53 protein-coding genes and 1 pseudogene (1 of these 54 running past the window's edge) are annotated in these 57671 nt (G+C 39.8%); 13 read left to right on the plus strand and 41 right to left on the minus strand.

Translation table 11 applies throughout. The annotated features are described in order from the left end of the window. The 5 genes and pseudogenes from Q0N70_RS00005 to miaB form a co-directional block, all read right to left on the minus strand. Positions 1 to 988, minus strand: a pseudogene (locus Q0N70_RS00005) (hypothetical protein); the annotation flags it as partial. Positions 989 to 1110: 122 nt separating this feature from the next. Continuing rightward, positions 1111 to 1833 (minus strand): amino acid ABC transporter ATP-binding protein, encoded by a 723-nt coding sequence (locus Q0N70_RS00010; RefSeq protein WP_294011873.1) that lies wholly within the window; start codon positions 1831 to 1833, stop codon positions 1111 to 1113. Continuing rightward, on the minus strand, positions 1820 to 2488 hold the full coding sequence (locus Q0N70_RS00015) for an amino acid ABC transporter permease (protein ID WP_013701699.1): 669 nt from the start codon (positions 2486 to 2488) through the stop codon (positions 1820 to 1822). Before Q0N70_RS00015 ends, Q0N70_RS00010 begins: the two co-directional genes overlap by 14 nt. Before the next feature lie 15 nt (positions 2489 to 2503). Further along, entirely contained in the window at positions 2504 to 3277 is a 774-nt protein-coding gene (locus Q0N70_RS00020; RefSeq protein WP_294011910.1) for a transporter substrate-binding domain-containing protein, read from the minus strand. A gap of 102 nt (positions 3278 to 3379) precedes the next feature. Next, complete coding sequence (miaB, locus tag Q0N70_RS00025) at positions 3380 to 4762, minus strand: tRNA (N6-isopentenyl adenosine(37)-C2)-methylthiotransferase MiaB (protein WP_294011913.1); 1383 nt, start codon at positions 4760 to 4762, stop codon at positions 3380 to 3382. 431 nt (positions 4763 to 5193) lie between these two features. Between miaB and Q0N70_RS00030 the strand changes: the two genes are divergently transcribed. Next, entirely contained in the window at positions 5194 to 5553 is a 360-nt protein-coding gene (locus tag Q0N70_RS00030; RefSeq protein WP_013701702.1) for a glycogen-binding domain-containing protein, read from the plus strand. Between the two features lie 153 nt (positions 5554 to 5706). On the opposite strand, the gene folE2 is transcribed toward Q0N70_RS00030, so the two are convergent. Both folE2 and folD read right to left on the minus strand, forming a co-directional pair. After that, the gene (folE2, locus tag Q0N70_RS00035; RefSeq protein WP_013701703.1) at positions 5707 to 6492 is read right to left on the minus strand and encodes a GTP cyclohydrolase FolE2; all 786 of its coding nucleotides are present in this window, start codon (positions 6490 to 6492) and stop codon (positions 5707 to 5709) included. After that, positions 6485 to 7369: a bifunctional methylenetetrahydrofolate dehydrogenase/methenyltetrahydrofolate cyclohydrolase FolD gene (gene folD, locus Q0N70_RS00040; protein ID WP_294011919.1), complete on the minus strand. Its 885-nt coding sequence runs from the start codon at positions 7367 to 7369 to the stop codon at positions 6485 to 6487. The genes folE2 and folD overlap by 8 nt, the downstream gene beginning before the upstream one ends. 204 nt (positions 7370 to 7573) lie before the next feature. Between folD and Q0N70_RS00045 the strand changes: the two genes are divergently transcribed. Genes Q0N70_RS00045 through gap form a run of 6 tightly spaced genes read left to right on the plus strand, consistent with a single transcriptional unit; the run spans position 7574 to position 14685 of the window. Beyond that, positions 7574 to 8257 (plus strand): TP0733 family outer membrane beta-barrel protein, encoded by a 684-nt coding sequence (locus Q0N70_RS00045; protein ID WP_273353578.1) that lies wholly within the window; start codon positions 7574 to 7576, stop codon positions 8255 to 8257. 20 nt (positions 8258 to 8277) lie between these two features. Next, positions 8278 to 9474 (plus strand): hypothetical protein, encoded by a 1197-nt coding sequence (locus Q0N70_RS00050; RefSeq protein ID WP_294011924.1) that lies wholly within the window; start codon positions 8278 to 8280, stop codon positions 9472 to 9474. 9 nt (positions 9475 to 9483) lie between these two features. After that, complete coding sequence (locus Q0N70_RS00055) at positions 9484 to 11907, plus strand: AAA family ATPase (protein WP_294011927.1); 2424 nt, start codon at positions 9484 to 9486, stop codon at positions 11905 to 11907. Next, positions 11897 to 12631 (plus strand): tRNA1(Val) (adenine(37)-N6)-methyltransferase, encoded by a 735-nt coding sequence (locus Q0N70_RS00060; protein ID WP_294011930.1) that lies wholly within the window; start codon positions 11897 to 11899, stop codon positions 12629 to 12631. The genes Q0N70_RS00055 and Q0N70_RS00060 overlap by 11 nt, the downstream gene beginning before the upstream one ends. An 8-nt stretch (positions 12632 to 12639) precedes the next feature. Beyond that, positions 12640 to 13569, plus strand: coding sequence for a TIGR01212 family radical SAM protein (locus Q0N70_RS00065; RefSeq protein WP_294011933.1), 930 nt, complete (start codon positions 12640 to 12642; stop codon positions 13567 to 13569). Between the two features lie 48 nt (positions 13570 to 13617). After that, on the plus strand, positions 13618 to 14685 hold the full coding sequence (gene gap, locus Q0N70_RS00070) for a type I glyceraldehyde-3-phosphate dehydrogenase (protein WP_294011936.1): 1068 nt from the start codon (positions 13618 to 13620) through the stop codon (positions 14683 to 14685). Positions 14686 to 15100: 415 nt separating this feature from the next. Here the strand turns inward: gap and Q0N70_RS00075 are convergent, their stop codons facing one another. Beyond that, on the minus strand, positions 15101 to 16123 hold the full coding sequence (locus Q0N70_RS00075) for an NAD-dependent epimerase/dehydratase family protein (RefSeq protein ID WP_294011939.1): 1023 nt from the start codon (positions 16121 to 16123) through the stop codon (positions 15101 to 15103). A 177-nt stretch (positions 16124 to 16300) separates the two neighbouring features. Between Q0N70_RS00075 and Q0N70_RS00080 the strand changes: the two genes are divergently transcribed. Further along, entirely contained in the window at positions 16301 to 17299 is a 999-nt protein-coding gene (locus tag Q0N70_RS00080; protein ID WP_294011942.1) for a glycosyltransferase, read from the plus strand. A 20-nt stretch (positions 17300 to 17319) separates the two neighbouring features. Here Q0N70_RS00080 and Q0N70_RS00085 read toward each other — a convergent pair whose 3' ends face one another. The 18 genes from Q0N70_RS00085 to Q0N70_RS00170 all read right to left on the minus strand — a co-directional run bounded on the left by Q0N70_RS00085 (position 17320) and on the right by Q0N70_RS00170 (position 34727). Further along, on the minus strand, positions 17320 to 19287 hold the full coding sequence (locus tag Q0N70_RS00085) for a FapA family protein (protein ID WP_294011945.1): 1968 nt from the start codon (positions 19285 to 19287) through the stop codon (positions 17320 to 17322). Positions 19288 to 19295: 8 nt separating this feature from the next. Then, complete coding sequence (gene whiG / locus Q0N70_RS00090) at positions 19296 to 20084, minus strand: RNA polymerase sigma factor WhiG (protein ID WP_294011948.1); 789 nt, start codon at positions 20082 to 20084, stop codon at positions 19296 to 19298. Positions 20085 to 20153: 69 nt separating this feature from the next. Continuing rightward, a complete protein-coding gene (locus tag Q0N70_RS00095) occupies positions 20154 to 20891 on the minus strand; it encodes a hypothetical protein (protein WP_294011951.1) in 738 nt (245 codons plus the stop codon). Positions 20892 to 20953: 62 nt separating this feature from the next. Continuing rightward, the gene (locus Q0N70_RS00100) at positions 20954 to 21829 is read right to left on the minus strand and encodes a MinD/ParA family protein (RefSeq protein WP_273353563.1); all 876 of its coding nucleotides are present in this window, start codon (positions 21827 to 21829) and stop codon (positions 20954 to 20956) included. Positions 21830 to 21864: 35 nt separating this feature from the next. After that, positions 21865 to 23208 carry a hypothetical protein gene (locus Q0N70_RS00105; protein WP_294011957.1) on the minus strand — a complete coding sequence of 448 codons (1344 nt, stop codon included), beginning with the start codon at positions 23206 to 23208 and terminating at the stop codon, positions 21865 to 21867. Beyond that, positions 23201 to 25327, minus strand: a complete 2127-nt coding sequence (locus tag Q0N70_RS00110) for a flagellar biosynthesis protein FlhA (protein WP_294011961.1) — start codon at positions 25325 to 25327, stop codon at positions 23201 to 23203. Before Q0N70_RS00110 ends, Q0N70_RS00105 begins: the two co-directional genes overlap by 8 nt. Before the next feature lie 97 nt (positions 25328 to 25424). After that, positions 25425 to 26522 carry a flagellar biosynthesis protein FlhB gene (flhB, locus tag Q0N70_RS00115; RefSeq protein ID WP_294012747.1) on the minus strand — a complete coding sequence of 366 codons (1098 nt, stop codon included), beginning with the start codon at positions 26520 to 26522 and terminating at the stop codon, positions 25425 to 25427. Beyond that, on the minus strand, positions 26522 to 27343 hold the full coding sequence (gene fliR, locus Q0N70_RS00120; RefSeq protein WP_294011964.1) for a flagellar biosynthetic protein FliR: 822 nt from the start codon (positions 27341 to 27343) through the stop codon (positions 26522 to 26524). Before fliR ends, flhB begins: the two co-directional genes overlap by 1 nt. Position 27344: 1 nt before the next feature. Then, a complete protein-coding gene (fliQ, locus tag Q0N70_RS00125) occupies positions 27345 to 27614 on the minus strand; it encodes a flagellar biosynthesis protein FliQ (protein ID WP_294011967.1) in 270 nt (89 codons plus the stop codon). Between the two features lie 39 nt (positions 27615 to 27653). Continuing rightward, positions 27654 to 28499: a flagellar type III secretion system pore protein FliP gene (gene fliP, locus Q0N70_RS00130; RefSeq protein ID WP_294011970.1), complete on the minus strand. Its 846-nt coding sequence runs from the start codon at positions 28497 to 28499 to the stop codon at positions 27654 to 27656. Continuing rightward, positions 28496 to 29161 (minus strand): flagellar biosynthetic protein FliO, encoded by a 666-nt coding sequence (locus Q0N70_RS00135; RefSeq protein ID WP_294011973.1) that lies wholly within the window; start codon positions 29159 to 29161, stop codon positions 28496 to 28498. Before Q0N70_RS00135 ends, fliP begins: the two co-directional genes overlap by 4 nt. Positions 29162 to 29282: 121 nt before the next feature. Beyond that, the gene (gene fliN / locus Q0N70_RS00140; protein WP_294011976.1) at positions 29283 to 30515 is read right to left on the minus strand and encodes a flagellar motor switch protein FliN; all 1233 of its coding nucleotides are present in this window, start codon (positions 30513 to 30515) and stop codon (positions 29283 to 29285) included. Then, the gene (gene fliM / locus Q0N70_RS00145) at positions 30512 to 31546 is read right to left on the minus strand and encodes a flagellar motor switch protein FliM (protein ID WP_013701725.1); all 1035 of its coding nucleotides are present in this window, start codon (positions 31544 to 31546) and stop codon (positions 30512 to 30514) included. Before fliM ends, fliN begins: the two co-directional genes overlap by 4 nt. Positions 31547 to 31569: 23 nt before the next feature. Continuing rightward, positions 31570 to 32124, minus strand: a complete 555-nt coding sequence (locus Q0N70_RS00150; RefSeq protein ID WP_013701726.1) for a flagellar basal body-associated FliL family protein — start codon at positions 32122 to 32124, stop codon at positions 31570 to 31572. Between the two features lie 90 nt (positions 32125 to 32214). Then, complete coding sequence (motB, locus tag Q0N70_RS00155) at positions 32215 to 32937, minus strand: flagellar motor protein MotB (RefSeq protein ID WP_288567462.1); 723 nt, start codon at positions 32935 to 32937, stop codon at positions 32215 to 32217. A gap of 17 nt (positions 32938 to 32954) precedes the next feature. After that, positions 32955 to 33737 (minus strand): motility protein A, encoded by a 783-nt coding sequence (locus Q0N70_RS00160; RefSeq protein ID WP_273353548.1) that lies wholly within the window; start codon positions 33735 to 33737, stop codon positions 32955 to 32957. A 24-nt stretch (positions 33738 to 33761) separates the two neighbouring features. Beyond that, positions 33762 to 33953, minus strand: a complete 192-nt coding sequence (locus Q0N70_RS00165; protein WP_013701729.1) for a flagellar FlbD family protein — start codon at positions 33951 to 33953, stop codon at positions 33762 to 33764. A 117-nt stretch (positions 33954 to 34070) separates the two neighbouring features. Further along, on the minus strand, positions 34071 to 34727 hold the full coding sequence (locus tag Q0N70_RS00170; protein WP_273353545.1) for an HD domain-containing protein: 657 nt from the start codon (positions 34725 to 34727) through the stop codon (positions 34071 to 34073). 135 nt (positions 34728 to 34862) lie between these two features. On the opposite strand from Q0N70_RS00170, the gene Q0N70_RS00175 reads away from it, so the two are divergent. Together Q0N70_RS00175 and Q0N70_RS00180 are read left to right on the plus strand one after the other, a co-directional pair. After that, positions 34863 to 35567: a response regulator transcription factor gene (locus tag Q0N70_RS00175; protein ID WP_294011993.1), complete on the plus strand. Its 705-nt coding sequence runs from the start codon at positions 34863 to 34865 to the stop codon at positions 35565 to 35567. Beyond that, positions 35557 to 36936, plus strand: a complete 1380-nt coding sequence (locus tag Q0N70_RS00180; protein ID WP_294011996.1) for a HAMP domain-containing sensor histidine kinase — start codon at positions 35557 to 35559, stop codon at positions 36934 to 36936. The genes Q0N70_RS00175 and Q0N70_RS00180 overlap by 11 nt, the downstream gene beginning before the upstream one ends. Here the strand turns inward: Q0N70_RS00180 and miaA are convergent. The 7 genes from miaA to Q0N70_RS00215 form a co-directional block, all read right to left on the minus strand. Further along, the gene (miaA, locus tag Q0N70_RS00185; RefSeq protein ID WP_294011999.1) at positions 36917 to 37849 is read right to left on the minus strand and encodes a tRNA (adenosine(37)-N6)-dimethylallyltransferase MiaA; all 933 of its coding nucleotides are present in this window, start codon (positions 37847 to 37849) and stop codon (positions 36917 to 36919) included. The two genes, Q0N70_RS00180 and miaA, sit on opposite strands and share 20 nt — an antisense overlap. 25 nt (positions 37850 to 37874) lie before the next feature. Continuing rightward, entirely contained in the window at positions 37875 to 38096 is a 222-nt protein-coding gene (locus Q0N70_RS00190; RefSeq protein WP_288605425.1) for a DNA-directed RNA polymerase subunit omega, read from the minus strand. Positions 38097 to 38263: 167 nt separating this feature from the next. Next, the gene (gene flgE / locus Q0N70_RS00195; protein WP_294012005.1) at positions 38264 to 39655 is read right to left on the minus strand and encodes a flagellar hook protein FlgE; all 1392 of its coding nucleotides are present in this window, start codon (positions 39653 to 39655) and stop codon (positions 38264 to 38266) included. Between the two features lie 47 nt (positions 39656 to 39702). Beyond that, positions 39703 to 40152: a flagellar hook assembly protein FlgD gene (gene flgD / locus Q0N70_RS00200; protein WP_294012008.1), complete on the minus strand. Its 450-nt coding sequence runs from the start codon at positions 40150 to 40152 to the stop codon at positions 39703 to 39705. 9 nt (positions 40153 to 40161) lie between these two features. Beyond that, positions 40162 to 41550 (minus strand): flagellar hook-length control protein FliK, encoded by a 1389-nt coding sequence (locus tag Q0N70_RS00205; protein WP_294012011.1) that lies wholly within the window; start codon positions 41548 to 41550, stop codon positions 40162 to 40164. 54 nt (positions 41551 to 41604) lie between these two features. Continuing rightward, a complete protein-coding gene (locus tag Q0N70_RS00210; protein ID WP_294012014.1) occupies positions 41605 to 42237 on the minus strand; it encodes a flagellar protein FlbB in 633 nt (210 codons plus the stop codon). A 104-nt stretch (positions 42238 to 42341) separates the two neighbouring features. Further along, positions 42342 to 43631, minus strand: coding sequence for a hexokinase (locus Q0N70_RS00215; protein WP_294012017.1), 1290 nt, complete (start codon positions 43629 to 43631; stop codon positions 42342 to 42344). Positions 43632 to 43792: 161 nt separating this feature from the next. On the opposite strand from Q0N70_RS00215, the gene Q0N70_RS00220 reads away from it, so the two are divergent. Genes Q0N70_RS00220 through Q0N70_RS00230 form a run of 3 tightly spaced genes read left to right on the plus strand, consistent with a single transcriptional unit; the run spans position 43793 to position 48293 of the window. Further along, the gene (locus Q0N70_RS00220) at positions 43793 to 45613 is read left to right on the plus strand and encodes a methyl-accepting chemotaxis protein (RefSeq protein ID WP_294012020.1); all 1821 of its coding nucleotides are present in this window, start codon (positions 43793 to 43795) and stop codon (positions 45611 to 45613) included. A gap of 28 nt (positions 45614 to 45641) precedes the next feature. Beyond that, positions 45642 to 47669 carry an ATP-dependent helicase gene (locus Q0N70_RS00225; protein WP_294012023.1) on the plus strand — a complete coding sequence of 676 codons (2028 nt, stop codon included), beginning with the start codon at positions 45642 to 45644 and terminating at the stop codon, positions 47667 to 47669. A 57-nt stretch (positions 47670 to 47726) separates the two neighbouring features. Next, complete coding sequence (locus tag Q0N70_RS00230; protein ID WP_294012026.1) at positions 47727 to 48293, plus strand: hypothetical protein; 567 nt, start codon at positions 47727 to 47729, stop codon at positions 48291 to 48293. A 60-nt stretch (positions 48294 to 48353) separates the two neighbouring features. Here Q0N70_RS00230 and rfbB read toward each other — a convergent pair whose 3' ends face one another. From rfbB to uvrA, 8 genes are all read right to left on the minus strand, one after another. Beyond that, on the minus strand, positions 48354 to 49469 hold the full coding sequence (gene rfbB, locus Q0N70_RS00235) for a dTDP-glucose 4,6-dehydratase (RefSeq protein ID WP_294012028.1): 1116 nt from the start codon (positions 49467 to 49469) through the stop codon (positions 48354 to 48356). 1 nt (position 49470) lies between these two features. Continuing rightward, positions 49471 to 50070 carry a dTDP-4-dehydrorhamnose 3,5-epimerase gene (gene rfbC / locus Q0N70_RS00240; protein WP_294012030.1) on the minus strand — a complete coding sequence of 200 codons (600 nt, stop codon included), beginning with the start codon at positions 50068 to 50070 and terminating at the stop codon, positions 49471 to 49473. Further along, positions 50070 to 50945: a glucose-1-phosphate thymidylyltransferase RfbA gene (gene rfbA, locus Q0N70_RS00245; protein WP_294012033.1), complete on the minus strand. Its 876-nt coding sequence runs from the start codon at positions 50943 to 50945 to the stop codon at positions 50070 to 50072. The genes rfbC and rfbA overlap by 1 nt, the downstream gene beginning before the upstream one ends. Before the next feature lie 17 nt (positions 50946 to 50962). Then, complete coding sequence (locus Q0N70_RS00250) at positions 50963 to 51826, minus strand: hypothetical protein (RefSeq protein WP_294012036.1); 864 nt, start codon at positions 51824 to 51826, stop codon at positions 50963 to 50965. 48 nt (positions 51827 to 51874) lie between these two features. Beyond that, positions 51875 to 53632, minus strand: a complete 1758-nt coding sequence (gene lepB, locus Q0N70_RS00255) for a signal peptidase I (protein ID WP_294012039.1) — start codon at positions 53630 to 53632, stop codon at positions 51875 to 51877. A gap of 82 nt (positions 53633 to 53714) precedes the next feature. After that, positions 53715 to 54080 carry a hypothetical protein gene (locus Q0N70_RS00260; RefSeq protein ID WP_294012042.1) on the minus strand — a complete coding sequence of 122 codons (366 nt, stop codon included), beginning with the start codon at positions 54078 to 54080 and terminating at the stop codon, positions 53715 to 53717. 29 nt (positions 54081 to 54109) lie between these two features. Beyond that, entirely contained in the window at positions 54110 to 57301 is a 3192-nt protein-coding gene (locus Q0N70_RS00265; protein ID WP_294012045.1) for a hypothetical protein, read from the minus strand. A gap of 48 nt (positions 57302 to 57349) precedes the next feature. Further along, positions 57350 to 57671, minus strand: partial view of an excinuclease ABC subunit UvrA gene (uvrA, locus tag Q0N70_RS00270; protein ID WP_294012048.1) — the final stretch only. 2618 nt of this gene lie beyond the right edge of the window; only the last 322 of its 2940 coding nucleotides appear in the window; the start codon falls outside the window, past its right edge — the gene reads right to left on this strand; its stop codon occupies positions 57350 to 57352.

Raw genomic sequence — 57671 nt, forward strand, 5'->3', positions numbered from 1 at the left:
CGTCATAAAGAATTGCAACATCAGTAATCGCGCCGGAAACGCCTAGGTCTGAAACTGTCTTAGGAGAACCTATTGGCTCAAACACAAACGGACCGTCTCCAGAAATCTTTCCATATTGAAAATAGAAATTTGATAAATCTGTATAAGCCAAATATAAACTGCTACCTTGAACAGCAAAAGCCAATCCTATTTTTCCAGAAAAATCAATACCGCTTACTGCATTAATATTATTAACAGAAGAAATTGATGAAGGACTTTTATTCTTTGAAAGGCTAAGAATATCATTATTATAACTAGCAAACCATAATGCATCTTCAGTAGGATCATAATAGAGAGGATCTGTAAAGTAATATCCAAAATCAGAAATTTCTGCAATTTGCTCCTTTTTAGAATCAGCATCGTATCTATACAAAACTCCAGTTCCATTGTCATTGCTGCTTTTTCCTACACAATACCAATTTGATTTCAAATCTTCCACCGCACCAAAAGGCTCTCCGTAAAAATGACAAATATCAGAATCTTTTTCCGTTATAGAATCTTCTCTATAAAAATTGTATACAGAGCTTTCATACTTCCACAGTATATATCCGCTGTCCAGAATACTGCTTGCAAAAAGCTTAAGGGCAATTGAGCATTCCGCAGTTTCTCCGGCGGTAACTTTTATAGTCTCGCTTTTTCTTGCAAGAAGAACATCATTCGTGTCATAGGCTTCTACTTGGACTGTGTAAGTGGCTGGCTCAAGCTCGTCAAATACTATGTCCGCCCCCCCCGTCTCGGAAGTTTGAGTTTTTAAGTTTTCGCCGTCCAATAAAAGGGCTACTTTATATGTCTTTGCCTTTTCCTTGCTAAGAGTGTATGCGCCGCGCGAACCGCTTCCCGGAAGAGCAACACGGATTGCGCCGTCTTCTCCAGAAGAGCCTCCCATATTCATGCAGGAAGCAAGCAAAAACAAAAAAGAAACCAGCGCAGTAAAACCAAATTTTCTCATAAAAAACCTCCAGTGCTTATAAAGATATTATGATTCAAATTCGGACGGAAATCAAGTTTTTTGATTTAAATTACAAAAAAAATGGCCGCACAAAATGCAGCCACTGTCTAATAGAAAGTTTTTTATAAAATGCAGTTAAGGAATTTCTTTAATCTCTCGGACTTTGGAGAGTCAAAAATCTGCGACGGCGTTCCTTCTTCCGCAACGATTCCGTCTTCCATAAAAACAACACGGTCAGCAACTTCACGGGCAAATCCCATTTCATGCGTTACAACAACCATTGTCATTCCGCCTTTTGCAAGTTCCTTCATAACAGAAAGAACTTCGCCGACCATTTCCGGGTCAAGCGCGCTGGTAGGCTCGTCAAACAGCATGACCTTTGGCGACATTGCAAGGGAACGCACAATCGCAATTCTCTGCTTCTGGCCGCCGCTTAAAGTTGAAGGATAAACGTTCGCTTTGTCCGCAAGTCCAATCCGCTCCAAAAGTTCCATCGCTTTTTCATCCGCCTGATTTTGAGAAAGAAGCTTGAGCTTAACCGGCGCAAGAGTGATATTTTTTAGAACCGTAAGATGCGGAAAAAGATTAAAATGCTGAAAAACCATTCCCATCTGGCGGCGCACAAGATTTATATCCGCATTTTTGCTTGTGATGTCGTTTCCTTCAAAAAGAATAGAGCCGGAATCTGGGGTTTCAAGAAGATTAAGACAGCGCAGAAAAGTGGATTTTCCAGAGCCGGAAGGCCCTATTATTACAACTTTTTCGCCCTGTTTTATTGTCTGCGTTATGCCTTTTAGAACTTTCAGCTCTCCAAAGCTTATTTTCAAGTCTTTAGTCTCTATCACTTTTTGCCATCCTTTTTTCAAGAATCGAAAACAGCTTTGTAAGCCCAAGCGTAAGGCAAAGGTATATAAGGGCGCACGAAAGAAGCGGAATCCAGGCGTTGTAAGTTGCATTGCGAATCATGTCGCCGGCTTTTGTAAGATCCATAACAGCAATAAAGCTTGCCACGGAAGTTTCTTTTATAAGCACAATGAATTCGCTTGTGTAAGTAGGAAGAACTGCTTTTGCAGCCTGCGGAAAAATTATCATTGTAAGAGTCTGCCAGTAGTTCAGCCCCAAAGAACGACCTGCCTCCATCTGCCCGGAATCCACACCTTGAATTCCAGCACGGAAAATTTCTGTGCAGTAAGCCCCGGAATTTATTCCATAGGCAAGAGTCGCAACCAGCACACGGTCAAGCCCAAGAGGAGCAAAAACAACAAAGTAGAAAATCATGAGCTGGGTTGCCAAAGGTATTCCGCGGATAACGGTTGTGTAGATTTCCGCAACTATCCTCAAAACAGGATTCTTTGAAATCTTGAACAGCGCGAACACTGCTCCCAAAATCGTTCCGAGGATAATCGCGACAATAGCGATATAAATTGTAACTCCCAGTCCCTGCAGAAGCAAAAGCCACCGCTGCCCGGAAATAAGCGTATCGTAAATTGAATCAAACACAGCCGTCTCCAAAAACTACTTGCGGACTATAATAACCTGATTTGAAGTAAAGTACGGCTCAGAAAAATCCACGTTCTTTTTGCGCTCTTCTGTAACGCTCATTCCGGCAGCAATAAAGTCAATTGCTCCGCTAGAAAGAGCCGGAATCAGGCTGTCAAAAGACATATCAACAACTTCAAGAGACTGTCCCAAGTCCTTTGCAATTTTCTGTCCCATTGTAATGTCAAAGCCAACAATTTTTGTTCCTTCTACATATTCAAAAGGAGGAAATGCGGCGTTTGTTCCAAGCTTTACAACTTTTCCAGAAAGAACTTCGTCGCTAGGAATTTTTACAACTCCGTCAGTAGGCATAAAGGCGTTAACCAAATCTTCGTATCCGCCGTTAGACTTGAGAGCGGCAATGGTCTTGTTGATTGATTCCAAAAGGGAAGCGTTGCCCTTTTTTACAGCGATTGAATATTCTTCCTGCGCAAACTTTGAGTCCACAATCTTGAGTTTTTTGCTGTTGCGGGAAACAATCTGCTTTGCCGGAAGCTCGTCAAGAACAATAGCGTCAATCTGGCCGTTCATAAGGTCAAGAGCAGCATCCATTCCAGATTTAAAAGAAGAAAGCTTTGCATTCTTCAAATTTTCCTGAACATAAGTTTCGCCAGTTGTGCCGCCCTGAACGCCGATGCGTTTTCCGTCAAGATCTTCTATTCCTTTGATTTGAACAGACTTTTTCTTTGCGCTTACAGGAAGAACCATGCAAGCCGCCAATGCAAATGCCAAAACAACAGCTTTTTTCATAAAATGCCTCTATTTAAATTAAAGATTATGTTTCCATATCAAATCTGAAAACTCACATATTCTAGCAGTTTTTCAGTTGATTTTCAATTAAGAGCCGATTTTCTAGTGAACAAGGCCGCCCTTAAATGTGTTTCCGTTCAGACTGTCTATATGCACTTGCACAAATTTTCCGATTAGAGAAACCGGAGCTTCAAATGCAATGCGCTCGTTCTGCTCTGTCTTGCCCAAAAGCTCATTGGCGTTGTCGCGGCTTATAATGTCGGCAAGAACCTTTATGTTTTTTCCAACCTGCTTTTCCATCACTTTTCTTGTAATTCCAAGCTGAATGTCTATGATTTTCTGAAGACGCTCTTTTTTTACTTCAAGCGGAATCTGGTTCTGCATTTTTGCGGCGGGAGTTCCTTCACGCGGATTATAATAGTACATAAACGCGCTTTCAAATTCCACTTCCTTCATAAGAGAAGCCGCCTGCTCAAAGTCTTCTTCAGTTTCTCCAGGGAAGCCAAGCATGATGTCCGTTGTAAGCTGAATTTCCGGAATACGCTCTCGCAGTTTTTGAACAAGCAAAAGATATTGTTCGCGTGTATATTTGCGGTTCATGGCTTTTAAAATTGAATTCGAGCCGTGCTGAACCGCAATGTGAAGTCCGCGGCAAATGCGCTTTTCTTCCGCAATCACATCTATAAGCTCGTCAGAAAAATCCTTGGGATTGCTTGATTCAAACCGAATCCATTCAATAGGAGAATTTGTTTGCTCCAAATGGCGGCAGATTGTTTTTAAAAGGTTCGGAAAATTCATTCCGTCTGCGCCCTTGTAAGAATTCACGTTCTGCCCCAAAAGCGTTATTTCCTTTACACCGCGGCGGGCAAGCACATCAAGCTCATGCAGAATCTGTTCCACAGGACGGCTCACTTCCCTGCCGCGCACATAAGGAACAATGCAGTACGAGCAGAAATTGTTGCAGCCGTGCATAATGGGAACAAAGGTTGAAAACGCGCCTTCCTCATACGAAGTTTCCGCAAAAACGTAGACAGGCTCTTCGTCAGTCTGTATATATTTCTGGCCTTCCTCAACCGCCTGGATTATCTCTCCGAATTTATTTTTTGCAAATGTGCCCACAACATAGTCAACGCAAGGCCATTGCTTTTGAAGCGACTTTAAAAGACGTTCAGCCATGCAGCCCATTACAATCAAAGTAAGAGGAACCGCTCCGTTTTTCTGCACATATTCCGCGGCAATTTCCATGTTTCTTTTTTTTGCGTCGGGAGCGCACGAACGCACTTTCTTTAGCCCTGAAAAAAATCCTAGCCGCCCGAATATTCTTTCTTCTGCGGAACCGCGCACAGAGCAAGTGTTTATTACAACAAGGTCGGCAAGCTGAGCGTTTTCAGCCTTTTTCCAGCCGCGTGAAATTAAAATCTGTTCAACGGAAGCGCTTTCGGCAATGTTCATCTCACAGCCGTAAGTTTCAAAAAAATAAGTCATCTGCTCATTATAAAGAATAAACTGTCATTGCACAATTGAAAAAGATTGCATTTCCAGGGCAAACGCATTATAAATGTATTCAGCATAAAATTGCCTTTCAGACACGGTTTCCTGGTTCAAAATCGCGCAATAATGCGCTACACGCTGATTGTTGCAAAGTAACTATAGAATTGTCCGCTCATGCGGTCGCAACAATCAGAGTGTTTTTGCCCCAGAAACCGTTCCTTCGCGCAAACTTTACTTAAATTATTTATAATGCGTTTGCCCTGATTGCATTTCTACCAAAGCAAAAATACAACAAAAATATGATTTTTAAGTATAAAAAGTATACAATAAAACGGTTTTCATAATATTTTTACAAATTGTTTGACACAGACTTTTTGTCATTATAAAATTCGAAGCATAGATTGAAAATAAGGAGGAAATTTCAATTGAAAAAAATCTTAGCAATGGCAGCCGCAATGGCAATGTTTTCTGCGGCAGTTTTCGCTGATGTGGCTTGCAAAAAGCTCGACAATGGAAAAGTAGAAGTTACATTCTCATATTCACACCCGAGCGCAAAAAATGTTCTTCTTGCAGGCGACTTTACAAACTGGCAGTCTGGCGCAAAGACAATGAAAAAAGAAGGCGACACTTTTGTATACAGAAAAGTTGTTTCAGAAAAAAGCGTCCTTACTTACAAGTTCATCATAAACGGAAACTGGATGACAGACAAAAACGCTCCGGCAACAACAGATGACGGATTCGGCGGAAAAAACGGTGTTGTAGACGTAAAGACGCTCATAAACTAAAAGCCTAAAACATTGAAATGATTATCAAACGGGTTTCTTTCAGAAACATCGCAGGGTCAAGCCCGATAATGACAATGTTTTAAGTTTTCCCATAATAACATTAAAACCAAAAGCCCTTGTGCCGGAGATGCGACAATGCAGTTCCGGCATTTTTTATGCTTCACTAAATTCCGTGTAAGCGTAGGCATTGTGATTGTGAATGCTTTCAAAATTCTTGCATTCCACGCTGAACCAGCTGAAAGGCTTTTCGCTTTTTGAAAAATTCTTAAGCGCAATGAAAACTTCGCGCACAACATCTTCCACAAAACGAGGATTTTCGTAAGCGTGCTCGGTAACAAACTTTTCGTCCGGGCGTTTTAAAATGCTGTAAAGTCCGCCGCTTGCACTTTTTTCAACTTCCTCAATCACGTCTTCAATCCAAAACAGGCTTGAATTTTTTAGCTTTACAGTAACAATTCCGCGCTGGTTATGCGCACCGTACTGGCTGATTGCCTTTGAGCAAGGACACAATGTTGTAACAGGAATTTTAATTTTTATAAAGAAACTGCTAGAAGCAGAACTAACCTCCCCCTCGTAAGTGCATTCATAGCACATTATGCTTTCCGCATGGGAAACTGGCGCCTGCTTTTTCATAAAGAAAGGAAATTCCATTGAGCCGAACGCGCGCTCCGCATCGAGGCTTTTTCTGATTTCCTCAAGCATAAAAAGAAACTGCTTCATTCCAAGATTTTCCCGGTGGCGGTGGAAAATTTCTATAAAACGCGACATATGTGTTCCCTTGTAATTGTGCGGCAGATTCACAAAAAGATTCACTTTTGCGCACGTTTTCTGAGAGCCTTCCGCCTTGTCCAAAACCTGAACAGGATAGCTCAAGTCCGTAACGCCAACTTTCTGCAAGGGAATTTCGCGTGTGTCTTTTGAATTCTGAATGTCAATCATTTTGAGCCTTAAAATTTTCCGCGCTTTCCAAAGTATTGAAAATGAGCATTGCGATTGTCATAGGGCCAACTCCGCCCGGAACTGGAGTTATAAAGCCCGCGACTTCTTTTGCGCCTTCAAAATCAACATCGCCGCAAAGCCTGAATCCGCTTTTCTTTGTGGAATCGGGAATGCGGTTTACGCCCACATCAATTACTGCAGCGCCTTCTTTTATCATGTCCGCGGTAACTGTGTTCGGACGGCCGGAAGCCACAATCAGAATGTCAGCTTTTTTTGTGTAGTCCGAAAGATTTTTTGTTCCCGTGTGGCAAATTGTAACAGTTGAATTGAATTCTTTTCTGAGCATCAAAAGAGCCATCGGCTTTCCAACAATGTTGCTGCGTCCAACGACAACGACATTTTTTCCGCTTGTCTCAATGTTCATTTTCTTCAATAAAACGGTAATTCCGTTTGGAGTGCAAGGAAGAAATCCTTTTTCGCCGGTAACAAGCCTGCCCACATTCACTGGATGAAAACCGTCAACGTCTTTTTCTGGACTGATTGAATTTGTAACTTTCTTTTCGTCAATATGCGAAGGAAGCGGAAGCTGAACAAGAATTCCGTGCACAGTTTTGTCTTCGTTCAGTTTTTGAATCAAGGACAAAATCTCCTGCTCTGTGGTTGACTCTGGAAGCTCTATGCTTCTATCTTCCATTCCGGCTTCGGCAAGGGCCTTTCTCTTCCCTGAAACATAACTTACGCTCGCAGGATTGTTTCCCACAAGAATAACAGCAAGGCAAGGCGTAACTCCGCTTTTCTTAAGCTCCGAAACTTTTTTTGCAACATCGGCTTTTACTTCCGCGGCAATTGCTTTTCCGTCTATAATTTTTGCGCTCATCTGTAACCTTCCATTTTTTTGTTTTCTTTTTTATAAAGCATATGCAGAAATCCAAATGTCGCTAGATTGATAAAATCCTTGAAACCAAGTATAATTGCTTGGCGATATTCAAGGAAAAATCCATTTGAAAACTGCCTAAGCATAATATAAAAAAACAGAACAAATTACCATAGAAGAATTTGCTTTTATGTTAAAGGAAAAATTATGAAACGTTTAATTACGCTTTTGAGCGTAGGAATTATAGGAATTTACATTTCATCGGCACAGGCTGCGCTTCCAAAGACAACTTTTATGCAAAGCTCTCAGGATGAAAATTCAGGCGATGACAGTGATGACGGAGACGAATACACGGAAGACGACATCAGCTTTGATCTTGGAATGAATCTTCCGGGAGACCAATACATAAAAATTGCGCTTGGTCTTTGCCTTCCGTTGAATTTTCCAGACTTTGAAAGCACCATAAAAGGAGATTCGCAGCTAAAGCTCGGCGGAATTGGTTCTTTAGGCTACCACTACTTTTTAACTTCAAAAATGGCAATCGGATTCGATGTAAGCTTTGGATTCAATGTTTCGATTGGAAGCCACGTTTTCAACTATGTTCCATTTATTGCAGCGTTCACCTACCAGCCGGTTGCAGGAAGATTTGAATTTCCACTCACAATCGGACTTGGATTTGCATGGGAATCTTTCGGCGGAAAAAATTACTTTCCGGGGCTTGTTGTAAAACCGGAAGCAGGAGCAATGTTCCGCCTTACAGAAAGCTGGTCGCTCGGACTTGAAGCCTCGTATCTTCTTATGCCGCAGTTTTCTTCCTGGTACAATGACAATGCAGAAAACTTTGCAGGACAGTTTCTTACATTCAGCGTAACGGCAAGATACCATTTCTAATTTTTACAAAAGGAAAACAAATGAAAAAGTCAATTATAAACAGCATTTTTCTTTGCGCAGCTTTTGCCTGTCTTGTAGGATTTTCTTCCTGCCACGACGACATTTACGGCGCAATCAACAACGAAATAAAACTGAACTCAAGCGGCTTGCAAGGCGATATGCATTCAATCGTTCACTACAAAAACTACATCTTAACTTGCAACGGAGAAATTTTTTACAAGACAAATAAGCCTTCATCCGAAACAGGACTTCACAATGGGCAATGGAATAGCACAACTTCCCCTACTTCAGAAAAAGGCGACAACGGAATTCCTGCCACAACATATTTTCTTGCAACCGACAGTGAATATCTTTACGCGCTGACTTACATCTGGGTTGAAAATGACGACGGAGAAAACGAGCCAAAGACAGCGACAATTTACGCGACAAATTCAGATCCTGCAAACGGACTTGTCTGGACAAAAGTTGCAAACATCAGCGGCGGAAACTATTCTTTTGAAAACGCAAAAGTAATATTCGACAATAAATATTTTTCTGTAGCTGAAGACAATTCAGTTTCAATTGCAAATAGAGAAGCATACGCAAGAATCAGAGCTACATCCGGGAATGCTTACAAACTTTACAAATTGAACGGAAGCGTTGCCCCTGCAGAAGTTTCTAATCCAACTTTTATCGGCGAATCTGATGCAACGAACGCAATTTCAGCATGTTACTTTAATGGCAGCACTTATTTTTCAAAATACTATGGAATGTCTTCCAACGCAAACTGCCTTTATTACACAAAGACTTATACAAGAAGCAACAACGTAAGCACAAACTCAAGTCTTTACTATATAACAGCCTCAGATGCTACAGAGCAGTCTGTTGACCTTGATGCCGGCGGACTTCTTTCTATTGCCGCTGCAAAAGACTGTATTCTTCTTGGAACATCAAGCGGACTTTCAAGGGTTAAAATTAATGAAACAACTGGCATTCCAGATGGCGACACTTCAAGCATGAGAAGCAACGGAAATTCTGTAATTTCTGAATATGTGTTCATGGTTTTTGTTCTTAATCCGAATAAATGTGAAGGTTCTAACAACACAACTTTAGGAACAGATGAGTACGCGGCTTCGACTATTTACGGCTCAATACGCTCAAGTTCAGATTCCTGGGATGATGCCGGTCTTTACGCTTGGTATCCTGCAAAAGATGAATGGAACCGCGACGGAGACTAGCCTGAAAAAATGGATGAGCTTTTTTCCAACTTAAAAGATTCCCACGAGCCTCTTGCTGCCAGAATGAGGCCCAGAACTCTTGACGAGTACATAGGGCAAGAGCACATCGTAGGCAAAGGAAGACTTTTAAGAAGGGCGATTGCAGCAGACCAGCTTACATCTGTTATTTTCTACGGGCCTCCAGGAACAGGCAAAACAACACTTGCGCGCGTAATTGCAAACCACACAAGTTCAAATTTCATTACGTTGAATGCAGTTCTCACGGGCGTTGCAGATATTAGAAAAGCAATTTCCGATGCAGAAACTCAAAAAAATCTTTATAAAAGAAAAACAATTTTATTTGTAGACGAAGTTCACCGCTGGAACAAAAGCCAGCAAGACGCTCTTCTTCCCTGGGTAGAAAACGGAACTATAATTTTAATAGGCGCGACAACAGAAAATCCTTTTTTTGAAGTGAACAAAGCTTTGGTTTCAAGAAGCAGAGTTTTTCAACTCAAGCCGCTTACAAAAACAGATTTGCTCAACGCCGCAAAACAAACTTTGTCCGACACAGAACGCGGCTATGGAAAATGGAATGTTGAATTTGAAAAAGGCGCACTGGAACATTTAATCGAAACTGCAAACGGAGACGCAAGAAGCCTTTTAAATGCGCTGGAACTTGCAGTTGAAACAACTCCAAAAAAATGGCCGCCAAGCTTTGGAAGCACAATCTACATTTCAAAAGAAGCCTGCGAAGAATCAATTCAAAAAAAAGTTGTTCTTTACGACCGCGACGGAGATTACCATTACGACATAATTTCCGCATTTATAAAAAGCCTAAGAGGTCGAGATCCAGATGCCGCCTGCTACTGGCTTGCAAGAATGGTAAAAGCTGGAGAAGATCCGCATTTTATTTTTCGCCGTATGCTTATTTCAGCTTGCGAAGATACAGGGCTTGCAGATCCAAATGCAATTTCAATTGTTGAAAGCTGCGCCGCTGCCTTTGACAGAGTAGGACTTCCTGAAGGCAGATATTTTTTAACACATGCGGCTTTATATCTTGCAACTACGCCAAAGTCAAATTCCTCAATGGCATTTTTCGACGCCTTGTCTTCTGTTGAAAAAGAAGATGCTGATGTTCCAAATCATTTGCGGGACGCTTCAAGAGATGCGGAAGGATTCGGACACGGAGCTGGCTACCTTTATCCGCACGCTTACAAAGACCACTGGGTTGCCCAGCAATATTTGCCGGACACTCTTGTTGGAAAAGTTTTCTACACGCCATCAACTCAAGGCTACGAAGCAAAAATCAGAGAAGATATTCTTTCACGTAGGGAAGCACAAATCGCGTCAATTCTTGAAGATAGCGAAGAAAAAGATTCAGAGCAAATAAACGCAGTTTCTGACTGGTGGAAAGAAGCAGGACATTTTCACGGCTTAAAAAAAACTGGAGAAAATCTTACATACACTGCGGAAAATCCAAGAAAAAATTCTGCTCTTGAAAAAAGCGAATCACTTTGGCGGGCAAGACTTGAAACAAACAAGGCTCAGACTTTGCTTGGAATACGGAACGCAATGACAGATGCCGCCAGCATTTTAAGATTCCACAGATGCCTTGTTGCAAATGCAGATGACGCGCTTCTTTTATTCGACCTTATACGAAAAACTCCAGAGGGCTTAGTATGCGGAATATGCAGAACTCCAAACGGAATGCAATCTTTGGCACGCTATGCTTCAACACTTGAAGAACTAGACCAGCCAAAACTCTGCATAAAAAAAGATACGTTAAGAAATTCGATTGCTGTTTTTGGCGATATAGAATTTGACAGATTTTTTGCCCGTGATATTTTTTCCACAAAAGATGACATCGAAGAACTTTGCGTTTCTTTAAGCGACGGATTTTTTGGAACAGAAAAAATAAAGCGCGACATTTCCTTCAGCACAGAAGAAGTTCAAAACGGAACAAAAGAACTTTTTCCTTTCTTTGAAAAAAATGCGCAAGTTGTAATTTCCCAGAGAATTCCTTGTTCTGGCCAGCATTTGACAAAGCTGATTGAAGAAACACTTTTTAAAGATAAAACTGAAACTAAAGAAATAAAAAAACTTTTGCAAGAATCTGACCAGGCGGAAAAAGATTTTTTTGAAAATATTGCAAACCCGATTTTTTCATGGAATGAAGAAACTGTAAAAAATATTTTTGAGCAAAATAATTTCTCTTGTCTTTACAAGTCCACATTTATTTTAGAAAAGCGAAAAATCAGCGCACTAGAAACCGAACGTTGGTTTAACGCAGAAAATTCTTCTTACGGAAAATTTATAAAAGACAAACTGGGCAAGGAAAAATTCGAAAAACTCAAAGAACTTTTTATTCAGGCCGCGGAAAAAAATATTTTCAACTGGAAAACAAAAAATACAATTTTTATAATTTCAGCAAAACAAAAAAATGAATCTTAAAACTGGCGAAACAATAGAAAATCTCCATATAAAAACTCTTAGACTGATTCAAGGAAAAAAAGAATTTCGGTTTGGAATTGACGCAGTTCTTTTAGCTGACTTTGCGCGCACAAAAGGAAAATGCAAAATTTGTGATTTGGGAACAGGAACCGGAATAATTCCGCTTTTAATGTCTGAAAAAAATCCAGAGGCAAATTTTGACTGCATAGAAATTCAAGAAGAATCAGCAGACATGGCAAGCCGAAGCGTGGAGTTAAACAACCTGCAAGAAAAAATCAAAATATTCTGCGCAGACATAAAAGAGCCGTTTAAAGTTTTACAAAAAAATTCTTTTGACGCTGTTGTTTCAAATCCACCCTACATAGAAATTTCAAGCGGAAACACAAACAAAGACACGCCCCTTTCCATTGCGCGCCATGAAATTTTCTGCACGCTTGAAGACGTAATAAAAACCTCCTCTGCCCTTTTGAAATCCCACGGAAAATTTTTTCTGATTCACAAGCCTTTTCGCCTGCCGCAAATTTTTTCCTTGCTTGAAAAATATAAACTTGCGCCCAAAAGAATGAAACTTGTTTTTCCAAATAAAGAAAAAGAAGCTTCAATGGTGATGATTGAATCTGAAAAATGCGCAAAGCCTTATTTAAAAATAGAAAGCCCCATAATCGTTTACGGCGAAGATGGAAAATACACAAGCCAAATTGAAAAAATTTACGGACGAAACTAAAAATCAAAATGAGCTACAGAACACTCAATTCATATTTAAAAGAAAAATTCGGATGCAAAGTTTACAAGCTTTCACTTTCTACTGGATGCACTTGCCCAAACCGCGACGGAACAAAAGGAACTGGAGGCTGCACATTCTGCTCACAAGGAGGTTCTGGAGATTTTGCGACGAAACCAGCTCCAATAGAAATTCAAATTGAAGAAGCAAAAAAAAGAGTTGACTCAAAGTTTCCAAAAAGCATACCGTTTGAAAAAAGAAAATACATTGCGTACTTTCAGTCTTACACAAATACTTACACAGACAAAAACATTACAATAGAAAAACTCAGAGAAATTTTCTTTGGCGCAATCAGCCGGCCGGAAATTGCCGCGCTTTCAATTGGAACTCGCCCGGATTGCATTCCAGATGAAATTCTTGAACTTCTCCGTGAACTGAATAAAGTAAAACCAGTCTGGATTGAACTGGGGCTTCAGACAATCCATGAGCAAACTGCAAAAAAAATAAATCGAGGCTACACGTTAAAGGAATTCGAAAACTGTTTTTACAAATTGAAATCAGCAGGAATCGAAGTCATTGCGCATATAATTCTCGGACTTCCGGGAGAGTCAAAAGAACTTATGCTTCAGACTGTAAAATATCTTTCCGACTTGAATCCTAGGCTCAACGGAATAAAAATTCAGCTTCTGCACATTCTTGAAGGAACAAAAATGGCGCAGGAATACAAGGAAAAGCCTTTTAAACTTTTTGAGCTTGAAGAATACTGCGAATTTGTCTGCGAGTGCTTAAAAATTCTTCCACCTGAAATCGTAGTCCACAGAATAACAGGCGATGGTCCAAAAAAAATTCTGATTGCTCCGCTTTGGTCCGCGGATAAAAAAAATGTTTTAAATACATTGAAAAAGAACATAGAACGCTTTATTGACAATAAACTGCAATAGGAATAAAATAGTTATTATAGAATAATTTATTCAAGGAGTTAACTTACCATGGTTAAAGTTGCTATTAACGGTTTCGGCCGCATTGGTCGCCTTGCATTCCGCCAGATGTTTGAAGCTGACGGATATGAAGTAGTTGCTATCAACGATCTTACAAGCCCAAAAATGCTTGCTCACCTTCTTAAATATGATACAGCACAGGGTGGATTCATGGGAAAAATTGGTGAAGGAAAACACACAGTTTCTCACATTGATGACGTTCTTGCTGAAGACGGAAAAACTGTAAAAGAACCAGGTGCTATCGTTGTAGACGGAAAGAAAATCACAATCTACAAGGAAGCTAACGCTGCAAATCTCCCTTGGGGAAAAATCGGTGTTGATGTAGTTCTTGAATGCACAGGTTTCTATGTATCAAAGGCAAAATCACAGGCTCACATTGATGCTGGTGCTAAGAAAGTTGTAATTTCAGCTCCTGCTGGAAACGACCTTCCGACAATCGTTTACAATGTAAACCACAAAACTCTTACAAAGAACGACAACATCATTTCTGCTGCTTCTTGTACAACAAACTGCTTGGCTCCAATGGCTAAAGCTCTTAACGACTATGCTCCAATCCAGAGCGGAATCATGTCTACAATCCACGCTTACACTGGCGACCAGATGATTCTTGACGGTCCACAGCGCAAAGGTGACCTCCGCCGTTCACGCGCAGGTGCTCAGAATATCGTTCCTAACTCAACAGGCGCTGCAAAGGCTATCGGCCTTGTAATTCCTGAATTGAACGGAAAATTGATTGGTTCAGCTCAGCGTGTTCCAGTTCCAACAGGATCTACAACAATCCTTACAGCTGTAGTTAAGGGCAAAGATGTAACAAAAGAAGCTATCAATGCTGCAATGAAAGCTGCTGCAACAGAATCTTTCGGATACAACGAAGACGAAATCGTTTCTTCTGACGTAATCGGAATGAGATTTGGTTCTTTGTTCGATGCAACACAGACAATGGTTTCTAAGATTGCAGATGACCTCTATGAAGTACAGGTTGTTTCTTGGTACGACAATGAAAACAGCTACACATCACAGATGGTAAGAACAATCAAATACTTTGCAGAAAACTGCTAATTATAGCTAGTTTTTGAAGTGAAAGGGCATTCTGAAATATGGATGTCCTTTTTTGTTTTTAAAGTATTTGATTGTTCTTTCATATTTAATTTGTCGCAAACTCTTCGAGTTATGCTCCGGCACAATGCTACGCACTTGCTTGCATTGTGGGTTATCACAATCAAATACTTTGCAGAAAACTGCTAATTATAGCTAGTTTCTGTAGTGAAAGGGCATTCTGAAAATGGATATCTTTTTTGTTTTTAAAGTATTTGACTGTTCTTTCGTATTTAAATTGTCGCAAACTCTTCGAGTTATGCTCCAGCACAATGCTATAAATTTGCTTGCATTATAGAACAGTTAAGTATTTTCTTTTGTGCTAAAAAATAGGCAAATCCAGAAAAAATCCTAAATTTGCCTAAAAAAATCAAATTTCCTATTTTTTATAATTTTTATACCACTTTGCGAATGCGTCTAAGCCTTGTTCCAAAGTGGTTGCAGGTTTAAAGCCAAAGTCTTTTTCAAGTTCTGTAACATCTGCGAATGTCTGGTAAACATCACCTGGCTGCATTGGCAAAAGTTCCTTTTTTCCTGGTTCAGAAATTATATTTTCTTTTATAAGGCAATTTTCAAGGATTTCCACAAAGCGCATAAGGCTTTCAGGCTTGCTGTTTCCAATGTTATAAATCTTGTAGAATGCACCGTCGTCTGTAGCCTCTGGAGTTTTTTGCATAACTGCACGAACGCCTTTCACAATATCGTCAACAAAAGTAAAATCGCGGTACATATCACCGTTGTTGTAAATCTGAATCGGCTCGCCTTTTACAAGTTTGTTTGTAAATTTAAAATATGCCATATCAGGGCGTCCCATAGGACCATAAACTGTAAAAAATCTTAAGCCCGTGCATGGAATTTTATACAGTTTTGAATATGCGTGCGCAAAAAGCTCATTGCTTTTCTTTGTTGCCGCATACAGTGAAACTGGATTATCAACCTTATCTTCTGTTGAATATGGAACTTTTTTGTTTGAACCATAAACGCTGCTTGAAGAGGCAAAAACCAGATGCTCAACTGGATTGTGCCGACAACATTCAAGGATATTGTAAAAACCTATCATATTTGAATGGATATATGCGTCAGGATTATCAATTGAATAGCGAACTCCAGCCTGAGCCGCAAGATTTACAACAACAGCTGGCTTATATTTTTCAAAAAGCGAATCCATCAATGATTTGTCCGCAATATCGCCTTTTACAAATGTAAAATCTTTTTTCAACGCAGAAAGCATATCAAGCCGTTCCTGCTTTAAAGAAACATCGTAATAGTCAGTTATGCAGTCAATTCCTACAATTTTTATGCTGGAAACATTTTCCAAAAGATTCTTACACAAAAAACTTCCAATAAATCCAGCCGCGCCGGTAACAAAAACAGTTTTATTTTCCAAAGAAATATTTGCCATAAAATAAGTATAGAACTTTCAGTTAAAAAAGTATAGAGTTTTTAAATCATGATAAAACCGAAATAATTTTTCTTGCGGCAGAAAAAAATAAAAAAAACTCGGCTTATTCACAAAATCAATGTAGAACTGCCCTCTTTTTATGCTATAATATTATAAATTCCAATTCATGAGGTTTTTATGACTTACGTCTATGTTCTGGTTTCCGGCAAAAATGACTTATATTACGAGCAGGCTTTGATGTCAACTTATTCTCTGCGGAATCTTATGCCGGACGCAAACGTAGTTCTTCTTGTTGACAACAAAACCGAAGATTCAATAAATTCAGATTTCCTAAAACGTGCAGAAATCAAAAAATATGTTTCAAAAATAATTTCTGTCCAGTTTGATGAAAAAGTTTCCAATGTGGAACGCTCGCGCCTAATAAAAACTTCAATTCCAGAATATGTTGATGATGATTTTTTGTACATCGACTGCGACACAATAATTGCGGATGACCTTTCAGAGATTGAAAAAATTCCGTACAAAACAGCCGGAATTTTAGACGGACACGTAATGCTGAATGAGCATATCCACAAAAAATACTTTTTGGTGCGCGACAAAAAACTCGGGTTTCATGGAACAGAAGCCGCGGATTGCAATATAAACGGCGGAGTTATTTTTGCCCGAAAATGTGAGGAATCAAAAAATCTTTTTAAGTCATGGAACGAAGCGTGGAAATATTCTGCGTATCAAAAACATGATTTTCACGATCAGAGCGCGCTTAACGAGGCTAATTACAGAACAGGATTAAAAATGCAGCTGCTGGACGGAGAATGGAACTGTCAGCCAAGCCACGGCGGATTGGCGTTTCTAAAAAATGCAAAAATCATCCATTATTATTCCAGCGAATTTTCAGGAAAAAACTACATTCCTTATTACAAACTTGCGGACAAGGAACTTCAAAAACGGATAAAAACTGAAGGAAAAATTCCAGACGACATAAAAAAAATGATAGATGACCCGAAATTTCAGTTCAATAAAGTCCACTTGATAAACGACCAAAGAATTGTAAGCATTATGCAAAGCCCGATTATATTCACTTTTGCAGACATAAAAGCAAAAATGCCGTGGCTATTTGATTTTATTGAGGCGCAATTCTCTTTTTTAAGGAAAATAGGAAAAAAACTAAAAAAGTAGCAAAACGTCAAGCCAGATTTTTATTTGTATCCGTCTGGCTTTTCCATTTCGTCAGAATCTTGTGTTGGCTCATATTTTTTGCGTTTTACAAATCCGCTGTCAAAATAGAAAGTTACAGCCTTGCATTCGGAGCGGACTTCGTCAATTTCATCGCGCACAAGAATTTTTGCGCCAGGATAAACAGTTCCGCTTGCATTGACACAGCCAACAACTTTCAGCTCCCTGTTATGAGCATTGATTTCGTTGATTTCTGTTGTCATTTTTTCGCTTGAATCCATCAAGTCAACACGCTGATTTCTTAAGTTCGCAAGTGTTTCTTCCTTTTCTTTTGGAAGCGAACGGCGCACTTTTTTCTGGTTTTCCAAAGTTGAAATATTCAAGTCAACTTCTTCAAGCTGCTTAACAACATTTGACTGCATTTCCTGAAGCTCCTGCAGTCTAAGCTTTGCCTTGGGATCAAAACCAACTTCAAGGATTGTTTCAATTCCGCCGCCAGAAGAGCCGATGTTCTTTGCTGTAATTTCCTCTGTAGCAAAAAGATGACCACCAATAATAGAAGCACGCTTTCCCTTTAAGAGGATTTTTTTCATCGCAGTAACATTGCTATTCATGATATTGTCATTTACAACAACATATTCTTCCGCTGTAACTTTTACATTCTGAAGGAATCTTGCCCAGACTGATTTGCTTGTAATTATCTCGCCTTCATCGCGGCCCATCACACCTTGAGAAATAACAATATCACCGCCAGCTTCAATATGGCAGTTTCCAACAGAACCGTAAATTTCTATGTTTCCGTCAGCCTTTATGCTGAATCCGTCTTCAACGTTTCCGCGGCAAACAACAGTTCCCATGTAAGTGATATTTCCTGATTTGATGTTGACGCCTGGAACTTCGTAAACTTCTTCAACTGTAATTTTGTCGCCAACCAAAGTTACGTTTCCGTTTTTCTCTGCGATAACAGTGCGTCCGTCTGAATCAAGCTTTGTGTTCTGCCCAAGAGGAATCGGAATATCTTTTCCGTTTTTTGCTTCAAGATAACGGCCAAGAATAGTTTTTCCGCCCTTTCCGCGCTGAGGAAGAACTTTTACCGCCAAAGGCTGGCCGACAACAACATTCTGAATAAGGTTAAGCTCCTTAAAGTCAACCTGGCCATTCGCAGTTTCCTTCAGTCTGAGTTTTGTCTTGTCAGTTTCAAATTTATAATCAATGTACGCGTCAGTGCCGTTGACAGGAAGAATCGCAGTCGCAACTTCGTAAGGCATATTATAAATCGGATTGTCAACAAACGAAATTATTTTGTCGTCTTCAATTCCGGCGACAACGCCTTGCGTCTTTAAAGCATTCTTTATATTCTCTGCGGAAATTTCAGAGCCGCCTTGAGACGGAGGTGAAACAGTAATGGTTGCCTGCATTTCATCCTTGGAAATATCAACAGCCATAACAGCATCTCCTGCCGCAACATGGGTAAATGTACCGGCTTCAACATAACTGTTGTCAGTGCCTTCTTCCGCAAGTTTCTTTAAAAGCTTTTCATCAAGCGAAGTATTATCCGGCCGCCGGGCTTCATTAATAAGGTCTGACGCGGAAACTGGCGTTCCAGAGCCTTTTGGCAACGTAACTTTTACAAATATGCGCGAGCCAAACCTATGCACATAGAACATTCCGTCAACTCTTTCATTTTCAGCATTTCTTGCGCTAGCCTGTTCTCCAGCAAGGGAAGCTGCTTCTTTTTCTTTTTTCTGACGGATTACAGTAGGATTTTCATATACGCGGATTCTCCAAGGCTTTTTCATAAGACCAATAATGCCCTGGCTTCCTCTTTCTATAACTTCATATTCAAGGTTGTTTTTTTTTGAATCAAGCTGAACAGCAGCATCATCAAGACACTCATCCAATGTGTCTGCGCGGACTTCAACAGTGTGAATGTCCTTGTCAAACGCAAGCTGCTTTTCCATGTCTATTCTAAGCTTGTCAAGAGTTACCATAAGACCTCTTAAAAAATTCCTTTGCGGACACTTGTAAGTTTTGCACGCAAACGCAAATTCGCCTTTGAATGAAGCTGGCTTATGCGGCTTTCGCTTACATTAAGAACCTGGCCAATTTCTTTAAAAGACAAATCCTCGTGGTAATAAAGAACAATCACCATTTTTTCATTTTTAGGAAGTTCGTTTATAGCTTGAATTATAACTCTGCGGATTTCTTCGCGTTCAACAATGACATCAGGATTAAGACTGTTCGGAGCTTCAATGCTGTCCCCAATTGAAACGTGCTCGCTCTCATCCCCAGAATACCAAACATCGTTCAGTGAAAGCACACTTGTTCCGCTTACCTTCATAACAGCCGACTGATATTCAGCTTCTGTCATGTTCATGGCTTTTGCAATTTCCGCATCAGAAGCCGTACGTCCCAGTTTAGACTCAAGCTCAACAATCGTGTCTTCTATCTCGCGGGATTTTTGACGCACAGAACGCGGAACCCAGTCCAATTCCCTAAGCTCATCAAAAATTGCGCCTCTTATGCGTGTTGTTGCGTAAGTCTTGAATTTTACGCCTTTGTCAATGTCAAATTTATTTATTGCATCCAAAAGCCCAAACTGTCCAAAGCCAACAAGGTCGTCAAATTCCACGCTGTCTGGCATTCCTGTAGAAACTCGTCCTGCAACCCATTTTACAAGGGGCATATACTGACGGATTAAACGGTCTCTTATTGCGACAGATTTGCTTTTTTTATACTCACGCCAAAGTTCGGCTTCTTCGTTTTCATCTAAAATTTGATTTGCCATGTATCCCACACCCTTGCTAGAAAACCTTTAGAAGTTTCTTTTCCAAAGATTTTCGTTAATATCCCCATATTACACTTCATCTTTTTTTAGCAATGTCCTTATTGCGCTTGCAATTGTCTTTGTATCCTGATCTACAGAAACTTTTCCATCTGTAGGCGCAGAAGGAAGTTTTTCAGAAGATTCAGTTTGAGCAAAATCAGAGTCATTTATAACGTCCCCGTCGTCATCTGATTCACCAGAAAAAACACCAATATCAGGCAAAGCATCTATTTCATGCGACTGGGCAGCTTTTTCAGAAGACGCAGCCGCCACTGGATTTTCAGGCTCAGCTTTTTCAGGCGCGCTAGAATCCGCAACAGGAATTGCATTTTCTACAGGCTCATCAGTTGAAGATTCCGCTTTTTGCAAAGAATCAGCAACAGGGGCATCTTCCGTTTTTTCTTCAAACTTCGAAGCCGTTCCTACAGAGCCGCCGCCATTAAAGAAATTTTTATTTGCGCTCACATCAAAATTTGGAGCAGCCTCATCTTCTGTAAGATTTTCATCATCTATTGTAATATTCACAACAGAGCCAGCCTTTGAAATCGGCTTTTTTCCAGCCTCGTCCTTTGAATCAGACAAAGTTTCAACAGAAAGAAATCTTTTATTCAAAAATCCTGCCGCAAATGCCAAAAGCGCAAAAACCACGGCAAAAATAATTCCGCGGAAAGAAGCAACAAAAAACCGATGAGTAGAAATAATGCTTATAAGGAAAGACAGAACAAATCCAACACCAGCAGAAGCAGCTACATTTTTTAAATTGAACATGTTCTTTCCTCCCGTTTATTATATTCTTATAGATTAAGGCAAAACACCTCTAAGGTCAAGATTTATTTTTTCTTGCCCCCAAGGAACTTTTTAAGGAAGTTTGAAACTCCTGCATCCGACGGAATATCAGTTTTTTCTATTCTGCCCACAATATGCTTTAGGCACACAGCTGGCTTGGAAGTCGGATTTATAATCATAAAAGGCTTTTGGCGTATAACGGAAGCCTGAACAACTGGATCATCGTAAACAAACCCAATGTATTCAACTTTGTAATTCAAGAACTGCGCCACAATATTTATAATCAAGTCTGAAATACGTTTTCCTTCATCAGAAGAATGAACTCTGTTTACAAGAAGCTTTAAATTTATCTGCCTGTGAAGAAGCTCTGTTGTGATTATTTTTATAATTCCATAGGCATCTGTAATCGCAGTTGGCTCTGGAGTTGTAATTACATAGACTTCATCAGCGGCGGCAAGAAACTGAAGAACATTGTTTGAAATTCCAGCTCCAGTATCTATTATGATAATGTCAGCATTTGAAAGAGAAGCGAATTCTTTTGCAAAGTAGTCAAGCTCATCATTTGAAAGATTTGCAATTTTAGAAAATCCGTTTGCGCCTGCAATAAACTTAAAGCCAAATTCCGTGTCCAAAATTATTTCGTTCATTGTTTTTTTGCGGTTTATTACGTGCATAAGATTATACTGAGGAACAACGCTCAAAAGAACATTCACATTCGCCATTCCCAAGTCGCCGTCAATAAGTATGACTTTTTTTCCAAGCTGGGAATACGCAATCGCCATATTTACTGCGATATTAGTTTTTCCAACTCCGCCCTTTCCGCTTGTTATAGCAATTATTCTTGTTTTATGTGGAGCTGCCGGCCTAGCGAAATTATCTTCATTCATAAGAGCGCGCAATTCTTTTGCCTGTTCTTCCATTTATATTCTCCTGTTGCCCTGATTCAATTTTTAGATTACTCTGCTTCTTTATCGGCAGTTCCGAACTTTTTTTCAATATGTTCTATATTGATTTTAAATCCTGAAAGATTTTTTAAGAACCATTTTGGATCCGCCCGCTGAATTGTGTTCAATACATCCTGACCTGTCGTAATCCAGGACACAGGCTTGTTCTTTTCTGCCAAAACGCTTATTACACGTCCAAACGATGTGGTTTCATCGCATTTTGTAACAATTATGCTTTTAAAATCAAATCCTTCATAATTGCGGATTATATTTTCCAAGTCTTTCGCGCTCACTCCTGCCGTAATTGCAAGGTAAACATTTTCGTTTAAATTTTTAACATTTAAAATGGTGCGCATTTTTGCTATGTTTTCATAATCATTCGGACTGTAGCCGCTTGTATCAATAAAAATATAGTCAGAATTAGAAACGTAGCTATCGCAAAGAATTTTCAAATCTTCAGAACTTTCAGCCTTGTCAACATTCACGTTTATAATTTCCGCCCAGCGTTTAAGCTGCTCAATAGCGGCAACACGCATTGTGTCTGTTGTAATCATGCGGATTCTAGGCGGATACTTGTATTTTTCGCGGTTCTTTTTATAGTCGATTGAAATGCGGGAACTCATCTTTGCAACAGTAGTTGTTTTTCCAACTCCTGTAGGTCCAACAATTATAATGACTTGCGGCGCAGATTTTTTTTCTTCAAAAGCAATAGGAATGCTCGCACCAATCCAGTCCGCCACACAAGTCTGAACATAGTCAAAATCATCAAGCTCTTCAAGACTGAATTCATTTTTCATTCGGGAACACATTTTTTTTATGTAAGATTTTGTAAATTCGTTTTCCTCAAGAAGCTCTTGAATTTTTAAAATTGAAGGATGTTCCTTTTCCGCAGAAGTGGCCTGAACAATTGTCTTCATCTGCTCCTGCATTTCATTTTTAAACTGGTCAAACTGCTTTGTGAGCTGCCCAATCTGAAGATTGTTTGTAACAGTTGGATTTACTTTTGTTAAAAATTCATCGCGCTTCTGTAAAAAAGAATCCTGATGAGAATGGATTAGAGGCGAAGAATTTTGAAGCGGAAGTCCGCCTGTTGAAGAAACCCTTGTGTATCCTGTGCTTGCAGGATAGTTGACTTTCCTTGTAAAAGCAGGCTGATCCAATGAAGAATTTGTAACTTGGTATCTTAAAACAATCTGCTCACGCTGAAAAAAACCAAGAAATCCTGCGGAAAGCCTAGTTTTGCAGCCAAGCACTTGAAAGTTTGTTCCATATTTATCGTAAAGTTTATCCATGCATTCATCGCGGGAACGACCAGTAATGCTTTGGACATTCGTGTTATGCTCATTGTCAGCCATTTATTTCTCCAAGAGATTCAACTTTTATATTTGGCGAAGCAGCCATCACTTCGTTTATAGACAAAACTATTATTCCCGGCATTTCAAGTTCTGTAGAAGACTTTACAAGCCGGCGCACTTCGGACGGACACAAAATAACAGGAAGATAATTTCTTTCACGGACAGCAGCAACAGCATTGCTCATTGCGGAAATATAATTCCTTGCGTCAACAGGATCAAATGCGACAATAGGACCTTTGCCCGGCATATCGGCTCTGTGGTCAAGAATTTTCTGGGCAAGACTTTGCGAAAGATTCAAAACGTGAAGAACTTTATTTTCATCCGCATACTGCTGGCAAATTTGCGCGCCAAGAGCTTCACGCACTTTTTCTGTAAGTGTCCAAGAGTCGCGTGTAAGTTTTCCGTAGTCTCCCAAAGTTTCAAGTATAACAACCATATTGCGGATGCTGACCTGTTCCTCAAGAAGATTTTTAAGAACAGCTTCGATTTCACCGTAAGAGAATCTGTGGTCGCCGGTTGTAACTTCATCAACAACAACAGGATTTGTCTTCTTGATTTCTTCAATAATCGCACTGACACTCTGGCGGCTAAGAATTTTAGAAGCGTTGCGTCTTATAAGTTCCGTAAGATGAGTTGCAATTATAGTAGGAGCGTCAATCACCGCATAGCCGGCTTTTTCTGCTTCAATGCGTTTTGAATCAGGAAGCCAGATCGCATCCATTCCAAACGCAGGATCTTTTGTTTTTTCTCCAACAATTTCTCTGTCTTTAGGAACATTTCCTGTGTTCAGGCACATAAAATGTCCAAGCTTAAGGCGGCCTCTTCCAGCTTCAATTCCGCGGATTTTAAACGAATATTCTTCCGGAGAAAGCTCCATTTGATCCATAATATGAATCGGCGGAATAACAAGTCCCAAATCAAGGGCGGCTTCACGGCGGATTCTTTTTACACGCGACATAAGCTCCGCGCCTTTTTCATCGTCAACAAGAGGAATAAGCGCATATCCAATTTCAAGTGAAAGCTCATCCAGCTTGACAACAGGAGAAATTTCCTCTGGTCCGCCATTTCCTTTTTGAGGAGAATTTTTCGCCTGCTCTGCTTCAACTGCCTTCTGCTCTTCTTCTTTTGTTTTTAGGCGGGAAAGCCGAGTTCCAACAAAAATAAACAAAATTCCAATCGGAACAAGAGTTGCTGTAGCTCCGTTATGGAACGCAAGTCCAAGAGCCGCCAATGTAGCTCCAACAATAACATAAATTGTTCCGTTTGCAGAAAACTGCTCTTTGAGCTGGTCGGAAAGCAAGTCGCCATCGTTGCTTCCAGTAATCAAAAGTCCTGTTGAAAAAGAAAGCAGCAAAGACGGAAGCTGAGACATAAGTCCGTCGCCAATCGTAAGCTTCGCATAGCTGTCAAGTGCATCAGTTATAGAAGCTCCCGCCATAGTTCCAGTTACAATTCCTCCGATAAGGTTTACAACTGTAATAAAAATTCCAGCCTTTACGTTTCCGCTTACAAATTTAGAGGAACCGTCCATTGCAGAATAAAAGTCAATTTCCTGCCTAAGCTGATTAATTTTAAGCTCGCCTTCTTCTTCTGTAATAGAACCGTTGTTAATCTGATTTTGAATCGTAAACATTTTGTTGTTCATGGCATCCAAAGTAAAACGCGCCGTAACTTCGGAAACACGGTCCGCGCCTTTTGTGATTACAAGAACCTGAACAACAATCAGAATAATGAAAATTATAAATCCGATTAAAACCTTGTCGCCAGCAACAATGTTAGCAAATGCCTGGACCATTTCGCTCTGCCCAGCCATGTGCCCGGAAGTTTTCACCGGATGAACAAGAATATTTCTAGTGGAAGAAATGTTTATTGCAAGACCAAAAATCGTTGTTATAAGGACAACCCGCGGAAACGATGTAAAATCCGCAGCACGCTTCATATAGATAACGGTCAAAAGAATTATAAAAGAAAGCGCAAGGTTTATAACCATTGCAAGATCTATAAAAGCTGTTGGAAGCGGAATAAACATAAACAAAACAACGACGATAATACCTACCGCCAGTGAATTGCGTAAAATAAAATTTAAAATACTACCGCTTGAGCCGCGCTTTTCCGCCATCGAGTCCCCACCCTAACTAAAAAGCTTCAAATTTGAAATATAATGTCTTTTTATTCTACTACAAAAAAAGGATTTTGAAAACGGCAAAAAGTAACTTTTAAGTGGATTTTTTGTTTCTTTCCTTATTCATAAAGCCAACCTGAGCATAAACAGCCGCAATAGCCCGCAAATAAGATGTAGGAATTATGTCGCCAACTTCAGTATCTGCATAAAGTCCGCGGGCAAGAGGACGGTTTTCGATTATCGGAACATTATTTTCAGCGGCTATTTTTTTCATTGTCTGCGCTGTATTGTCAGTTCCTTTTGCGGTAATCATCGGCGCGTCTTGCTGCTCTTGCTTCCACTGAAGGGAAACTGCATAATGCGTAGGGTTTGTAATTACAACATCTGATTCACGCACAGCTTTTGGCATATTTTGTGAAAGCATTTCTTTTTGCGCGGATTCAAGCCTGCCTTTTACTTCCGGGTCGCCTTCGCTTTCCTTGAATTCCTCTTTTACTTCCTGCTTGGTCATTTTCATCTGCTCTTTAAATTCCCTGCGCTGCATTACATAATCGAACACGCCGATTACAATCAAAATAACAGCAGAAACCACAAGCAACTGGGCAACCATTCCAGAAACAGAACGCAAAGCCAAATCAATTCCGCCAGCCTTTAAAAATCCAAGAGTCTTGGCCAAATCCAGGCGGATAAGAAGAACTGCGACAGCAACAATAATAGCAACTTTTAAAACAGACTTTGCAATATTAAAAAGCCCCATCATAGAAAACAAAGTCTTTTTAAAGTACTCGCCGAATTTTGGAACAATTTTTGAAAACTTTGGTTCTATTGTTTTTGTTGTAAAAATGAATCCTCTGTTCTGAACTAAATTTATTATGACGCCAGCAAGAATTCCTGCAAGCGACAAAGGAAGCACAATCGGAAGAAGATTCCGCAAAAAAATATAATAAAATCTTGCATCGTCAATTTTCTGGGCAGTTACGTTGTTAAAGTAAAAAATCATCATCTCGCAGATTTTATTATAAAACCAGGGAGCCAGCAAAATAAGAACTGCGACAACAAAAAGGAAAACAACAGTTCCATTCAGCTCCTGGCTTCTTGCAATGCGGCCTTCTTTTCTTGCTTTGCGGAGTTTCTGTTCTGAAGCTTCTTCTGTTTTGCCTTCATCTTCCGCGGCAAACCACTGCAAGTCCATCACTGCCCGCCTCCGCTAAGCCCGATAAAAAGCTTTTCAATTTCAAGAAGTCCGCCTTTAAAGCAGCCTTCAAAAAATTCAATGAACTGCGGAACAAGAACAAAAATTAAAAAGTATGCAGTCAACATAAGAACAGGAAATCCTTCCGAAAGCAAATTCATCTGCGGAGCCGCCTTTGAAAGAATTCCGACCGTAACATTTATCAAAAAAAGAGACGCCATAACAGGCAGCGCAATAATCAGCGCGTCTTTAAAAAGCAATGTAAGCGACTTCATCATAAATTCCGCAAGAAACCGCGAATTGTCTACTATTGAAATTGCGCTTATGACTTTAAAGCTTTCAGACATTCCATTTAAAAGCAGCATCTGAAGCCAGTTGTTCTGCAAAAACACAAGCATCGCCATAAAGTTAAAAAACTGTCCCATAAGCGGATTTTCAACCTGGCTAAGTGAATCGTAAACTTCGCTTGCGCTAAGTCCCATCTGGAACGCAAAAAATTGTCCGGCTGTGCTGAACGAAGCAAAAATAATCTGCACAAAAAAACCAAGGATTATTCCAATCATCGCTTCTCCGGCAAGCAGGAAAATATATTCAAGCGAAAAATTTCCTTCAGGTGAAATATAGTTTTTATATGAAGAAAAAATTCCGTCCGCCAAAGAAATCTGCGGAAAAATAAAAAACGCAATGTAGCCTGCAAGCGCAATTTTTGCAGTTCTAGGAACAGTTCTTGAAGAAAAAAGCGGAAGCGTCATTATCGTGGCAAAGCATCTTACCGCAACAAAGAGAAAAACAGGCGCGTCAGAAACAATCCGCTCAAGCATTCTATCTTGCCATAGCCGGAATCAAATTAAGAATTCCTCGGAAATACTGAGCCAAAGAATTAAACATAAATCCGCCAAGCAAAGCAATTACAAAAAGAATCGTAAGAAACTTTGGCAGGAAAGTAAGCGTCTGCTCCTGAATAGAAGTTGTAGCCTGAAAAATCGCAACGATAAGTCCTACCAAAAGAGCCGCGCCAAGAATAGGAGCGCACATAAGAAAAACCTGCAAAATTCCACCACGAACTAAATTATTAATAAGATTCAACGACATAATTTCCTCCCATTCAAAATCCGAACGTCAAAGATTTTCCTAACGCAAGACGCTCACAAAAAGCTGCTGAGTCAAAAGATGCCAGCCGTCAACAAGAACAAAAAGCATCAGTTTGAACGGCATAGAAATTTGCACTGGCGGAAGCATCATCATTCCCATGCTCATAAGAATACTTGCAACAACCATATCAATTACGATAAACGGAATATATAGAAGAATTCCTATTTTAAATGCGACTGTAAGCTCATGCAGAATATAAGCCGGAATCAAAACATAAGTCGGAACATCAGAAGCATTAGCCGGACGCTCAAGGCCAGCCATAGTCATAAAAGTTCTTATGCTGTTTTTGTCGTTTCCCATCTGACGGAACATAAAAATTCTTATAGGCGACTCTGCCTTTTCAATAGCTTCTGTCAAAGTAATTTCATTGTTCGAAAGCGGCTGAAAAGAATCCGTGTAAATCTGCCTGAATGTCGGCCACATGCAAAAGAGCGTCATAAAAATTGCAATGCCATTTAGAACTGCGGTCGGTGGAACTTGCTGCAAAGAAAGCGCTCTTTTTATAAAATCAAGGATAATCGAAAAACGCAAAAAGCAAGTCATTAAAATAAAAATGCTTGGCGCAAGAGTTAAAAGCGTAAGCAAAAGCAAAAGCTGCACGCTGAACGCAACTTCATTTCCAGAGCGAGGAGCCGTAGCTGAAAAACTCAAATTCGGAAAGTCCAAGCCCGTTATGCGGCGGTTCATTTCCGTAGTTCCGCTTGAAGAGCCTTCTGGAAAATTATTCTGGCTTTGCGATGACAATGGAAAAAAGCAGCAAGCGCAAACTAAAAGCGCAACAGCAAACTTAAAAAAACGTTTTTTCAGCAAGAAAAGGCTTTTCATTTTTCTTCTCCGCCAACCATTTTGTCCTTCAAGGAATTTATAAGATCCATTGTGCCTTTGTCATAAGCTGATTTTTTTGCCGCCGGAATATTTTCCTTGGATTCTTCTTTTTTTCCTGGCATAAAAAGCTGAAGGATTTCTTCAAATGAACGCGGCTTTTTTGCGTTGCTGTTCATGTCGGCATAGCGGTTCATTGCGTCAATGAGATCTTTGTCGTCGATTTCCTTTATAAGCGAAATGGAATTATCTGAAACTCCAAGAATAAACGCCTTGTTCCAAAGACTTACAATTTGAACTGATTTTCCTTCGCCAAGACTTATAAACGAAACTTTGCGCAAAAAGACATCGTCTTCCACAGCTGGCTCAACGCCCATAGACTTGCGCATAAATTTGAACAAAAAGTAAATCGCCGCAATTATGATTCCTAAAACAAGAATCATGCGCACAAAAATTCCGATTCCGCCGAAAGAGCCAGAAGAACTAAAAGCGTTTTCATCTGAAGTCCCAGAATCAGAATTTTCTGAAAAGTCTAATGAAATCTGAGAGTTTTCAATCTGCGCGGAAGTAAGATTTTCGGAAGGAGAAGAAGACTGCTGGGCAAAAGAAAGTCCAGCGCATAAAGCCAGCAATGCTGCTAAAATTTTTATTTTTGAATAATTCATTTTCCCACCCAAAGCAACAAGCCATTTGCGTTATCCCCACCGCATTTCAAGCCTGCCGCTTTTATATTCGGCGGAGCTTTTAAACTTCAATGAAATTCAAAAGCCCCTTGCAAATTTATTTTCACATAGATGAAGCCACGTGTTCAAGAGACGGAAGAATTTCTGTAACACGAACACCGAAGTTTTCATCAATAACTACAACTTCGCCCTTGGCAATAGGCTTGTGGTTTACCAAAATATCAACAGGCTCACCGGCAAGCTTGTCAAGCTCGATGATTGTTCCTTCGCCAAGACCCAGAATATCCTTGATTGTTTTCTTGGTGCGGCCAAGTTCGACCGTCATTTCCATGAAAACATCCATAATCAAGTTGATATTTCCCTGCTCGCCGCCGCCTACAGACTGCGCAAAATTCGGGAACTGCAATGACTGAACATTCGGAGGAGTCTGCATCTGCATTCCGCCCATCATTGAAGGATTAGGCATCTGCTGCATTCCCATCATATTGCCGCCCATTTGCATACCTCCCATCATCGCAGGATTAGGCTGCATCTGCTGCATTCCCATTCCTCCCATCTGCATTCCGCCCATCATTGGCTGCTGAGTAAATCCTGCGGAAGGAGAAGACATCTGCGGAGCTCCACCCATGGCAGAAGAACTTTCCATTCCAGAATTTGCAGAAGACGCTGGCTGTGAAGCAGGCTTTGAGCCGCCGCCAAGAGCACGCGCCATTCCGTCAGCAGCAGAACCGCTTACAGCTTCCCACAAGGTAAACTGCTCGCCACCAACAGTAACTGGATATGTAAAGCAAGCAAAAGTTCCCTGAGGCATACGAATCATTGCCTTTGGCTCTTTTACAGCTTCTGGAGGATTTGTAGCAAGTCCCGGAAGTTTTCCGCCTTTGCTAAGCTCTGTTATTTCCGCGCCTGAATGAGACGAAACTACTTCTGAAATCACAGAAAGTCCCATATCATCAAGAGCAGGATTTTCCTCTTTGTTTATATATCCAACAAGCTTTGTTGCAAATTCCGGGGACATAAGGAAAAGATGGTCTCCGCTTAATCCAGAAGAGAAGTCCGCCATTACAGCAACAGCTTCTTCCGGAAGTTTTGCAAGCAACTGATCCCGTCCAATTGCCTCAACAACAGGCGCGCCCGGAACAGTGTCTTTTTCTGTCATATTTTTAATGACATCAGCAAGCTTGTCTTTTATAGTTCCAGCAAAATTCTGCAATGTTGGAACATCAATGTCAACCTCTGGAGCAGAATTAAACGAGCCGCCTGAACCAAGTCCGCCGACATCTACGCCGGACAGCAATGCATCGATTTCTTCCTGTGATATAGATCCTTCACTCATAGGTTATCGTCTCCTTCTGGTGTTAATTCTTCAAAATTTTCAGTTTCCTGCTCGTCGATTTTTTCAATAATCTGAACGGCAACCTTTTTCCCGACAACGCCAGGCTGACAGTAGAATTTCTTCTTGCTGCCCACACTTAATGTAAGCGGCTCTCCAACCTTTATAGTGTTAAGTCTTATAACATCGCCTGTCCTAAGACTTAGAACATCTCTAATAGGAACATTTATTGACCCGATGTCCGCAACAAGCTCCATCTCAACATCCGCAAGTTTTTCCTTGAGAGTTCCAAGGTATTGCGTTGTGGAGCTTCTTCTAACTGAACTGAACCAGAAAGAAGATGAAAGTTTCGAAACAATCGGCTCAATCGTTATATAAGGAATACAGATATTCATCATACCCGCTTCCTCTCCGATTTTTATTTCCAAAGTAACAAGAATGACCATTTCGCTCGGAGGAACAATTTGTGCAAACTGCGGATTTGTTTCAATCTGCTGAAGGCGCGGGCGCAAGTCTATAACCTGAGTCCATGCTTCTCTCATGTTCGCCAAAATGCGGACAATGATTCCTTCCATAACAGACTGCTCAATATCTGTAAGGTCGCGGTTTACTTTTCCGCCTGTATCTCCAGAGCCGCCAAAAAGACGGTCAATTATTATAAAAGTAATTTCAGGAGCAATTTCAAGAACAGCGTTTCCTTTTAAAGGATCCATGTTGATTACAGCCAAAGTTGTAGGAGTTGGAATAGAACGAATGAATTCCTCGTAAGTCAGCTGATCTACAGAAGCAACATGGACATGAACCAAAGTACGCAGCTGGGCAGAAAGGCTTGTTGTTGTAAGACGCGCAAAAGTTTCGTGCATATTGGAAACCGTGCGAATCTGCTCCTTTGAAAATTTATCAGGACGGCGGAAGTCGTAGATTTTTATACGCCTGGTATCGGTAACCGGCTTAAATTCATCTGCTTCGCTTTCGCCAGTGCTTATAGCCTGAAGGAGCTGGTCAATTTCATCCTGTGACAGAACTTCATTCATGTCTCATTCCACCTTTTTTCAGCTTACTGCTGAACAACATCCTTTCCTGTAAAACGAACATCGCGTATTCTGGAGTTGCTTAAAATATCATCGTTTATCTGGTCACGGATCTGCTGTCTTAGAACTTCCTCATTCTGCGGACGCAAATCTTCAACAGTCTGCTCTGAAAAAAATCTTCTCAAAAAGTCAATGATTTCAATACGGCGCTCTGTGATTTCAGTTGAAGCCGCCTTGTCCTCCTTTTTGTAGCCAAGCGCAATTGTAACGCTCACACTCGCCGGAACAGGATCGCTTGTTGATGTGCGGATCTGATCCAAAGAAGTGTACCAGTCATAAGATTCTCTTTTTACAGTATATTCCTCGCTAATTGGAATTGACTGCGAAGGTGTTTTTCCGCCTTTATTTAAAATAGCAGTTGTAACAACTACGATAGTAACAATGAAAATTACAGCAGCAACACCGATCAAAATAAATTTCAAAAGCTGAGGAAACGCGCCTTTTATTCCGCTCTTTTTTCCTGTTGAAACTTCAGCTCCGATGTCATCGCCCAAGTCGTCTGCATTGCTTTCGTCTGCCATAAAGTCCTCCCGGATTTTAAAATCTTCTCGTTATTTATATCGGAATTTTTAAATTTTATCTTAGAAGAAATTGAAAAATAAGCATTTCCACTAAAAATGTCCATCGTCAAGAACAATTACATCTACACGCCGGTTATACGCGCGGCCTTCCGCAGTGTCATTGCTAAGCTTAGGACGAGTATCCGCATATCCTGCAATAGAAAACTGCTGCTCATCTACGCCAAAATCCGCAAGATAATGCAGAACATTTGCCGCCCGAGCCGCAGAAAGTTCCCAGTTGCTAGGATAAATGCTTGAAGCAGGAACAGGCCTGTTGTCCGTATGGCCTTCAATGCGCCATCTTCTGCCGGCAACTTCCGGGGAAGCAAAAAATTTTGCAAGATTAAGCAAAGTTCCCCTAGCCTCTTCAATGTTAAGTTCCGCGCTGCCTTCCTCAAAAAAAGCATCGGATGCGAGTGAAATTACAAGTCCGCGTTCATCGCTGGTTATAGTTATTTTGTTTGATTTTACTTCCGGCGCAAAACTGGAAATCGCCTTTTTCATTGCAGGACCTAAAGCGCGGCCTTTTTCTATAGAAGGAAGAGAACTGACAACGTTTCCTAAGTTGGCAAGGCTTCCGGGACTTACAGAAATTCCACCGCCAGGATTATTATTTGAAAGCGAAGCCTGCAAAGCCGCCATCTGAACTGCATCTGATTCGGAAGGATCATAAAGCATAACGAAAAAGCAGAGCATGAGAGTAATCATGTCTCCGTAAGTGCCCATCCAGGCGGTTGACGGTTTTTCTGGTTCTTTTTTTTCTCTTTTTGCCATTGAAAAACTCCCCAAGCCTAGTCTTTCAAGATGTCGGACTCAATTGCCTTGCGGGATTTTGGATCCAAATATGTAAGAAGTTTTTGTCCAAGAATACGCGGGTTGTCTCCTGCCTGAATAGAAAGAATTCCTTCCAGAACCATTTCCTTTACATTCATTTCGTTTCCATTCTGCATAATGAGCTTCTGAGCCAAAGGTCCGAAAAGCCAGTTCGCAAGCATAGAACCATACAAAGTTGTAATAAGAGCAACCGCCATGTTAGGACCGAGCGCGCTTTTGTCTTCAAGGTTTCTTAACATACCAATAAGACCAATAACGGTTCCCATCATTCCGTAACCAGGAGCAAAACCTGCCCACTGAATAACAACGTTAATCCATGCCATGTGGCGGCTTTCTGCCTGAGCCATTTCATTTTCAAGAATAGAGCGGATTGCGCTTCCGTCGTTTCCGTCTACCATAAGACGCAAGCCTTCTTTTAGGAACGGGTCATCAAGGTCGTCAAGCCCTTCTTCAAGAGCAAGAATTCCTTCACGGCGGGCCTTTTCACTAAGGGCAACCATGTTTTGAACAGTTGTTTTTTCTCCGTAGTCGAAAGTTTTAAAAGCCCTTCCCATAATGCCAAAAAGACCGATAATCTGATTCATAGGGGCGCAAATCCACAAAGAAAAATAAGATCCGCCAATAGTTACGAAAATTGATGGAATATCTATAATACCCATAATGGATCCGCCGGACGTAAAAACACCAACTGCCATCATTGCAAGTCCGCCAAAGAATCCTATCAGAGTAGCTAAATCCATTTTTTCCTCCCGCTCGCGCAAGAATCAAAGTTCCTGCATTCCTATTTTTTTTCTATATATAACAATTCGTTCTATGATTTCTTCTGGAGATTCTTTTACAACAATTTTTTTACCTGAAAGAAGAGCAAGCGTAACATCAGGATTTTGTTCCATAGATTCAATCTGGTGCGGATTGACCCAGTATTTTTTTCCGTTCAGACGCGTTACTTCAATCATAATATACTATAATGAACTGTAAAATGTGAATCGTCAAGTATTTTAGACTATTTTTGACGTAAAAACAAGAGAAAGCAAACTTTTTAATAGTACAAGGCACTAAAGCTGCCAAAGGTTTTAGAGGACTTTGCTTCCGTTCGCCATAAGCTTAAAACGGCAGTCAAAAAATTCCGCGGCTTTTCTGCACATGAGCATTCGTCCTAAAAAAATATCAAAATAGTCGCACATTGTGCAAATGTTTTCATCAATCTGAAGATTCAGGGAAATTTGACCTTTTTCATGGTTTATTTTTAAAGTCGAATTTTCAACTGCAAAATTAACGCGGTCGTGTATATCGAATGCGGATTTTTCCTTTGTTCTTACGCGGTTTCGCCTTACGTCCGTTTTGTCTGCGATTATAAGGGCTGCGGAAACTTTGTCGAATGCTCCGCCTGTTGACTCGTCATGGTTTGCAATGCACGAAACGATTTCAATTCGGTCTTCGCAAGAGAAATCAAGCTTGCCAAGAATTTCATTTGCCAAAAGTCCGCCGTATTCTGCATGATGCTTTCTGTTTAGGGCATTTCCAATGTCGTGCATATATCCTGCTATTTTTGCAAGCTCAATCTTTTCTTTTGATTCCCCGAATTCCTGCAAAATAAATCCTGCCCGCTCAGAAACCAAGCCGCAATGTCCAGGCCCATGATCTGTAAAACCAAGATTTCCCAAAATTTCATTTCCCTTGTTCAAAAACGCATTTATTTCTGTGTTCTTTTTTATTTCTTCAACTGTCATATTATATATATTATAGAAAACATTTGTTAAAAAAGCATTAAATTAAAAATCATTACTTAAAAAATTCAAATAATAATCTGTTAGAGGCGCGCAAAAATTCTTGAACTTCCTGCTGAATAATTGTAAATTTCAGCCATGAAAACAAAAATCCTTGTAATTGAAGATGTTCCAGAAATGGCAGAGTTGATTTGCATGTACTTGAACAACGCGGATTTTGACTCGCTGGCATTTGACACAGCAGAAAAAGCTCTTGAAAAACTAAGCGCAGGATATTCGCCTGCTTTGGTAATTTTGGATTTAAATCTTCCCGGAATGAGCGGATTTGACTTTTTAAAGACTTTCAGAAAAAACTACAAAGCCACAATTCCTGTTATAATTGTTTCTGCGCGGGATGCAGATGAAGATATAATAGAAGGACTTGGATTTGGTGCGGACGAATTTGTAACAAAGCCATTCAGCCCGAAAGTTCTAGTTGCAAGAGTTCAGTCCAAGCTCGCGCGGCTTTGCGCAACAGAAGCTTCCGTGGAAGAAACAATAAATTTTGGTCCGTACACGCTTTACTGCAACAGCTGCATCCTAAAAAAAGGAACTGAAAAAATTCCGCTTTCCACAAAAGAATATGAAGTTCTTGAATATCTTGTAAAAAACAACAGCAAGCCTGCAACGCCAGAGCAAGTTTTTAATGCGGTATGGAAAACTCCGTTCGGAGACATGACTGCGGTTGGAGTTTATGTTCAAAGGCTAAGAAGAAAAATCGAGGAAGATCCTGCAAACCCAAAGTATATAAAGACAGTTTTTGGACTTGGCTACCAGTTCAGCATGGAAAACAATGAAAATTAAAAATCAAATTTCGCTTTTAATCACGGGAATTATAATACTTCCAACGCTGTGCATGATTCTTTTTCCGATTTACACATATTACAATTCCCCGCGAAGATTTTTAATGAAAGGCTACAAGGAAATTAGAAAAATAAACGAGGCGAATCTTTCTGAAAGCGACTGGAACCAGATTCAAAACTACATTGAAAAAATTCCGCCGGAAGTCCAGATTCTGATTTTTTACAACTCAAAAATTATTCTTTCTACAATTCCTGAATTAAAAACAGGAAGCACGCACAATCCCAAGGAACTGTTTGATTTTGTGCAGACAACAAATTCTTCTTACGACTATCAGTTTCAGTCTTTCTTTCTTGAAAACCAGCCGAAAAAAGATGCGCGCGACGGAAGCCACAAAAACAAAGGCTTGATTATAAGCCGATTCGATGCAAAAGAAAAAAACTCGCTGAAAAGAATTCCAAAATTCATGATGCACATATTTTTTGTAGTGCTTGCTTTTGAATCATTGTCAATCACGGTGATTATTTTAATTGCAAAGTCAGTTTCAAATTCAATAGAAATAATTCAAAAGGCAACTCAAAAAATTGCAAACGGAGAGCTTGACACAAAGCTTGAAATTTCAGGCAGAAGAAACTCAAATGAAATTTTGCAGCTCACGGAAGACTTGGAGCGCATGAGAAAAGCATTAAAGGAAAATCTTGAACGCCGCTCGCGCTTTATAATGGGAATAAGCCACGACTTGAGAACGCCAGTCGCGCTGATAAAAGGATATTCAGAAGCGGTTTCAGATGGAATTGTAAACAGCATTGACGACATAAAAAAATCGGTTTCAATAATAAACACAAAAGCCGGCCAGCTTGAATCAATGATAAATGACTTAATCAACTATGTAAAAATGGACAACATAGAATGGAAAAAAACTTTAAGGCCTGTTGAGCTGAAATCGTTTTTAAAGGACTTTGCAGCAAACATGGAATGCGCCGCAGAACTGTATAAACGGAAAATTTCAAGTTCAATAGAAATCGATGAGCAGCAAGTTCTTATGGACAAAAACCTTTTTACGCGGGCTTTGGAAAACATCTACGGAAACGCACTGCGCTACACAAATGACGGAGATTCAATTTCACTTGAAGCAAAAAAGAATTCACTTGGAAAAACTGAAATTTCAATAAGCGACACTGGAGTTGGAATTCCAGAAGAAGACTTGGAAAAAGTTTTTGAGCTGTTCTTCCGCGCTTCAAATTCCCGGCGTGAAAACGGAATGGGCATAGGACTTTCTGTAGTCAAGTCAATTATAGACAGCCACGGCTGGAGCATAAATGTAAAATCCAAGCCGAACCAAGGAACAACATTTACAATAACACTGAACTAAGAAAGCTTGAAATTATTTTCTTTATATTTTCTTTGTCGTCAGCATCCACAATGCAAGCTTCAGGAATTCCGCGCATAAAAGTGTATTGCTTTTTTGCATAATGGTGGCTGTTGAATTTTATTTTTTCTTTTATCTGCTCCAAGGAAAGACCTTCAATAAAAAATTCTCTGTAGCCAATGGCTTTCATCGCGGGAGAATCTTTTGTAAGCCCTGATTTTTTTAAAGCCTCAACTTCCTGCGCAAGTCCTGCTTCAAACATTTTTTCCACACGCAAATCGATGCGCCTGTAAAGTTCTTCTCTGCTCCGATTTAAAATCAGTATGCAAAATTTATACTGTTTTCTAAGTTCGCATGGAAGAGTGAATGAACTTAAAGGCTTTCCGCATGAATAGAAAATTTCAAGGGCGCGGCAAATTCTATATTCGTCATTTATATTTATTTTTTTTGCGCTCACAGGATCTACAATTTTAAGTTCTGCATACAGACTTTCTTTTCCTAAATCGGCAAGTTTTTGTTTTATCTGCGCTCTGATTTCAAGGCGGCTTTCTGGAGTTGACGGTGAGCCTAGCAAAAAATTTCTTATATAAAAACCAGTTCCACCAATCACCAAAGGAATTTTTTTTCTGCTCCAAATTTGCGCGCACAAAGAATCTGCGGAGTCAAGAAAGTTTCCAAGCCCAAATTGCTCCTGCGGATTTGCAACATCAATAAGATGAAAAGGAATTTCCTGCTGCTCCTCTTTTGTAGGCTTTGCAGTTCCAATATCAAGACCTTTGTAAACCGCCTGGCTGTCCGCGCTAATGACTTCGGCTTTTCCTTTAAAAACAAAAGAACTGCTTCTGCCGAACAAGTCTTCAGCCAAAGCAGTTTTTCCGCAAGCAGTTGGTGCAAAAACAACAATTACTGGAATCAATTTTCAATCAATGCAAAAAGCAAAATTAGCGTGCCGGAGCTTCAATAGCGTATTTAACTTCGCCTGAAAAAAGCTGACGGGCTGCAAGACTTACAACTTTTCCGTCGTTATCTTCTACAAGCTCAGAAACAGCAGGATCTTCTATCATGGCAAGTTTTGCAAGCTGATATGCGCGGCGGCTAGCAGCAACAGTAATGGCGTACATTCCGCCTTTGAATTTAGCAAGTTCTTCAAGTGGAAAAATCATAGTTTACCCCTCACAAAAAGTGAAATAATTATATCAAAAAACGCAGGTGTAGTCAAACAGAAACAAAAAAAGCTGAACAGACGAGGGTTCATCTGTCCAGCTAAGGTTGGGTTATGAATTAGAGGTTCTAAAGAAATTACTTTCTAAAGATTCCTAGTTCAACTAAATTAGCGTTTCAAGCCTAAAACAGTTTCAAGCATTGAATCTCCGGTTTGAATTGTCTTTGCGTTAGATTCAAATCCGCGCTGAGTTACAATCATGTCTGTGAGCTGCTCTGTAAGGTCAACGTTTGACATTTCCAAAGTTCCAGAAAGCATGCTTCCTTTTCCCTGAGTTCCGCTTTCGCCGATGTTTGCCATTCCAGAGTTGATTGATTCTGCGTAAGTGTTGTCGCCTTTTTTTTCAAGACCGCCCTGGTTTGTAAAGCTTGCCATTGCGACTTGTCCGATTGTGCGGACAGAACCATTTGAATAAACGCCTGTAATTATTCCAGACTGGTCAATCTTAAAGTTGTCAAGATAGCCGAGCTTGTAGCCGTCCTGATAGTTTGCTTTTGTTGTAGATTTTGAAGCAGCCTGAGTAATTGTGTTTTCCATTGAGCCGATTGTTCCAAGGTTCAAGTTGAAAGTCTGGCGGTATGGATTTCCGTTCGCATCGGCATTTGAATCAGTAACTGCATAAGAAGCCTGAAGAACGATTTCGCCCTGAGGGTTAGACTGATTTCCTGCGCTGTCAATTACAGACTGAAGTTTTCCTGTGTTGTCGAAATTCAAAGTGTAAGTATTCTGCACGCCATCTGTTGTTCCAAAGCCAATTCTTGTCTGTGTAAAATCAGCATTGTCCGGGTCAACATTTACAGTAACTGTCCACTGGTTTGGATCTCCAGGAACTTTTGCAAAATTCATCTGAACCTGATGAGCGTTTCCGTAAGTATCATAAATATCAATTTCTGTCTGCCAAGTTCCTTCAATGACCTGATCCGCAGTCGGATTGTCCGGAATTTCTGGTGTGTTCTTGTTAAGGTTGCAGAAGTATCTTACATTTTCTGTTGCTTTAGGCGGGTCTTTCTGGCCAACTGGAATCACCAAATCTGTAGGAGTTGCGGAAGAGCGCACAACCTGACGTCCGTTTACTTCTTCTGCCATCCAGCCCTGAACACGAAGTCCGTTAGCAGGATTTACAAGAGTTCCGTTTGAATCTGTTCCAAAGACACCTGCGCGTGAATAGAAAGTTTCATCTCCGTTTTTAAGAACAAAGAATCCGTTTCCCTGAATAGCAAGGTCGGTTGTGTTTCCTGTTGTCTGAAGGTTTCCCTGTGTAAAGATTGTGTCAATTGTAGCAACACTCATTCCAAGTCCGACTTCCTTAGGATTTACACCGCCCACTTCTTCTGTAGGACGTGCGGCACCGTTAATCTGCTGGCTTATCATGTCCTGAAAAGTAGCGCGGCCTTTTTTAAATCCGTAAGTGTTTACATTGGAAATGTTGTTTCCAATTACATCCATTCTTGTCTGGTGATTCTGCAAGCCCGAAACGCCTGCATAAAGTGATCTCATCATAAATTTACCCTCTTATGATTTTTTATACGAGTTCCCCCAACCTGAACTCATTCTCCGTAAACTGCGGAGATTTGTTTCATGTCATAATACATATTGTTTACGCGCACCTGCGGATTCGCTCCGTAAGTTACGGCTTCAACAACTCCAGTTGTCTTTGTGTCGCCAAGCGTAATGTCAACAGTTTTTCCGATTGTTCCTACAGCCTGAGAAGAAACAAGCATTGAATTCATTTTGGCAAATTCCTGATTCATGTTTGTCATCTGCTCAAGTGAACTGAACTGAGCCATCTGCGCAATGAACTGCGTGTTTTCCATAGGAGAAGTAGGATCCTGATTTGAAAGCTGAGTAATCAAAAGCTTAAGGAAATCATCCTTTCCCAAGTCGCGCTGAACTTTTCTTCCTTCAATCGTAATTGACTTGTTGAAAGAATCTACCTGCATATTCAGCTTTGCCATTTCCTGATCGCTAAGCCTTGTATTCAACTGAATTCCGTCCATCTTTTACTCCTATGCAACAACGCTGATTTTTCTGTCAGAATCCGCGCTATATGCAGCTTGCGAAGAAGCCGCTCCTGAAATCTCAGCGGAAGACGCATAATCACCGTAAACTTTGTTAGAAAAGAACTGTTCGCTGCTCTGCTGCCGTTCTCCCTGCGCAAATGAGCCGGAAGATGTGTCGGCATAGCTAAGACTTAAATTTGCATTTTCAAATCCGCTGTTTTGAAAAGCCTGCTTTAAAGTCTCCATATTTTGTTTAAAAGCTTCGAAAGCTTCCTTGCTGTTTACTGTAATCTGCCCTGTAATCACATTATCGGAAAGATGAAGATTTATTTTAACATTTCCTAAATTTTCTGGCTTTAAAATCATATTTATTGAGCCGGAATTGTTGTCTTGCAAAACAATGTTTCCAGCGCGGACAAAATCAGGCGCATTAAACTGAATCTGCTGTGAAAGCATCTGCTGAAAAGTAGATCCGGAAGCTCCTGCGCTCTGGTTATTTGAAGAAAGAATATTCTGCTTTGCAGTTTCAGAAAGTGAAAGCGAAAGATTCAAGCTGTTGTCTTGCTCTGAATAGTCAGATTTCATTTCAGATTTAAAGTCAGCGATTTTCTGCTCAACGGAACGCTCGTCTGTAACTGTAAAAATATTTTCAAAAAGAGACGGAACTTCTTTTGCGCCATTTTCATCAGAAGAAGAAAGTTCAAGCTTGAAAAAATCAGGTTTCTTTTCGCCGGATTCTGAAGAAAGCGCAAGCTGTGCAAACTCTGCGGAATTCTGCAAAGCTGCAATTTCATCTGGAACAGACTGCGAAGATTCAAGTTTCAGACTTGCTTCAACACTAGAAAAATGCTCAGTAAATTTTGTGTTTTCTAAAAACTTTTCAGGCTCGTCAACAGAAAGATTCTGCGCAGCCTGCAAATTCTGCATTTCATTTAATGGAAGAAAAAAACTACTTTCAGCTGAAAAATCATCAGTTTTGTTTTCCAATGAAAAATCTTCAGAACGCAAAAATGCAAGCTGCTCGCTAGAAGGCAAAGTTTCAGAAATAGAATCAGAAGAAAGTTCATTTTGAAAATCCAAGTTAACACAAGATTCTGCCTGAACAGAAGGCTCTTCTTGAACAACCGCAAACGAAGCAAAAACAGAAGAAGAATTCTGCATTTCTGCGCTGGCTTTTTCTTCTACGGACTTTGCAGCCGGCTCATCAGAAGTCTTTGAAACTTTTTGAACTTTTTCTTTGGAAGGAGAATTGTCTGCCCGTTCTTTTCTTGAAGCGGATTCCACCATTTCTTTAAATGACGGCTCTCTGTCTTCAGATTTTGCAGTCGGAATTTTCTTTACAGAAACATCGCGTTCCTGCTGTGGATTTACAATCTGTAAACTTAATGCCTGCATGGGCAACCTCCGGATTCTATAAACACCGGCGCGCCGCATTGACAGGCAATCTTGCTAATTTATTGAAAGCGGTTTATTTGCCATCTTGCGTGAAATTTCAGCAGCACGTTCGCTAGGCATTAAGGAAAGCCAATATGCGACTGTAGAAGATTCACCAGAAGCAGCGGCAATCTCATCGGCACGGCGCAGAACATCAATTACGTCCTGATCATCCATTTCAACAAGAATTCCAACTGCGCTTTTTGGCGGCATACCGTTCAAATTAGCAACAATTTGCTCGATGTTTACACTTCTATCATCGTACTTTTTTACTAAATTATTAAATGTTTTTTCGCGTTCAGCCTGAGTTTTTTCTTTGTCTTCAAGTTCCTGCGCAACCTGGGCATTTGCATCCTCGCGTTCCTTTACTTCCGCCTCTCTTTTTGAAAGCTCCTGCGAACGAATATCAAGCGCCTCAAGTCTTTTTGCAAAACGGTCGTTGTCAAGGTCAGCCTCAACAAGTTCTTTTGAAGATGAAGCTGAAACAGAAGTCTGCGGAGAAAGCCCGGCTAATTTAAACAAAGGTGCAAAAGCTCTCTTAGCCTGAATTATTCCCAGATAGTCAAACCAAAGAAGTCCGAACAAAACAAGAACTACAATAAGAATGATGAGGAGAATTGATTTTCCTAAAACTTTAGCGTTTGACATATATTGCTCCAGTTGATTATCGGACTTTTTTTAGAAAAACCTAAGAAAAACCACGCCCAAAAGAAACAGAGGAAAAGTTTAAAAGCTTTCCCCCATAAATTTCATTAGAGAAGACCGCCAATCGCAGTGCCAAGAGTAATGTCGTTTTCACGGCTGATTACATCAAAGTAAAGTCCGCGTTCTTTTACAAGAAGCTCTTCAAGATAACCAAGAACACGCTGGCGAACTTTATAAGTCTTAAAGAATGAAGTTCCGTTGCAAAGAATGCACACAGGCTTATCAGCAGTCTTGCCTTCCCCGCTTTTTATTACACAGGCAGACAAAATTGCGGCGGCCATTCTAGCGCAGCGTTCTACAAGAGCGTCAAGAAGCTGGAACAAAACATCGTAATCATCTTCTTTTGCGCATTCAGCCATAATTGAGCCAAGTTTTGAATTTGTTGAATATGGCGCATGAAGGAACGAATCCATTTCAATTTGAGTAAGAGAATCAAGCTTGGAAAGTTTTTCTGAAAGTTTTTCTGTAAAAAGATTTTCTTTGCCGGCAGTTGTTACAGCTTCAAAAGCAATCGGTCCCATATATGCGCCTGAGCAAAGTTTTTCCATAATGCCGATTCCAGGCTTTTCACTTTTTTTATCAAATGAAATATCAAAGTCGCTTCTTGCAACCTTGTCAAATTTTCCAGACTCGCAGTTTATAATCTGTGTCTTTAAATTTTTGTATTCTGGAGCTGCAGTCTGAATATACGCAGAATTCATTCCAGTTCCAAGGATGAATCCAACATAAGAAGAATATTTCATTCCTTCATCCGGGTCGGCGGCACCAGCAAGCAAGGCGGAAACCGTGTCATTCAGCATTGAAACATGAAGCTTGTTTTTCCAGCCGTGCTCTTTCAATGCTTTTTCAAGTTCTTTTCCGATATGGGAACCTTCAACTTCAGGAGCTTTTACTTCTTTTGTAAAATTAATGAGAACACCGTCTCCGTCTTCCTGAATATCAACCGGGTAAGAAAAGCAAAATCCAATGCTAGAAGACTTATCCTTTAAATGCTCAAGGTTTGATGCAATCTGATCAAAGAATTCTTTTTTAGAAAGCTCGCGGTCAACGCCAGGCATTCTTGTTTTTTCCATAAAATCAATTGAAGGATTTCCGTTTGAATCAAAAGTTACAAGGCAAGAACGGAAATTTGTTCCGCCGGCATCAATTACAATGACACTTTTTCCAGCTGTAGCCTGAGACGGAGGATTCGCATAAGTTCTAATCATATCCTCGCCAGAAGGACGGCCGCTCAATCCTTCATTCATATCAAAAAGCATGGCTTCAACAACTGAATTAATGTCCTGATGGATGCTGAAATTGTGTCTGCCCAAAAAGGCTGCAACTTTCCGGTTCATAAACGAACTCCTTATAAACTTGAAATTAAAAATATTGCTACTATTATAAATATAAAACTAAGAATTATCAATCTGATTTATATGTTCAAAATGGAAATTATCGTATATAATTAATAAAATAAAACTGTTGGTGCAAAAAGTAAAAGCACAAGGGGGACTCTATGAGATTTACAAATTCCTACAAATTCAAGTTTATCGCATTTATATCATTTTTCATCATTCTCATTTCTGTCATTACCACAATGGTTGCAATGAACAATATAAAGTCAACCGCTTTTTCAGTTTTTTCATCGCAGGGAGAATCTTTAGTAAAAAGAGCTTTATACAAAATTGACGTAGACCGATTTGCAGAGCTCGCTGAAACACTTGACGAATCGCATCCGTATTATACAGAACTATACAAAGAACTTAGAATCATAAAATCGCAGACACAGTGCAAATTCCTTTACACAATGATTCCAAGCGGCGGAAACAATTTCACCTATATTGTAGACGGAAGCACAACTCCTGTTGACACAGACAATTTTTCGCCAATCGGAACAGTTGAAGATTTAACAAGCTACGGCGACTATCCGCACATTGTATTGCAGGAAAAAGAAATCATAATTTCAAATTTCAAAAAGCAGGAAGGATGGGGCTGGATGCTCACGGCTTATGCGCCAATAATCAAAGACAGCAAAGCAATCGGATTTGTAGCCTGCGACTTTGACGCTGTTTCAATCATAAAAATAATAAAACGAAGCCAGATGACCATGACAATTTGCTGCCTCGCCCTTTTTGTAATCTGCGTAGGATTTTTGTGCCTGTGGATTTCTTCATTTTTCAAAAAACTTACATCGGTTTCAGCAAGAATGAACGAAATTGCCGGCGGAGAAAGCGACCTTACAGCCAGAGTTTTGGAATCAGGCGAAAACGAGCTTACAGAAATTTCAAGAGCCTGCAACAGAATAATTGAAAATCTTCAGAAAATGATTATCTCTGAAAAAACAGCCGTTTCAAAATTAAGCGAAAATTCCAATGTGCTTTTAAGCCAGACGCACGAAACAACAAGCCTAATTGAAACAGAAGGTCAGTTAATAGAAGATATTTACTCAAAGGCGAAAGAGCAGACTGAAAAAACTCAGGAAGCAAACGGAACTATTGACGACGTTGTAAATTCCGTGATTGAACTTGACGAAAAAGCAAGAAACCAGCACGTGGCAATTCAAAATTCCACAGACGCCGTTAGCCAAATTACAAAAAACATAGAAGAAATCAACGAAAAAATTTCTGGAATCAACAGCGAATATGAAAATATCGTTCAAAAATCCAATGACGGAAAACAATGCCAGTCCGAAGTCGCAAAAAAGATTGAAGCTATTCAGGAACTTGCGACTAAGCTTTTTGAAGCAAACAAAGTGATTTCTGAAATTTCCGCACAGACAAATTTGCTTGCCATGAATGCGGCAATTGAAGCGGCGCACGCAGGTGAAGCAGGAAAAGGATTCAGCGTAGTTGCAAATGAAATCAGAACGCTTGCAACAAATTCCGCCTCCCAGACAAAATCGATAAAAGAACTTGTTGAAAATATTGAGTCAGCTGTAGAACAGATGGTTTCAGCTTCTACAAATTCTACAAAATCATTTGACGCGCTGGAATCAAGCATAAAAAGCATGAACAGCTCAATTCAAAGCGTATGCGAAAAAATGAACGAGCAGAATTCAGAGTCAAGCAAAATCCAAAGCATGATGCAAATTCTTCATGAAGACTCCGATGCGATTTCAGTTTCGTCCGGGCAGCTCAAGACAAAAAATTCGCTTCTTGAGGAGCAAGTTTCAATTCTTCAGGAAAAAGCTTCGGAAATTCTTGACAGTTCAAGCACCGCTTCCGAAAACCTTGACAAGATGAAAAATTTTGCTGGCAAAGTAAATTCACATTCAGAAGAAAACCTTACGCTTTCTGAATCTGTAAAGAAAATTGTTGACAGCTACAAAACTGAATAAAAAAAGCTAGTTAAAAAAAGGAATAAAAATGTCTCTTGAAAATGACTTAAAAGACAAGCTCAATCCAGAGCAATACAAAGCTGTGTCTACAATTGAAGGTCCGATTTTAATAATTGCAGGCGCAGGCTCTGGAAAAACACGCGTAATCACTTACAGAATTGCAAATATGCTTGAAAAAGGAATTCCGCAAAGCCAAATTCTCGCGCTCACTTTTACAAACAAAGCCGCAAAGGAAATGGAAGAGCGAATAAAAGAGCTTACTGGAAAAAAACTGAACAATCTTACAGTCAGTACTTTTCATGCGTTTGGAGTGCGCATTCTAAGGCAGGAAATTACAAAGCTTGGATACCGGGAAAATTTTTCAATCTATGACGAAACTGACAAAAAAGCTCTTATAAAAGAAAGCGGACGTGAGCTGAAATTTTCAGCAGACGCAATGGATCTTTACAAAATAAGCACATTGTTCAGCGATATAAAAACCGGGCGCAAAAACTGGAATTCAGAAAGCGATATGTACAGAAGCCTTTACGAAGAATATCAGTCGGGACTTAAGCTTTTTAATTCTGTTGACTTTGACGACTTGATTGTGCTCCCGATAAAACTTTTCAAAGAAAACCCGGAAGTTTTGGAAGCGTACAGAAACAGATTCCGCTATATAATGGTTGACGAATTTCAAGACACAAGCCATCAGCAGTACGAAATGATGCATCTTCTTGCAAACAAAAATATCGCGGTTGTTGGAGACGACGACCAAAGCATTTACAGCTGGCGCGGCGCAGATTTTCAGAATATAATCAACTTTGAAAAAGATTTTCCTGATGTTACAGAAATAAGACTTGAACAAAACTACCGCTCAACTGGCACAATTTTAGCGGCGGCAAACGGAGTAATAAAACACAACACAAACCGCAAAGACAAAGAGCTTTGGAGCGGAAACGGAAACGGAAAACCAATCGAGCTTTATTCGCCGGAAAACGAAGCCGCAGAAGCCGACTTTATTGCAGAAGGAATTCTTGGAATCAGCGTAGACGAAAAACGCAACTATGACGACTTTGGAGTTTTAATCCGGGCAAACACACAAAGCCGCGCAATCGAAGAAGCATTTCTTGAAAACAACATTCCATACACAATGAGCGGAGGCACAAGTTTTTTTGAGCGAAAAGAAATAAAAGACATAATCAGCTATCTGCGCGTAATTGCAAACCATGACGACGACATAAACCTTTTGCGCATAATAAATACACCGCGGCGTGGAATCGGAAAGGCGGCAATCGAATCAATAAACAAAGTTGCTTCCACAATGAATTTTTCTCTGTGGGAATCTATTCAGGCAATTTTGTCATCTTCGGAAGAAGAATGTCCTGTAAGTGAAAAAACAAAAGCAGACCTTGAAGCCTTTTCAAATATAATAGAAAATTCTAAAAGCATGCTTTCTGGAAAAGGACTTGCAAAAAAAGTACGAGCCTTAGTAGACGAAATAAATTATTTTGACTATTTGATTTCAGAAAATCCCAAGAGCGAAAAATCCGCAAGATTCAAATACATGAACATCGAAAGCTTAATCAAGAGCATGGAGCAATGGGAAAACAATCCAAACTATGACGACACAAGCCTTTACGCATATTTAAACAGAATCACTTTGATTTCGCGGGACGATATGGACGACGAGCAGGACAAAGGCAAAGTGAACTTAATGACAATCCACGCAAGCAAGGGGCTGGAATTTCCTGTTGTATTTATTGCAGGAGCGGAAGAAGGACTTATGCCCCATGCCCATGCTGTAGAAGAGGGCGGAGATGCGGCGGTCGAAGAAGAACGTCGGCTTTTTTACGTTGCAGTTACAAGAGCAAGAGACAGGCTTTTAATTTCCTCATGCTCCCACAGAAGAAAAATGACTTCCACAGTTGAATGCGAGCCAAGCCGTTTTCTTGATGAAATTCCCAAAAATCTTGTTGAATACCACGAGCCTTCAAAAGAAGTTGACGCAGAAACAGCTCACGAGCTTTTGCAAAATATGCTGAAAAACATGGCAAAACCAAGAGTTCCAAAGATTTAAAAGTTCCATGCAAGTTTGATATTTGCAAATGCAAAGTTCTTGTGCTATAATTAAAAAATGAGAACAATTTTATCGAAAACAGTTTTTACTATTTTAACGGCAGTATGCACGCTGGCATTTTTTTCCTGCGCAACATCACCTAAGAATTCAGAATTTCTGAAAGTTGAAGACAAGCAGACTCCGCCTCCGATGTTAACAGAACTTCCTGTTATTGAATATTCTGGAATCGGAATAAAATACGAAGTTGAATCAATGCTGCTTCATCATTTTCTTGTTGTTCAGGACAAGGATGCAAGCGGACAGTTTGCGGCACGGCTTCTTGATGAGGCGGCAACTGCAAAACTCAAGGTAAAGTTTCCGGCTGGAACTTACGAATGCCTTATAAAAGAAAAAGCTACAGATTCTGACCACAGCGCATTTTATGTTTATATAGACAACACGCCATTCCGTGTTTATCCAAGCAATCCGCCGCTAGGAACTTGGGAGCTAACAACAAGAGCGCCGATTTATTTTACAATCGATGAGCCGCGTACAATCTTAATTACAATTCAAGCAAATTCAGAGCAAAAAACTGGAGATGTCGGAATGAACTTGGACTTTATACAATTTGTAAAAAGACAGTAAACAATATTTTTACACATAAAGAAAGCCTCGTTTTCACGAGGCTTTTTCTTTTCTTTAACTTTATCTTGACTTGTAGTTAGCGTCTATCCATTTTGTGTATTCGCCGCTAAGGATATGGTCAACCCATTCTGTATTTTTTAAATACCAGTCAACAGTCGCATTCAAGCCTTCCTCAAAGGTCATCTTGCGCTGCCAGCCAAGCTCAGTTTTTATTTTTGTGCAGTCAATGGCATAGCGCTTGTCATGTCCCGGACGGTCTTTTACATAAGTGATTGTCTTTTCAATTTCAGAAACAGGCTTTCCAAGTTTTTCAACTGCAAGCTCAATCACTTTATGAAGAAGGTTTATATTCTGCCATTCATTTTCACCGCCAATATTATATTTTTGACCAGTGCGTCCTTTGTTTACAATAAGCCAAACTGCGCGGTTATGATCTTCAACATAAATCCAGTCGCGGATATTGTCGCCTTTGCCATAAACTGGAAGAGCCTTGCCGTCGCGGATATTGCTAATCATAAGAGGCAAAAGTTTTTCCGGGAACTGATAAGGTCCGTAATTGTTTGTGCAGTTGCTTAAAGTAAGAGGCAAACCGTAAGTATGGAAATACGCCATTGCAATATGGTCGGAACTCGCCTTGCTAGAAGAATAAGGAGAGCGAGGATCATAAGGAGTTGTTTCTGTAAAATATCCAGTTTCGCCAAGAGAACCGTAAACTTCATCAGTTGAAATATGATGAAAAAGAACATCGTCTCTGAATGTCCCGTCCGGCTTCTTCCAAAAATTGCGAGCAGCATCCAAAAGTGTGAAAGTTCCCATCACATTTGTTTTTATAAAAGCTTCCGGTCCCAAGATAGAACGGTCAACATGGCTTTCCGCGGCAAAATGAATAATCGTATCAATGTCATACTGCTTTAAAATCCGCTCAATTTCCGAACGGTTGCAAATATCCACTTTTTCAAAGAAGTAACGTTTTCCGCCGAATTTTTCTTCAACATCCTTTAACGACTCAAGATTTCCGGCATAAGTAAGACAGTCAACATTCACAACGTTTCCGCTGAAGTTTGCATCGTTAAAAAGATTTCCATTTGCTGAAGAAAGTCCGAACAAATAATGAATAAAATTCGAGCCGATAAAACCAGCTCCGCCAGTTACAAGAATATTTTTTAGTTTGCGCATTTTATTTTCCCTGCCATTTTCCATTTAAATCAAAGTAATCCACATCAAAAGAGAATGCCGGATGTTTTTTGTCTTTTTCGCTCAAAAGAGGAGATTCTCCTGCGCCAACAGATTTCCAGTCAACTCCAATTGAAGAATCATTCCACATCAAGCCGCCTTCATCTTCCGGATGATAAAAGTCCGTGCATTTGTAGGCAAAAACCGCCGAATCAGAAATCACATAAAATCCGTGGGCAAAACCTTCTGGAATGTAAAACTGATTTTGCTTTTCGCTGTCAAGGACAACTCCGTAGTATTTTCCAAATGAAGCAGAACCTTTACGCAAATCCACGGCAACATCAAAAACTTTTCCCTGCAATGAGCGCACAAGTTTTCCCTGAGGATGCTTTGTCTGAAAATGCAGTCCGCGCAAAACGCCTTTTGACGAAGACGACTGATTATCCTGCACAAATTTCATTTTTAGTCCAGCCTCAAAAAAATCTTTTTCGCTGTAAGTTTCCAAAAAATATCCGCGGCTATCTCCAAAGACTTTTGGCTGAATTTCATAAAGTCCTGCAAATTCTGTTCCGTCAGAAGAATAGCATTTTTTAAAGTCGAACATCAGTTTGCTCCTGCGATATATTCAAGATAGCGGCCGTATTCTGTTTTGTAGCCAGAAGCAAGAGACAAAAGCTCTTCTTTGGAAATCCAACCGTTGCGGAATGCAATTTCTTCAATGCAGCTTACATACATTCCTTGGCGTTTTTGAATTGTGGCAATAAAATTGCTTGCTTCCAAAAGCCCGTCGTAAGTTCCAGTATCAAGCCAAGCCATTCCGCGTCCAAGAAGCTCTACAGAAAGCTGGCCTCTTGAAAGGAATTCGTTGTTTACAGAAGTTATTTCAATTTCTCCACGGGCAGAAGGCTTTACATCAGCGGCGATTTTTACAACATCATTTGAATAAAAGTAAAGTCCCGGAACTGCATAGTTTGATTTTGGAACTGAAGGCTTTTCTTCAATTCCAAGGACTTTTCCAGATTTATCGAATTCAACAACTCCGTAAGCAGAAGGCTCTTTTACATAATAGCCGAAAATCACACTGCCCTTTCCAGACTCAACAGTTTCTTTTGCGCGCTTTAAAGTTGAAGTAAACGACTGACCATAAAAAATGTTGTCGCCAAGAACCAATGCAACACTGTCATCTGCAATAAAATCTTTTCCAATAATAAAAGCATCAGCAAGTCCGCGCGGTTTTTCCTGAACTTTATATTCAAATTTCATTCCAAGCCAGCTTCCGTCTCCAAAAAGCTCCTTAAATAAAGGCAAATCTCTTGGAGTTGAAATTATAAGAACTTCTTTTATTCCCGCAAGCATAAGGCAACTTAACGGATAATAAATCATCGGTTTATCATACAACGGAAGAATCTGCTTTGAAACAGCTTTTGTGATTGGATAAAGTCTAGTTCCAGAACCGCCTGCTAAAATAATCCCCTTCATTTTAAACCTCTAAAAATTTATTTTCCTTCGTCCCATGCTTTTTTTATTAAGGAAACAGCATTTTCATCATTCTTAATATTTTCAATTGCATTCAAAAGAAACGCTGTAAAAACAAAAATAAAGAATGCGGCAAAAGTTGCAACTATAATAAATTTAATTGTTCTTTTACCAGAATCTACTACAGAAGAAAGAAGAATAGGAGCTGAAACAAATTTATCATGGCTGGCTTTAAATGTTTTTATATCTGAAGAAATCTCAAGACAATTTACAGACACAGAAATAGTTTTTATTTCCGACTTTTTATTTTCTTCTCTCCAAACAACTGGCAAACTCAAATTTCCATATTGCACAATAATTTTATCAGCATTTTCTTCCAATGAATTAATTCTTTGCATAGCAGAATCTTCTATATAGGAGTTCGTGCTTTTTAAAAGCTCTAAAATAAAAGCATTTAATTCATTTTCTTTTTCAGCAGGAATTTTGCAAAGCAGTGTAATTCGGTCAGAAGCATTAGACGACTGAACAGAAAAAGTTCCTCCAAGTACTGCTTGCTCTGCGTTTTCAAAAATATGAAAATCTCTTTGGCACTCAGAAATTACAGCAGGATCTTGCATATAATCAACAGCAGATTTAATAACATCATATCCTGTCGCATTGAAAACACTAGCAGGCAAACGTTCTGTTTTTAGCGCATAGGAAATCGTAAGTGTTTTTTTATTCAACGAAGGAACAAATTTCGGCAGAACAAAAAGCCATGCAAAGGCGGCAAGCGCAACAGCAAGCGTTCCTATAACTACAAGTTTTCTATAGCGGACAAGAACCGCAAACAAGTCAATCAAAGAAATTTCATCTTCATTATTATTTTCGTACTGTTCAGTCATAAGTCTATTCTATTATTTATTATTTCAAAAATCAATAACAATTCAGTTTTAGTCAGTCAAACCGCTTTTAGGAATTCCAACACGGTTCAAGGGCCAGAATCTAAAGCAGGCTTTTCCAAGCATACGGCTTCTGTTTACATATTGAGGCGCAAGGCTTGTATAGTAAGTTACAGACATTGAATCCATTGGCGAAATTGAAATTAAAGTCTGCTCATAGCTATGGCGCATATCAAGAGAATTGTAGCGGTTGTCGCCCATCATAAAATAGCAGTTTTCTGGAATGTACTGAGCGTTTCCATTCTTGTCATTTGCAGGAAAAACAGGAAGATTTCTTAAATCCATTTCAAGAATGTAAAGGCAAAGTTCCTGAGCCGCCTTAAGATATTCCATGCGCACAGAATCAGTCTGCCATTTTGAAACAGGAATTTCCGAAGCTAAAAGGCTTGCATTTCTTACAAGAATCCTGCCGAATAAAAGCTTTGCCATTACATTGAGCCTAAAACTTGATTCCATATATGCGTCGCTTCCAAGCTGATTTAAAATATTATTTTCACGGTGCCAGCTGTTCAGAAATGAGTCAACCCAATCGGAGCCTCCTTTTACAGTTAAAAGCGAAATCGTTTCGTTGTTTATATTTGAAAACAAATTATAGACAAATAAATCCCGCGCTGAAAAAATTTCTTCTATAGATTTGCCTGAATTTTCTTTTGGACGCGCATAACGAGCAAATTCCTTGGAAAGTTTTTCGCATTCAGATTTTGCGCTGTTCAAGTCAAGAGTTCTGCGCTGCTCTTCAATTTTCAAAGTCGATTCAGCCTGTGATTCAGAAAGAGGAATTGTCTGTATTTTTGACTTTATCTTTGAAGAAAGCGGATTCAAATTCCAGGCAGCCCAAGAAGAGTCCTGCTCTACAGGCTTAAATTCCTGATTATCTTTTGTGCGCGAATAAAGAGTTCCGTCAAGCATATAAATCTGTTCGCCCGGAACTGCGGTTACACGCTTTACAAGAGGGTCGGCTTTTATTTCGCCGTGCTCATCTGTATTTGTCTTTAAAAGCGTAAGGCTGCACATATAAATAAACTGGCTGAAAAAAGTTTTCACTTCATTTTCACGATCGCTTCCATAATGAGGATTTCTAAAAACAACAATGTCGCCTCTTTTGTATTTTTGAAGATACGGAAAACCTGCATTGCTAAGCGGAAATTTCGGGCCGGCAAGAGACTTAAAAACAACAACTCTGTCTTTTATGAGGAAAGTCGGAACCATGCTTTCTGAAGGAATTTCGTAAAGTTGAAAAATAAAAATATTTAAAAGCATGATTGTAAACACAGCCTGAAAAAGCGCGTCAACCCATTCAAGAATTTCAACGGCAACACGTTTTATTCCCTTTGGCTTTTTGTAAGGATTCGCCTTTAAAAATTCAGCCCAGCCGGAATCAAGAGAGGCAATCCGTTTTTCAGCAAGAAAATACTGTGCCAAAAGTGAAAGGACAAGAATCACAATCCAGGCAAAAGCGCACAAAAAATCAAAGGCGGCAGGAAATCCAAATTTTCCAGAACGCTGAATAACAAAAGCCGTTATAAAAACAAAAGGCTCGTACTGAAAAACACGGCGCACAGAATTCAAGCGGCGCACTGATTTATTTTTTACAAGCTCAACGTATGAAGCAAAATAAAGCAGAACGGTAAAGCCCGCGGAAAGAGGAAATGCCACAGCGGAAATGTCCAAGTGCATATAAAGGCACAGAACAGAAAAAATTGCCGAGCAAATTAAATTCAGTTTTATAATCAACGAAAAATTTTTCATGCAGATATTCTATCACAAAACAAAATCCGTTGCCACAATTTTACTGCATGAAAAATTTATTCAAGCTATTTAGAAATAACTTTTATTTTTCGTGTTTTTTTAAGGACGCTTCTTTTTCGTTAATTTTTTCTTTCAGCTCGTTTATAGCAGAAAGCTTTTCGGAAACAACAAGGGAATCTTTTGAAATTGAAATTCCGTCTTCCGCAAGCTGATCCGCAACAGCCTGTCCAAGCTCCTGATATTTTTTTTCAAGGCGGCTTTTCAGCTGGACAATATCAATTTTGTTAACGGACTTGTCGCCAAATTCACTTATTGCAGAACCGGCAGTTTTCAATCCTTTTTTAGAAGCTTCAACTCCTTTGTCAAGATACTGCTTTAGAGTTTTTGCAAATAGTTTTTTACCAGAAGCAGTTTCTTCCGCTTTTTCTTCATTGATTTCTTCTGACATTTTTCGCCTCCGCTTTATTTCAGTTTATTCTATTGTAATTGCCATTCTCCATATTCGTCAATAAGTTCAGTCTTAAAACTAGGCATTGGATGCCAAGAAATTGCAAAAGTTATATACGGATGATAGTCATAAGTTTTTGCGCCGCTTCCGTTTGTAACAAGACGAGGTTTAAATGAAATTGAGCCTGTCATGTCCCAGTCATGCAGATTTCTTGTAATGCTGACTTTTAAAGTCTTGAGCTTGAATCCAGAAGAGCGTCTGTTAAGCTGGCTTGAATCATAAAACTGTCCGTCGCCCCAGAAAGCAAAAGAATTCCATAAGTCAACAAACATATTTTCTTCGCCGGAAATAACATTGTCGTATTTTGTAAATCTTTGGAAATATCTGAAAATAACATTGTTCTGAGTTTCCGCGCTGAATGAAAGTTCAAATGCCTCATGGATTTTAAAAGTCAAAGACGGAACAAATCTAAAATAGCTGTTTGTTGGACGGACGCAGTCATAGACAATTCCAGCAGTAAGAGAAGGCGCCCAGGTAATCCGATTTTTCCAGTACCTGAATTTTTTTCCGGAAGTTGAATACGCAAGGCTCAAAGTATAAGGAACAAAATCCTTGTCTTCTTTTGCAACCCAGCCTTCGCTTGAATCAAAATCGTAGCAAGTCGTATACTGCATTATGTATGACAGCTGAAAATCCTTCCAAGAAAAAGAAAGCTTCATTGAATCCGAACGCCTTTCTTCCATTTCATAGTTGAAGGATTCTGAAAATAAAAGTTTTCCGTTAAAAAATTTCAGCGTGGCGGACTGCTTAAAAGGATTCCAAACAAAATTGTCAGTGTCTTCGTTTTCCTGTTTTATTCCGACTTCCGCAGAAAGACTCGCATAAGGAAAAGAAAAAGCGGCGTTGAAAGTGTACTCATCAAGCTGCGGCGGAAGATTTGAAGTCAACGTCAGGGACTGCGAAAAATCATCTGTTTCTTTTGCGGCAAGTTTTGCGCTCACTGTATGGGAAGTTACTGTTTCTTCATCAGTGAGTTTCATAACCGCGTATTCCCATTCAGGCTTTTCAGCGTCTCCAATAAATTCAGTCTTGATAATTTTTATAGAAGATTTCCATGCAATGCTCGAATCCTTGAATATATCAGAATAAGCAAATGGATTTATAGAAAAATTATTGTCATTTACCAAATCCATTTTTTTAGCTTTGTAGTCCGAAAGCTTTACCGAATTTTTTGAAGTCTCGGATGTATAGCCGTCAAGATTCGGGTGGCTTTGATAAACAGGATTGAATGTAAAATCATTTTTTGAATACACAAACGGATTTCTAAATCCCAGCTCGCTTGAAATTGTAGCAGGAACTTTTATCTGATAATAAGTCGAATAAAAATTTCCCCATTCAAAATCAGAAGGCTCAAGAAGCTCGGAAGAATTGTAGTTGACTTGAGATGTAAACTGCGGAACTATTGAGTAGCCAAGTTTGTATTCAATTCCTTTTACATCAACAATATTTTCTTTTGGTTTTGGAGCAAGTTCCTGTATTGAAAAAGCAAGCGCATCATCCTTTTCTGATTTTTTTTGAGGCTCATCTTTTACTTCTGGATTTTCTGAAGCGGTTTCTTTTTCTTTTTGCTTTGGAGTTTTTAACTCTTCTGGAATTTCAAGTTCGATTGGAAACGAAGGCGAATCGAATTTTTCATAAACATTTTCAAACGGATATTTAAAAATAGTTCCTTCAATTTTTGCTGCGATTTTAAATGGAACAACTTGCGACGGATAAAAGAACGAACGCTCAGGACTGTAAGTTTGCCAATCAGATGCGGAAGAAGAAAAATCAGAATCAGTCCTGGACTTTGAACTAAATGAAATATCCGACGACAAATTTGTAATGGACAAAGTTGAAATAAACGGCTTTACAAAATCCGGAAGCGGAACAGAATAAGAAGCATTTGCAGTCCATTCAAATGAAGAAGTCTGAGCAGAAGTATCTTCCGTGTCGTTGTCATCAGTTTTTGTCTGTCCCAAAAGAAAATTTATCCAGTCAAGATATTCAGAACGTTTTTCAAAGTCTTCTGTAAAAAACGGATCGCTGTAAACTGGCATAGAAAGGCTCAAAGAAAACGGCTTTTTTATAGAAGCTTTTAAAAGTCCTTTATAGCGGAACGGAGCTTCAACACCAAGAAAATTAGAGTTGTCCTTTTCAATTTTTCCAGCTGAAGAATAAGGAGTATATTTTCCGCCGGAATAAAAAACTGTATTTGTAAACGCAAGCTGCGCTCCGGCTTCAATAGAAGAAATGTAGTCAGAAGAAGACGGTTTATAAACACCAGAAAGTCCAGTCGCAAATCCCATATTCGCATAGTAATCCGCCATGAACTTTAAATAGCTTGAAGCGTCTCCTTTAAAATCTTCATCCAGATTATGCAGAACAAGCCCTTCCCGCTTTTGCTCTTTTAAAGTTGAAGGACGCATAAAGTTGAATATTCCGGCTGCAAGATTATCATCGGAAGAAGTGTCAGACTCTTGCAAAGGTTTTCTTCCAAGCAAATAAGTTGTTGTCTGAAAATAATAGCCGAACCGCTCATCATATCCAAACGCTGGGTTAAACAAGAGCTCGTCCTTTGGATAATAAAAAGCCGGAAGATACAAAACCGGAAATTTTCCAACATAGACAACCGCATTCAAAAACGCAAACTCGCCGCCGGGAAGCAGCCAAATTCTTGAAGCCTTTACCCGCCAATGAGGATCTTCATCATCGCAAAATGTAAGCGAGGCATTTTTAAAAGCAACAGAGCCAGAAGAATCCCTGCCAAAAATTTCAGAAGCGACAATCATTGTTGAGCCGGACGGAAGATTCAAAGCTCCGCTTCCTGCATTAAAAATTCTGCCATTGTCAAAAACGCCTTCCAAAGTGCTTGTGTTCAGCAAAACGGTTGAAGCGGAAATATCCTGTTCATCACCGTTTGTGCCGGATTTAAAAATGCGAACGCTTCCTTTTGCATAAAGCATTTGAGTTGAACGATTGAAAGTTACATCGTCAGCTTTTATTTCTGTCTTTGATTTTTCTTTTTCAACAGAAAGCTTTACGTTTCCAGAAAGATGAATTTCATCCTCGCTTGTATTTTCATTTTTTTTATATTCTGAATAATTTGCGCTTATGATTGTTACAACCGTAACACCGCTTTGAGAAAACGCAGGCTTCAATAAAAAAAACAAAGCAAGCAAAAAAAGAGCACTTCTTTTTCCGAAAGATGAAAGACAAAAAAACATTTTTTACAAAAGCCTGTCTCTTTCTTTTTCGCGCTCAAGAAGCTGAGAAACATATTTTCCTGTATAGCTTTCTTTTGACTTTGCAACTTCTTCTGGAGTTCCAGTCGCAATAATTGAACCGCCGCCGCTTCCGCCTTCAGGACCAAGATCTATCAAATAGTCCGCCTGACAGATAACGTCAAGATTGTGCTCAATCATCACAACTGAATTTCCTTTGTCAACAAGTTTTTGAATAACGCTCATAAGCTGCTTTATGTCAACAAAGTGAAGTCCCGTTGTAGGCTCATCTAAAATATACAAAGTTTTTCCAGTTGAAGGGCGCGAA

This window comes from uncultured Treponema sp., assembly GCF_945873775.1.
Classification (GTDB): domain Bacteria; phylum Spirochaetota; class Spirochaetia; order Treponematales; family Treponemataceae; genus Treponema_D.

Coding starts and splice junctions, on each gene's coding strand:
- Q0N70_RS00020 (WP_294011910.1), bottom strand. CDS start 3,277: ATGAAAAAAGCTGTTGTTTTGGCATTTGCATTGGCGGCTTGCATGGTT.
- miaB (WP_294011913.1), bottom strand. CDS start 4,762: ATGACTTATTTTTTTGAAACTTACGGCTGTGAGATGAACATTGCCGAA.
- folE2 (WP_013701703.1), bottom strand. CDS start 6,492: ATGATTGACATTCAGAATTCAAAAGACACACGCGAAATTCCCTTGCAG.
- folD (WP_294011919.1), bottom strand. CDS start 7,369: ATGAGCGCAAAAATTATAGACGGAAAAGCAATTGCCGCGGAAGTAAAA.
- Q0N70_RS00045 (WP_273353578.1), top strand. CDS start 7,574: ATGAAACGTTTAATTACGCTTTTGAGCGTAGGAATTATAGGAATTTAC.
- Q0N70_RS00050 (WP_294011924.1), top strand. CDS start 8,278: ATGAAAAAGTCAATTATAAACAGCATTTTTCTTTGCGCAGCTTTTGCC.
- Q0N70_RS00055 (WP_294011927.1), top strand. CDS start 9,484: ATGGATGAGCTTTTTTCCAACTTAAAAGATTCCCACGAGCCTCTTGCT.
- Q0N70_RS00060 (WP_294011930.1), top strand. CDS start 11,897: ATGAATCTTAAAACTGGCGAAACAATAGAAAATCTCCATATAAAAACT.
- Q0N70_RS00065 (WP_294011933.1), top strand. CDS start 12,640: ATGAGCTACAGAACACTCAATTCATATTTAAAAGAAAAATTCGGATGC.
- gap (WP_294011936.1), top strand. CDS start 13,618: ATGGTTAAAGTTGCTATTAACGGTTTCGGCCGCATTGGTCGCCTTGCA.
- Q0N70_RS00075 (WP_294011939.1), bottom strand. CDS start 16,123: ATGGCAAATATTTCTTTGGAAAATAAAACTGTTTTTGTTACCGGCGCG.
- Q0N70_RS00080 (WP_294011942.1), top strand. CDS start 16,301: ATGACTTACGTCTATGTTCTGGTTTCCGGCAAAAATGACTTATATTAC.
- Q0N70_RS00085 (WP_294011945.1), bottom strand. CDS start 19,287: ATGGTAACTCTTGACAAGCTTAGAATAGACATGGAAAAGCAGCTTGCG.
- whiG (WP_294011948.1), bottom strand. CDS start 20,084: ATGGCAAATCAAATTTTAGATGAAAACGAAGAAGCCGAACTTTGGCGT.
- Q0N70_RS00095 (WP_294011951.1), bottom strand. CDS start 20,891: ATGTTCAATTTAAAAAATGTAGCTGCTTCTGCTGGTGTTGGATTTGTT.
- Q0N70_RS00100 (WP_273353563.1), bottom strand. CDS start 21,829: ATGGAAGAACAGGCAAAAGAATTGCGCGCTCTTATGAATGAAGATAAT.
- Q0N70_RS00105 (WP_294011957.1), bottom strand. CDS start 23,208: ATGGCTGACAATGAGCATAACACGAATGTCCAAAGCATTACTGGTCGT.
- Q0N70_RS00110 (WP_294011961.1), bottom strand. CDS start 25,327: ATGGCGGAAAAGCGCGGCTCAAGCGGTAGTATTTTAAATTTTATTTTA.
- flhB (WP_294012747.1), bottom strand. CDS start 26,522: ATGGACTTGCAGTGGTTTGCCGCGGAAGATGAAGGCAAAACAGAAGAA.
- fliR (WP_294011964.1), bottom strand. CDS start 27,343: ATGCTTGAGCGGATTGTTTCTGACGCGCCTGTTTTTCTCTTTGTTGCG.
- fliQ (WP_294011967.1), bottom strand. CDS start 27,614: ATGTCGTTGAATCTTATTAATAATTTAGTTCGTGGTGGAATTTTGCAG.
- fliP (WP_294011970.1), bottom strand. CDS start 28,499: ATGAAAAGCCTTTTCTTGCTGAAAAAACGTTTTTTTAAGTTTGCTGTT.
- Q0N70_RS00135 (WP_294011973.1), bottom strand. CDS start 29,161: ATGAATTATTCAAAAATAAAAATTTTAGCAGCATTGCTGGCTTTATGC.
- fliN (WP_294011976.1), bottom strand. CDS start 30,515: ATGAGTGAAGGATCTATATCACAGGAAGAAATCGATGCATTGCTGTCC.
- fliM (WP_013701725.1), bottom strand. CDS start 31,546: ATGAATGAAGTTCTGTCACAGGATGAAATTGACCAGCTCCTTCAGGCT.
- Q0N70_RS00150 (WP_013701726.1), bottom strand. CDS start 32,124: ATGGCAGACGAAAGCAATGCAGACGACTTGGGCGATGACATCGGAGCT.
- motB (WP_288567462.1), bottom strand. CDS start 32,937: ATGGCAAAAAGAGAAAAAAAAGAACCAGAAAAACCGTCAACCGCCTGG.
- Q0N70_RS00160 (WP_273353548.1), bottom strand. CDS start 33,737: ATGGATTTAGCTACTCTGATAGGATTCTTTGGCGGACTTGCAATGATG.
- Q0N70_RS00165 (WP_013701729.1), bottom strand. CDS start 33,953: ATGATTGAAGTAACGCGTCTGAACGGAAAAAAATACTGGGTCAATCCG.
- Q0N70_RS00170 (WP_273353545.1), bottom strand. CDS start 34,727: ATGACAGTTGAAGAAATAAAAAAGAACACAGAAATAAATGCGTTTTTG.
- Q0N70_RS00175 (WP_294011993.1), top strand. CDS start 34,863: ATGAAAACAAAAATCCTTGTAATTGAAGATGTTCCAGAAATGGCAGAG.
- Q0N70_RS00180 (WP_294011996.1), top strand. CDS start 35,557: ATGAAAATTAAAAATCAAATTTCGCTTTTAATCACGGGAATTATAATA.
- Q0N70_RS00190 (WP_288605425.1), bottom strand. CDS start 38,096: ATGATTTTTCCACTTGAAGAACTTGCTAAATTCAAAGGCGGAATGTAC.
- flgE (WP_294012005.1), bottom strand. CDS start 39,655: ATGATGAGATCACTTTATGCAGGCGTTTCGGGCTTGCAGAATCACCAG.
- flgD (WP_294012008.1), bottom strand. CDS start 40,152: ATGGACGGAATTCAGTTGAATACAAGGCTTAGCGATCAGGAAATGGCA.
- Q0N70_RS00205 (WP_294012011.1), bottom strand. CDS start 41,550: ATGCAGGCATTAAGTTTACAGATTGTAAATCCACAGCAGGAACGCGAT.
- Q0N70_RS00210 (WP_294012014.1), bottom strand. CDS start 42,237: ATGTCAAACGCTAAAGTTTTAGGAAAATCAATTCTCCTCATCATTCTT.
- Q0N70_RS00215 (WP_294012017.1), bottom strand. CDS start 43,631: ATGAACCGGAAAGTTGCAGCCTTTTTGGGCAGACACAATTTCAGCATC.
- Q0N70_RS00220 (WP_294012020.1), top strand. CDS start 43,793: ATGAGATTTACAAATTCCTACAAATTCAAGTTTATCGCATTTATATCA.
- Q0N70_RS00225 (WP_294012023.1), top strand. CDS start 45,642: ATGTCTCTTGAAAATGACTTAAAAGACAAGCTCAATCCAGAGCAATAC.
- Q0N70_RS00230 (WP_294012026.1), top strand. CDS start 47,727: ATGAGAACAATTTTATCGAAAACAGTTTTTACTATTTTAACGGCAGTA.
- rfbB (WP_294012028.1), bottom strand. CDS start 49,469: ATGCGCAAACTAAAAAATATTCTTGTAACTGGCGGAGCTGGTTTTATC.
- rfbC (WP_294012030.1), bottom strand. CDS start 50,070: ATGTTCGACTTTAAAAAATGCTATTCTTCTGACGGAACAGAATTTGCA.
- rfbA (WP_294012033.1), bottom strand. CDS start 50,945: ATGAAGGGGATTATTTTAGCAGGCGGTTCTGGAACTAGACTTTATCCA.
- Q0N70_RS00250 (WP_294012036.1), bottom strand. CDS start 51,826: ATGACTGAACAGTACGAAAATAATAATGAAGATGAAATTTCTTTGATT.
- lepB (WP_294012039.1), bottom strand. CDS start 53,632: ATGAAAAATTTTTCGTTGATTATAAAACTGAATTTAATTTGCTCGGCA.
- Q0N70_RS00260 (WP_294012042.1), bottom strand. CDS start 54,080: ATGTCAGAAGAAATCAATGAAGAAAAAGCGGAAGAAACTGCTTCTGGT.